The following is a 57,671-nucleotide window of genomic DNA, read 5'->3' as shown; positions in this document are numbered from 1 at the left end:
AGGGAGCATGACGTGCAGGTCAGCGTCCAGATCGCGGCAACCGCCCCCGATGTGGTCAACTACCTGTCGGTTCCCTTGACGGGGGCAGTGGCCGGCATGCTTGGCGGCCGTATCGTGCGTGCACGGCACAAGATGACCTTCAGCACCACCATCCTGTACGGAATCCTGGGCTGCGTCCTGGGCTTCCTCGTGCTTCAGTTCGTACCCGTTCTGCTGGGGCACGGATTTCCCTGGCTCAGGCTGCTGGTAGCGGGAGTGGTCGGCGTCGTCATCGTGATGGGGACGGGCCAGCTCGCCGCTCGCCGCTGGACTCGACACCATCCTGATCTGGTTCACGCCGACGATGTGACGGCGCTGATCGCAACGGGAGAGAGCAATCGGGTCGAATTCAAATCCTCTGCTCGCTGGAACAGCCACACCCAGAACCGGGACGAACGCCTGGAACAGGTGATCGCCAAGACGGTCGCCGCGTTCCTCAACGCCGATGGCGGTACCTTGCTCATCGGGGTGGACGACACCGGTGCGGTTCTGGGGATCGAAAACGACTACAGGCTGGTCCGCCAAGGCGATCAGGATCGCTACGAACTCTGGCTGCACGATCTGCTGGGCAACTGTCTTGGCAAAGCCGCACTCAGTCAGACCAGTATGAGCTTCCCTCGAGTCGGGGGGCGCGACATCTGCCGGATCGACATCGAACCCGCGCCCTCTCCTGTTTTCCTCCGGCCGCCCAAGGGAACACCCGCCGCTGATTTCTATGTCCGCCTCGGTAACTCCACCCGCCAGATGCGAACCGATGAAGTGCTCGAATACGCGTCCTATCGGTGGCCGCGCCATCTCAGCGGCCCACGCCACCGGTTCCGCCGCTGGCTGCGGTCCCGAATGAACCCGTGAGCCGCGACCGTCGACGGCCGCTCTGTCCTCGAGCGTCCGGCGTCAGGCGTCCGGTCCAGCTCTGGCTGCTCCTGCGGGGTGAGTGAGCGGTTCCGAGTCCTCACTCCTGCCCGGACCCTGCCGGCAGAAGCAGGGCCGCCGGCATTGCCTCCCCCAGAAGTAGCCGTGACGCGGGCAGCTGCCGACGGTTGCGTGATCACCAGCGCCTGCGCCACGGCTGCGATCACCGGGCGATGTCCAGGGGCGCCCGACGACCAGAGCGATGTTTGCACTATGAGTGTCACGAGGCAAGCGGATTCCGGCCACCTCCCGCGACGCGGGAAACCTCTCCCCCCACCCTTGCCCTTGTCGACACCAGTACATACAGTTCGCCAATAATTTCATTACATAGAGGATGCAATAAGTTTGGGGTGGGCTCATGCGGCTGCTGCGTACACCGGACGAGTGCTTCAAAGAGCTCCCGGGCTGGCCCTTTTCACCGCGATACCTCCAGGTGCCGATCGCACCGGGCAGTCCGGAGACCGCTCGGGTCCACTACGTCGACGAAGGGCCACCCTCCGCGCCGCCGGTGCTTCTCATGCACGGGGAGCCGACCTGGTCCTATCTGTACCGGCACGTGATCCCGCCCCTGACACTCGCCGGCCACCGGGTCGTCGCCGTCGATCTGGTCGGCTTCGGCCGCTCTGACAAGCCCGCGCTGCAGGCCGACTACACGTATGCCGCTCACGTGGCCTGGATGGCTCATGCCGTGTTCGGTGTGCTGGACCTGCGTGACATCACACTGGTCTGCCACGACTGGGGCGGGCTCATCGGGCTTCGGCTGGTGAGCATGGCTCCGGACCGCTTCGCCGGAGTCGTTGCCGCGAACACCGGCCTGCCCACCGGCGCGCAAGCCCCGACCGAGGGCTTCCTGGCCTGGCGGCGCATGGCCTCGCAGGCCGAAACCTTCCAAGCGGGCTCGATAGTCGCCATGGGCACCGTGGCGCACCTGCCCGACGCCGTCCGCGCGGCGTACGACGCCCCCTTCCCGGACGACACCTACAAAGCCGGGGCCCGCGTGTTCCCCGCCCTGGTGCCGTTGTCGCCGGAGGATCCCGCGGCGGCCGACCAGCGGCGGGCCTGGGACGTACTGGCCGGCTTCGACAAGCCGTTCCTGGCGGCGTTCAGCGATCGCGATCCGATCACGCAGGGCGGTCAGTACCCGTTCCTGGCTCGGATACCGGCAGCCCGCGAGCACATCGTCAAGGGAGCCGGCCACTTCCTCCAGGAGGACACCGGCCCTCAACTGGCCGAAGTGATCAAGCAATTCATCGAGACGAAGCCGACGAGGAGAACAACCCGATGAGCCTGTTGCCCACCCAGCAGCAGCTGGACGACTTTGTCACCAGCGACGTCGACGGCGAGATCCTCATGTGCAACCTGCTGAAATTCAGCGATCCGCAGGAGTACAGCCGCTACGCGGAACTCGTGGCCGAACTGCTGGAGAAGGTGGGAGGCCGGATTCTCTGGGCGGGCGCGGCACGGCACCTGCTGGTCGGCGGGCAACCGGACGACTGGGACGCGGTGGCCCTGGTCACCTATCCCAGCCGGCAGGCCTTCTTGGCCATGGTGGCCGACCCGGGCTATCAGAGTGCCCTGGAACACCGCGACCGCGGTCTGGCGAGGACGGCGCTGATCTGCTGCACCCAAGTCCCGGCGGACGGCGCCATGACGGCTCCGGAAGCCGGGTGAGGACGATGCGCCGGTGCATCTTGTTCATCACCACCGACCAACAGCGCTTCGACTCGCTCGGCTGCAACGGAAACAGCGTCGTGCGGACCCCCGTGATCGACGCGCTGGCCGCGCAGGGACACCGTTATGAACGCGCCTACAACCAGAACACGGTCTGCATGCCCGCCAGGTCCACCATGCTCACCGGACAATACGTTCGAACCCACGGAGTCATCGCCAACGGGATCCCACTGCCGAAGGACGCCCCGTCGATCGCCGCCCACCTCAAGGAAAAGGCCGGTTACCGCACCGCCCTCGTCGGTAAAGCGCACTTCGAACCGGCCTTCGACCCCAACCTGCGCTATGACGAGACGCGGCGGGCAGCGGCCGGCGACACCGGCTCTTGGCGGGGCTTCGACTACAGCATCCAGGCAGCACACGCGGCAGCGTTCGGGGACCATCTGATCCAGCACTACGGACATTGGATCGCCGAGAACCATCCACGGCATCTGCGGTCCTTCGCCGAACTCCTGGGCGCCGCGCCGGGCGGCGACACCGGAGCCCCCGAGACCAAGCACAACCCGATCCCCCGGGAGATCTACCACACCGACTGGATCGCCGACCGGACCATCGAGTGGCTGGACACCCTCGCAGACGACGAACCCTTCTTCTGCTGGATGAGTTTCCCGGACCCGCATCACCCCTGGGACCCCCCGCAGTCCGAAGCCTCGCGGATCGACTGGCGTGACCTCGACCTGCCCGCCGGCCACCCAGGAGACGACGAGGCCGTCCGCAAGGTCCTCGCCGGCAAGCCCGCGCACTGGCTGGCGTACTACGAAGGCCGCTGGGCCAACGCGGAAGGCGGCCCCAGCGCGTTCGTCCCTCAGCGCCTCACCCGGCCCCAGATCCTCGAAATCAATGCCCGCGTCCAGGTGATGAACGAACTCATCGACGAGGCATGCGGCCGTGTCCTGAGCCGACTGGAACAACGGGGTCTGCTCGACCACACCGACGTCGTCTACACAACCGACCACGGCGAGATGCAGGGCGACTTCGGCCTGCTCTACAAGGGGCCCTATCACGTGGACGCGCTCATGCGGCTCCCGCTGATCTGGAGACCGGCACCAGTGAGCGGCACGGTCTCCCCCACCGTCGTCACCGATCCGGTCAGTCAGCTCGATCTCGCCCCCACCTTCTGCGCCATCGCCGGAGTACCGCCCGCACCCTGGATGCAAGGCACCCCGCTGCCCACCTCCGACGGCAGTGGGCGCGAACGGGTCCTGTGCGAATGGGACAGCCAATTCCCCGGCTACGGCATGCACCTGCGCACCATCTACCGGGACGGATGGCTGTGCACCGTCTACGAACCGTCGACAGCGGGGGAACCGAACGGCCTGGAGAAGACATGGGGCGACGCTGTCCTGCGCCCCACGCCGATCCAGTACGACGGCACGGAGGGTGAGCTGTACGACGTGCACACCGACCCGCACCAGTGGCACAACCGGTGGTCCGACCCGTCCCTGCGTTCCCTACGTCGTGACCTCGTGGCCGATCTGTACGACCACCTTCCGCCCCGGACCAAACGGCTGGACGTCGAGGCTCCAGCCTGAGGCCCGCGGGCTCGCCGCCGTCGGTATCCCTGCGTAAGCGTGGTCCAGGGTCCGGCGGGCGCGCGTGCGTCGGCACCGCAGCCCGCACGTCAGCTCCTGCCGAGTTCGACGGCCCTCTGCGTGGCCATCAGGTCGACGACGACGTGGCGCAGGTCCTTCGGAGCGCGCAAGGGCCTCAATTCTGCCTCCACCGCGGCCGAGAGGGTCTCCCAGTCCTTGTAGCGGGTGTTTCCGTGCGCTCGTAGCAGCTCGTCATTGGTCACGAAGGTGCCGTCAGGCGTGACGGCCAGGAAAGACACACCTGACGCGTCCTGGAGCAACCTCATCGCGGATCCAGGAACTGACGGTACGTCCCTCCAGCCCACCTCGTTCACCGCGCGCAGCACCGCGTCTTCTTGTGCCGGGGACACCTGCGCCCGGGGCTCCTGTGCCGGCGGCACCTGCGCCTCGGGCTCTGAAAGATCCGCTGCCTGTGCGGGGTGCTGCTGGACCTCGGAGGCGCCAGAGCGCGGGTCGGTTTCCTGCCAGACCCATATCCCGTCATCCGGGAAGGCGGCATATTGGTAGTTGCCGTCCTCCCCCAGGGTCCAGTACCACTCCTGGGATTCCACCGGCGGTTCGAGGGGTTGTGCGTTCTCCGGGAGCCTGACGAGAGCAAGCATCTGGCAGAAGTACGTACAAGCCGTTTCATCGTTACCTGTGACCTTTGCAAGGTTTTCGGTCACGGCGTCGAAGCCGTAGCTTGTCTCGTCCGAGTGGAGGGCATCGTCTCCGCCGACTTGCCGGACCTGCTCACGGAAGATCTCTTTGATGCTTTTCCAGTCGCTCACATCATCGACAGTGAAGATGAGTTCATCGGATTGAAGGGCTGTCATGAGGACGTCTCTGTAGTCTTCCCTGGCGATGACGTACGACGTCGGGATCTCTTTGGGCATTCTTGCCTCCCACCGACCTGCTCACCGGGACCAGACCCTCACTTCATCCTGGCGAATACTCTGGAAAGAATCCTGCAGCTCCCCGGACTGAGGGTCGAACAAAATGACTTCTATGTCGCCCGTCTCATCAGAGTCCGCATACCCCACGATGATCAGCCAATGGTTGGACGCGTCGTCTGCCGCAAGAATGACCCGCCCCGCACTCAGGAGCTTCTGAACTTCTTCGAAAGCCAACTTCCCCCCGACCTCTTCCGCTCGAATTCCGGGCGGAGGTACCGGAGTCCCCGTGTTGTAACGCAGATAGTAGGTCCCATCCTGCTTGCCGAGCTCAGTCTTTTCCATTTCTTCGTAAATCTCAGAAAATGTCGCCGTTTCCAGGGATTTACCAAGTCTTCCGCAGGCAAGGTTGACCTGAGTTCGATATTTCTCCCACTCCCCGCCGGAATAGGGTCCCAAGGCGTAGAGATGCGCAGCCTCATACGCTCCCATAGGAACGCCCAGCACACTTGCGGCCGATGCCGCCGCAGCCGCATAGCAGAGCTTCGACGGTTGCGGCTGGGTCCGCCCGTGCACACTTGCGTCCCACCCCTGAACGACGTGCTTCTTCCAAGCGATCTTCTTGGAAGCTTCCTTCTTCTCCGTCTGAGACCTGACGATCTGCCCCTCGCCGAGCGGCTCATTGCAATACCCGCACCGGCCGCCATGCAGGCATGTGTCCATGTGGTAGAAGGGGCCGGGTCCGCCAGGATGTTTGGTCGAACTCACAGGGCATCGGACTATGCGCCCGCTACTGAAATCAACCGGCTCATCGCAGATAGTACACACGAGCGTAATGCCCGCCTTCTCCTCCTGCAGCGGTGCGGGTGCGTCAGGCTCAGCGGATACCGGGGGCGAGGTCCGACTGCTCGGCGGCCCGCCCCTGTCAACCAACTGCTCCTTACGCTCCACCAGGGGAAGTGGCTCAGGAGCCGGCTCGTCACGGCTGCTCGCGACATCCTCGGAAGAGGCCTCGGACGCCTCCTGCCAACTGACGCCGCTCCAGCTGTTCAGGTCGAACCCGGAACTCTGCAGCTGTGCCTCACGCTGCTCCGGTTCGTCACTCTTGTCCGGCACCGGCTCGGGGGCCGGAACAGGGGTCGGCAGCGTGGGTGTGAGAACCGCTTGGAGAGCCGCTGCAACCTCCTCGCGAACAGCTTCCCTGGAAAAAGGGGTTCCCATGTCCGCCTCCTACCACGGCGTTGAGCTGTTGCCTGGTCTCCCCATTCCGTGCGCATGCGCAGCTGAACGATGATTACTGCCAGCGGTATGCCGCCGGATGTGTATCAGTCTCTCTCCGCTGCCCCCGCTACGCATGTCCATGGCCGACCGCGAGAGCCGTGCTGCAGCAGGCTCTGTGGAGAGGCACGAGACCCTCTTCGCCATCGCTCGTTGAGCTCTTCATTCCGTCTGTCGCGCGGCGTGCCGAGTCAGCCCCTGAGCCGCCTCGCGCATCAACCCGATGTCCCGCCGCATCGAATGAATCTGCTTGCCCGTAGTCACCTCTCTCGCCTCGGCAGAGTCCAGATCCTCGACGCCTTGCAAAGCGTTTCTCATGATGTTCTGGAATGCCGCGCTTCTCGTGCTTCCTTGAGGAACTCCTGGCTGAATCCATCGGCGCCACCAGGGAGTGGCCGACCGGAGAGCGATGTAAGCCAGGATCTCATCGGCCGCCTTGACGCCCTTCTCCATCTCCTTACGCACGAAGCGCAAACGCTTCTTTTCTTCACCCTCCCCTTTTATCTTCTTAATATCTGCCAGGCTGCGTTTCAACCTGTTAAGGCTGGACTGAAACTCCTCCACGAGCCGAAGCTCATCCGCTCGATTTTCCCACTTTGCCCATATTTTTTGATACTGGCTGGGACTCTTGCTCTTCACGAGCGAATCGAAGTACTCCGCCAGTTCGGGACTCGCACTCAAAATCATTGAGCGCGACACGGGTGGAAGAGTGAGGAAGCGCGGAATACCCTCGTCCGGCGAAGTATTGATTGCGTCGATGAGTTCCTTCTTGAATTGCAGAAGTATCTTCGGAAGCTCCTGATCGCCTGCGACATGACTGGTGACGGCAGGGTTCCCGGGCCAGTTGCGGCACGCTGTCAGGTAGATTTCGTGCACTCTCATCATCCCGAGCAGCCCACGGCAGCCACGATGATGCTCAGGCGGAGGCGGAGCACCGGTATCCGGCCAACACGCATCAGGCGAAGTGCACAGTGTGACCCTGTCCGGGATTACGCCATCCCCCACAAAGATCCATTGCTCTTCGGGAACGAGACTGCCCTGACGCAACATGACCTGCTCGGCATCGGAAATTCGAGTAAGCAAGTAATTCGGAATTCTGTCCCCGGCACCGTACGCATGGTCCGCTCCTGCTTTTCGAGGGTCGAAGCGGCCGCTCAAGGCAAGCTGCGAATACACCTGGGGCATCGCCATGTCAAGATCAGCATAGAAGAGGGCAGTCATGCCTTCCGGTACAAAAGTGTCAGGCGGGATTCGCGCGCCGTGAGCACCCAGATAGAGCGTCTGCGCCTCGAGCGGGCCCCAGCCTCCGATTTCCGCTGCCTCCCAGGGCGCCGGAACATCGCCGGATGCTCCGCTCGACGGCGCTTCAGGATGGGCCTTCTTCTCCGGTTCCGGCGGCTTGGGGAAATGAACGAAGGAACGATCAGCTCTTAGCAGCAGTTCCCCGAACGCACATGTGAGCATCTCGGCAGTCAGGCGTGGACGGCCTCCGCCTTCCAGCCAGCGTCGCACACCGTCGACTTCCAGATACAGTTCACCGGTACTTTGGAAGGCGATGATATCGGCCGGAATCCCTCCCAGACGGACCTGTTGCAGCATTCCGCCGAAGTCGAGGTAATGGATCCTTCCTCGTGGGTCGACCACCAGAGTATTGTCTGGATCTATGTAGGTCTGAGGGATGCCGTCGATAAGCAGCATGGGCTTTTCCCGTACGAGGGGAGACGTCTCGGTCTCCCACACCCTCAATCTGCCATCGACCCATTCAACGTTGAGGGTATCCAGGATCTCGCCATCGCCGGCCTGAAGCCACCTGCTGCTGCCATCCGCCAGCCTGATGAAGACCTTTCCCTCATGTACATCTACCGGCGCATCGTCGTCACCGTTCCGAAAAGTCACTCGAGTTATTCTGCGGTCAGGCCCCAAACCCTCCGCAGCCCACATCCGGCCCGCAGGATCGGCGAACAGAGGGGCATCCTCCGAGAAGAAATCCGCGACACCATCCTGTACGACCGCCCCACAGATGGGGCATGCCTGCGCGGCACAGCCCGTATGGAAGAATGCTGCGCAGATCTTGCACTCGACGCGCTCGTCGCCGACGGGAGTCTCTGCTCCCGGGCATCCGGGTGCCTGGCACATCACTTGGCCGACGGACTTTTTTTCCTCACCTCCACCAATGAGGGGAGCGATAGTAAAGGGAGTCGGCACAGGGTTTTCTTGGATGAAGGCTCCCACGACCCCAGGAAGTTCATCGGTCACTGGCTGACTCATGGAGACCTCGAACCGTCATGGAGAACTGGAACTACGCCTCGCACGGTTATCGGCGTTCCAGGTCTCGCCCCATTTTCCTCCGCTCCCGCCACTTCGATCCTCTCCCCCGCCCACCCCTCACGCAAGACAGCCGTCGAATACAAGGCGAGCGGGCTCATGGACGGCCAGGGGCTGTGATGCGGATGCTCGCAGGGACAGGGAGCTCCAGGTCAGCCGGGGTGGGGAAGGAGGGCGAGCCGGGCGGGCGTCGCGTGCCTCATGGATCAAGGGCCGGCGGCGGGCCACGGTGGAGGATGCCGCGGCGAACCGCTGCCGCAGTCTCTGGGCTGCGGGCCGTACTCACCGATGATACGAGCCAAATGATCCCCAGCGAGCTGTCGAAGTCAGCTCCCAGACATCCTCGTAGGTGCTGTCAATACTGATGCCCTGCCGTGCCCTGTGTTCGAGCGGGGTGTCTGCTCGCCGCCGAGCCGCCCACCGCGCCTGATCAGCATTGCGCGCATCGGTGATCACGTAGGAGTGAAGCGTTCCGTCTACGAGGCGAAAGGTCACCAGCCAGGGGGTGAGGTGGGTACGTTTCGTGCCATACACGGTCGCCCGGGCAGGCGGCTGCAACGTGTCTGAGGGTTCCAGGACCTCGCGAAGGAATGCTTTCACCCTGCCCGGCCACTTGTGACGCCGTTCGGCGGCTTGCTCCATCTGCAGCTCCTTCGTGGCTCCGAGTCGGCGTCAGGCCTGTCCCTCCACTCGACATGTCCTTTTTAGACCATATTGCACCAAGTGTGCAACTAGATGGTCGCATGCGTCCACCTTGGGCCCCCGTCGCTCCTCTGCCGCTCCCCCGCCAAGGTGCTCTGTCAGCAAGTACATCAAGGAGCGGTTGCGGGCATTCGCATGAGGTTGTCTCGTCACTGGAGCGTGATTGCGCCGCAATCGCTCCCTCCTGCGTGGATGCACGCCTCCGGACCGATAGGCTCGCGTCCGCCTCACCCACAGCACCTCACGGAGGAGCCCTATGCCTCAAAAACCTGGCCTCAGGCGAGACCTCGCTGCCGAGAGGGCAGCACGTAAAGCGGCTACTCAGCAGGCTCGTCTGGTCCCCCAGGGTCTGCCTACCGTGCATCCCCGTCAACTGATGCCCAGCCCTGAAAACGGGCGGAAGACGCTCCTCAAAATCAACGAACTCGCCAACACACTACGCACCGACGGCATGAACACCGCCATGACCGTCATCCCGCCAGAGGCCTACGTAGAGCTCTACCCTCAGCACCGGGAGGAAGTCGAGGCAAGGGTCGCCGCTGGGGTCCTCTTTGTGGTCCACCACGGTCACCGCCGACTGGCCGCGGCGTTGCACGCCGGCCTCACCGAGGTTCCCATTCTGGTCCGCCGTGACGTGCCCAGCCTGCGTATCGCCGCCATCCAGGAGAACCTCCAACGGATGAGCCTCAACCCTATTGAGGAAGCGGTTGAGTTGCAGGGCGCCCTTGACGAGGAGAATGAGGCAGGACAGCGACTTTCACAGCGTGAACTCGCCAAACGCGTCGGCTGCTCCCAGACGTATGTGTCTCACCGTCTTGCTCTGCTCCGCCTCGTCCCTGACTTGCAACAAGCGGTGATCGACCACTGGCTCAAGGAAGAGCAACTCCTGGACACTTCTGGGATGGAAACCAGCGGCGACACACGCCTCCTGCTGCCGGTCCGCGAAGCGGCGACCGTCTACTCGCGGCTGCGGACGGACCTTCAGGAAGCCTTCATCCGCAGGGAGCTGAGCCCTTCACAGGCGCCTGAGGTCAGTAGGCTGCCGTTGGATCAACAAACGATTCCCAGAGCCGAACCCGCCAGTGATTGCGACGCAATCACCGATGCAGAGTCTCCGGGTGCGCCGCTACCGGAGCCACGTTCGAGTGAGCCCGCGCAGACGGCAGTACAACCCGCGACTCCCCATTCTGAGCACAGCCCCCCTGAGTTGCCGGAAACGAGGCCCGACAGCAACTCTCCCGCAGAACCGCAGATCGCTTCCCCCTCGACTGCTGCGGGTACCTCCTTGGCTACGGTTGAGGAGCCTCGTGGCGTGATCGTGGTGCGAAGCGTCGAGCAGTTGGCCCTCAGTATCGTGGATCTACTGGACGCGTCGGAGATCGACACGTTGAAGGAGCTTCTCTCTTCTTGACGTGGCTCCGTGCAGCGCTGCAGCCCTACCGGTGACAACCGATGGGGCGACTGGCTTCAACAGCACCTCGGCATGTAGCCTGCGCCCGTCTGCTATACCGGCGCGTTGCCAGCAAGGCCACTCTGTGATTGCGCAGCAATCGGCCTGCGTCTTCGGTGGCTCATCCATAGCAGCCGGTGGACTGTCTATCAGGCAGCCTCCCGCGCTACGTCGCTCCTGGCCCGTGGTGCCCCAACCTTCCTGTCCGCCAAGTGATTGCGCCGCAATCATTCGTGGAGGCTACTCATGGCTTCTCCCCACAACCGGAACGCCGCTGAGACGAAGAGTCGTATCGCCCGCGTCCTCGCCCTCACCAACCAAAGCGGTGGCGCTGGAAAAACGACATCGGCCGTCAACATCGGCGCCTGTGCCGCCGACCTCGGTTTCACTACGCTCATCATCGACGCCGACGCCCAGTGCGACGCTTCCGCTGCGGTTGGCTACGACAGCCCGGACGACGTCGCCAACCAGGCCAACTTCTATGACGTCCTCACCGGCGCCGCGAAGATCGATGAGGCTGTGCTACCGGCCATGGCCGGCCCGTATGGTGTGGAGGGCTCCAAACCCATCACCAACCTCTTCATTGTCCTCGGTTCCAGCTCGCTTGAAGAGGCCGAACAACTGCTCGCTCCGAAGACCGGCCGGGAGTTCTGGCTCAAGAGCCAGATCGAGCGTATCCGTGACACCTACGACCTCATCTTGATCGACTGCCCGGGCAACCTCGGTTTGATCGTAGTCAACGCGATCGTTGCCGCGGACGAGGTTCTGGCATGTGTAAAGCCCGGATGGAAGGAACTACGCGCTCTCACTCGCATGGAAGCAAAGATCGAAGAGATCAGCGAGACCTTCTCCGCCATGGGGGCACATGCGGCCCTGACTAACATCCTCATCGTCGACTGTCCAACATCACGGAACCAAGGCGCCGTGTATGACGACAGTCAGCAGCAGGCCAAAGCTGCCTATGAGGAGCTCGTACTGCCCACCGTGCGCCGCAGTCCTCGCATCCCTGAGGCCTATGCCGCGCAGAGAGCCCTGCGCTTCTATGACCCAGCGACAGAGAACCCCTCGAAGCTCTCCAAGGAGACAGCCCTGTCGGCCACGGACGACTACTACCTCGTCACTCACGCACTCGGGTTCACGCGCCGCTCATCGTGATTGCGGCGCAATCAACCGTGACGGCCAGCGACTGCGACTGCAGCCCTCTGATCGGGTAGGTCCTTCATCCGCCTCACGGGCGCATCCGCGTCCCGATGGCGAACCTGGCGGCTGCGACCGGCTTCGGTCGCGGCTGTCGTCGGGTCCTCGCGGCCGAGGCTGCGGCAGAAGAGGACCCCGTCGACGGGACGGTCACAGAGGCAGCGTTATCCCCAGTTGCTGCATGGCCGTGGAAGGCGGCCCTCCGCCGGACCGCTCTGTCTTGTAACCCTTCACGCACGGTTGCAAAGTGCGGGGATCCACCGCTTCGGCGGGAGCGCTCCTGGCATACAGGCCTTCGGGCTGGCTGTCGCGGTCGTGGGGGAGCAGCCAGAAGACACGGCGCCGGAAGGTTCCGGAGGCGCGGGAGGCTTTGGCAGTCGAGGCGAGCAGGGCATAGCCGACCATCCGGCCGTCACGGTGGTAGGCGGGGCGCCCCTTGCGGTTGGGTAGCCGGTCCAGACTCTGGCGGACGTAGTCGAGGTGAGCGATGTCCTCAAGCCAGACGAGTTCGGACTCGTGGCTGATCTCGTCCTCGGTGATCAGGGAACTCATCAGTCGGTGCCCTCTTCCTCGTCAGTGAGCAGTCCGATGCCCGGGTAGTGCTTGCGTTGGTTGGAGAGGATCATCTCCTTGGGGGAGGCCAGTCCCACCAGCTCCCGGGTGCGGGCGGCGAAGGCTCGGGAGGTCATGGCAGGTGCGCCCTCGTTCTGGCACCACGCCCTGTATGTGGCGTAGAGCGTGGTCTGCTCGGCTCGCAGGTCCGGTGCGAGGTGGCAGCACTCGTCGTAGAACCGACCAGTGTGGTCCTCGGTTTCTGCGTAAGCGGTGGTGGCGATCCGTACCCGCTCCGGGCCGGTGAGATCGCGGTCGCCTGCCAGGTACCGGCGAGCGCCGTCGATCAACCAGCCAAGGATACCGGGCCCCTCCTCAGTGACGAGGATGTCAGCGAGATTGTCGATTTTACGATGATCCGGGATGACGCGCTCAAAGGGAATGAGGCGCATCCGGCGCCAGAACGCGAAGCCGCCCGTGCCGACTTCTGGACGGTGGTTGCCCAGCAGCCAGAGCTTGTGGGTGGGTTCGAAGCTGAAGAAGTCCTGCCGCATCCTCCGAGCCTTGATGCGGTCACCACCGGTGAGAAGTTTGACTCGGGCTTCGTCGAATTTGTCACCGGGCTTGACCTCCGAGCAGACGATGACACGCCTGCCGTGCAGTTCGGCGAGATCAGTGGGATGGCCCTCATAGGGGCGGGCCATGAGAAAGCCCGGGGGGGCTGCGTCCGCGTAGTCGCCGAGGAGCTTCATCAGTACGTCGAGAAGGACTGACTTGCCGTTCTTGCCGGAACCGAAGAGGAAGGGAAGGATCTGTGCGCCGACGTCCCCGGTGACGGAGTAGCCGAGGAGCAACTGCAGGTAGGAGATCATCTCCTGGCCTTCGGCATGATCGCCGAAGGTGTCGGTCAAGAACCTGTGCCAGCGAGGCGTGGGCATGGGGCGGGGGCCGACGGTGGTCGAGCGGGAGTGGAAGTCCTTGTCGGGGACAGGAGTCTTCATCAGACTGGTGTGCAGGTCGACGATGCCGTCCGGGGTGCACAGAGCGTACGGGTCGGCATCCAGCAGCGCAGCGTTCAAGACCATGCCGGGAGCGGTTTTCGCCTGGGCCAGCATGGCGTTGATGCCAGGGGTAGACAGGGCACGACGCCGGTGGCGCTGCAGGAGTTGCGCGGCGAAGACGCCCTGGGCGTCGTGCGTGGCGAGATTCTCCGCGAGATCCCCGGCTGCCCAGAGGACTGTGTCGTCCTCGTCGATCTGCCACCGGTTGCCGTCCCAGCGGTACCAGCCGATGCCGGGTACATGCCGGTAGTCGTTGGCGTACAGCTTGACGAACAACTTGGCGTTGCCGCGGTCGGAAAGCGTGTCGGGGAGCAAGCCGTGCTCGGTCGCTTCGGCAGCAGAGGCGTGCTCGGCGGCTTCACCCTGGGTCGGCAGGGTGACTCCCGCGCCCTGGCTGCGGATCTGTGCGGCGACGGCTTCGGGGTCAAATTCGAAGAGAGTGTCGCGGTGGGGCGACGTCATGAACGGTTCCGCCTTGCGTACAGAGGCCTCTTGAGACCCACGGCAAGGCCGCTTCGGATGATGTGCTCGACGCGGCTTTCCTGTCCTGGGCGGGCTGCCGTCGCCGTTTCCCGGAGAGCCCGCTCAGCCTCGTCCCGGGCAAGGCGGCCGGCGGCGACAAGACCACCAATGGTGTATGCGGCGCGGTTGAGAGTGTCTGAGAAGCCTGCCCCCTCGGGCACCTGACCACAGGCGGCCACCGGCGCCAGGACAGCCGCCAGAGTGTGCTGGGCAAGGTCCTGGCCGCCTCCTGCGGCCAGGACGGCCTGTTGTGCCCGTGGAGGGACCGGGACGGGGGAGAGACGGCGGGAGACGGGCTTGTGGCCGGTTCGCTCCAGTTCCTGCGCCAGCCAGAGAGGGAGAGCAGCTGGTTCACGGACATCGCCGACGGGCCTGTAAGCACCCTTACTGGTGCTGGTACCCGGGGCGACGATGTAACTGCCGTGGGCCCGGATGTCGATCTGCCAGGCGAGGGAACGGCGCGGGCTGGATCCGACGGAGGAGAGCCAGCGGCGTCCCTCGCCGGCCCGGTACCAGACGTGGAGTCCTCCGGAGGGAGTGCGCACCCTCAGCGTGGTCTCGTCCTCTGCCGGGCTGGGGTGGCCACGCAGGGCAGCCAGCAGGGCAAGCGTGTGGAAACCGTTCGCCAGGCCAGTGAGGTCGATGTCAGCGGCGATCGGGATGCCAGGCAGGATTCGGTCCCGGGCGGGGGGCGGAGCAGGGTGGGCATCGACGTCGATGACGATGAGGCCCGCCGGCCCGCAGGAAACCCCGATGCCGAAATCTGGGTGCGTGCCCCACCACTGCTGGATGAGTTCGGGGTCCAGGGTGGCCGCGTGGAAGCCATGACACCAGCGACCGGTCTGCAGGCAGGAGCAGTCCGCAGGCGAGTGGGAGTTCCTCCTGCAGGCCCGGCAGTTGGGCGCGGGGACCTTGGAGCCTGCGGACAAGGGGTGAACGGGCCAACCCCGGCCCGCACACCAACGGGCGGTGGCCAGCGACAGAGCGACTGAAGGCCTGCAACGGGTCGACTCTGAGTCGCTGTGAGAAAACCCCAGCTCAGCTGGCATACGCACCCCCTGGCAGCGACCGAAGCGACTCAATGACGGACACAGACTAGCGAAGGTGAGGGCCAAGTCATCGGAACACATGCAGAAAGTGCATCGCCTGCAGAACGGCAACGTGCCCCGGAAGGCCTCGCAGCGACTGAACACAGCACGCAGCGACTGAAGGCCCTTTCAGTCGCTGCGCGACAGACCGCTAAAAACCGCAGGTCAGACACCATCCCTCACCCCAAACAGCGACTGAAGCGACTGAAGGCTCCTATATATGACGCCACACGCGCGCACGCGAATGTCTTCATATACCCCAACCTTCAGTCGCTTCAGTCGCTGTCCGTCATGTCGTAAGCCTCTGACCTGGTGTTCTTCTGAGGCCAGAGCGAGCGACTGAACAGTCGCTGAGTCGCTGACCTTCAGTCGCTGAGGCCCCTTTGCAGGCTTCGGTCGCCCTGTACCCACCGCATGCGCACGGCGAGTGCGGGCCGACACCCGCCGTTTCGCAGGCTCTCAGCCCGCAGCCGTCTACTGGCCCTGGTACGCCCCCGGCAGGCACTTCCACGAAGCGTACGGGCGTGTCGAGGTGCCGTTCCCCCAGCGAATGAACAGGCGTCAGAAGCGAAGGAGGGAGGGAAGAGAGGGTGACAAGCGATCCGCCCCCCGCAGGTTCATCCGCCACGGCGCACGTCCCGTTCGCTGACCGTCACAGTGACGGGGGTCATCGCAGCCTTGCCCTTGTCCGTCTGGCGCCCAGAAGACGGCGTAGGGGCGTTATGCACGTGGACGCAGGCTTGGGGACGTAGAGACAGGCCGCGCAACGCGAACGTCGACAAGGCGCTCCAGATCAGTGCGGCCAGTGCACCAGCGACACCGCGGCCTGAGGCGGGGGAAGCCTCGAACACCATCAGAACCGTGCTCACCCCCCACGCTGTCCAGGTGATGCGCGCACCGACTGACATGCACCACCAGCTCACGAGGAACGACACCGTGCCGGAAAGCTCCCACAGCCCGTAGGCCAGACCGTCGCCCACGGCCAACTCGGCAGTGTGCACCCGGAGGTAGCGATGAACGGGCGCCACCACGGTCGTCAGCAGACCCGTGCCGTCCGAGAGCCCGACGCGCTCGGCCAGCCACTGGGTAAGTGTGTTCAGGCACCACCACGAGCACAGCGCGACGCCCAGAAACGATCCTGCCAGGAACGCGACTCTGAAGCGTCTTGGCAGGAGCCTCCAGCTGGTAACAGCAGAGACTTCCGGGGCTTCCGTGGCTGAGCTCAGCGGAGACGTGCTGCCGATCAGGGCTTCCCGCCAGGCATGAAGCTGTTCCCATCGGTTTGATGAGGACTTGCCCGGCGTGCTGTCACTACGTGGCTGTCTGGGGAACAGAGTCGTCCGACTCATCGACGGTTTCCTCCGTTTGAAGAGAAACAGTGCCAAACGTCTCACCCCGACGCCGGAGCGCAGTCCTAGCACGCCTGCCCCGGGCTGTTTTCACTTCATTGGACGAACGCCACGCCCACGCTGAGGACTGGAGAGTGTCGGCCGCTCGCTCGCTGTAGGGAGCTGCCCGATAACAGTTAGTGCACAGACTGGCTCAAATAGACGTATCCCAGCAGAAAGGGCAGACTTTAGTGCGAACCGCCCTGATCGCTGAGCGGGACCTCACGGGGTTGCCATGCCCTCCGGATCGGGGTGCTCTGCCTTAGAGGAGCGGTCCATGATCGCCAGAATTCCCGTACATGTTCATGCTTCCGACCCGATCTCCGAAGCGGGTCTCATCGCGACACTTCGGCCTCGGCAGGAAGTCGACCTGGTGGAAGCCGACAGGATCGGGCCGGACACGGTCGTCCTCGAGGCCACGGACTCCCTGACTGAGGACACCCTCCGCCGGCTCCGCGGCTTGCGCGGAGAGAATTGCCACCAGATCATCCTGGTCATTAGCGCCCTCGACGAAGCCGGCTTGCTGACCGTCGTCGAAGCCGGCGTCTGCGCAGTCGTACGGCGTTCCGAGGCAACGGCGCCCCGTCTGGCAGAACTCATCGTGCGTACAGCCGCAGGTGATGGCACGGTGCCCCCCGACATGCTTGGCAGGCTCCTACAGCAGGTCGGACGTCTGCAGCGCCAGGTACTGGCCCCCATGGACATGCACATCACGGGCTTGTCCAGCAGAGAAATCGAGGTCCTCCGTCTGGTAGCGGAAGGGCTCGATACCCGGGAGATCGCGGAGAAGCTGTCGTACTCGGAGCGCACAGTAAAGAACGTCCTTCACGACGTCACGAGCAGGTTCCACCTGAAGAACCGTTCGCAGGCCGTTGCCTACGTCCTGCGGGAGGGACTGATCTAGCCGTTCGCGCCGAGACGAGATGAGCGACAGGCCATGCCGGAAGTAAATCCCGATTTCCCCCGTGAATGGGTCGAGGTCCCCGACCAGGACGGACTGGGCCGGATATATCGGTACGACCTCACGTGGCTGACCTCGCACTGGCAGTGCATATTCGGCAAGGGCTGTCCCGGAACCCGTCACCGGGACCAGGGCTGCTGCACCGTCGGTGCCCACTGGTCGGACAGCAATGACAGGCGCCGGGTAGAGAAACAGGCAGAAAGACTCACCCCCGACATCTGGCAGTTCTACGACGAGGGGAACGCCCACGGCGTGACACTCCAAGGTGAGGAAGGCGCTGGGCAAACCCGGATCGTCGAAGGCGCCTGCATCTTTTTGAATCGGCGAGGCTTCGCCACGGGTCCCGGCTGCGCCCTGCATGTCCTGGCGGAACGCGAGGGAATCCCTCCCGCCGCCACGAAGCCGGATGTCTGCTGGCAGATCCCCCTGCGGATCAAGTACGAGTGGGCCGAGGACGGCCACACGCTCGTCGTTCTCGTCACCGAATACGACCGCACGGGCTGGGGGCCGGGAGGTCAGTACATGAACTGGTGGTGCAGCGGCAACACCGAGGCCCACACGGCCGGCCCCGCGCTGTACGAGTCGTATGCCGAAGAGCTTCGTCGTTTGATCGGTGCCAAGAACTACGCGGCGCTCAAGGCCATCTGTGACGAACGGCGAGACGACCCCTCGGCACCACACCCGCACCCCGCAGACCCGGTGGACTCCGTTTGACGCGCCGCGCCCGGAAAAGAGCACGCCACGCTCGCCCGAGCTGAGCAGAACGGAAAAGAGGTGCCATGAACGCGCCCGCTCCAGAACCATCCCGTGGCCGGATCATTCAGTTGGTCGAGAAATTCATGGGAAAGAACCCACCGTCGGGCTGGGTGGTGGAAAATCTGTCCAGTGGTGTCAAGGATGGTTCCGGCCCCACTCGGAGCGGTGCCGGCGACGAGTCGATCGGCGTGAGCGAGGGCGACGCCGTCGTTGACATCAAGCCGTATCAGGGTTCCTGGTACATCGGTATCGCTGCCGCACCCGGCCGCATACATGGCCGAACCGGCGAAGCGATGGAACCCGGCATCAAGGGCGAGTGGATCTACCTTGAAGGCAAGGACGACCTGCCACCTCGGCCCGACAGCCCCGGGTGGATGACGCGCCCGGAATTCGAGACCTCCTTCCAAGGGGGTGTCCTTACAGAAGAGGCCTTCTATCGGTATGTGGGCATCGCCATGAAGAATCAGCACTTGCTGGACATCAAGAACACGGATGAGCTGCTCAGACTGCTGAAGGAGCTGGACGTACAGGCTTAGTGACACCTAACCGCTTCAGCGGGCCGGGGGCACCGCGACAGAGCTCAAGGCAGGGTTTTCCATGACTACCTCAGCCGACCAAGTGACGACAGTTGCCCGCAAGATACTCAACATGAATCGGGAAGCCGTGAAAAAGGCACTGGCTGAGGCAACGCGTGACCTCATGGGCAAGAAGCCGGGCGCCAAAAAGTCACTGACCTTCACCGTAGACAGTAAATTCAATCTGAAACTGCAAGGTGCGGACGATGGGCCAGGCGGTGGAGGTGACACGTATGCCTTCACTCTGACGCGCATGCAGGAGGGTGTGGTGTTCGAGGTGTCGCGCCCGCTGCATGGTGTGATCCCGCAGGACACCGCACACAATTTCGACATCGGTAAGTTGTCGCCGAAGGGAGAAAAGAAACAGAAAGAAACCTCACTCAGTACGCCAGAAGACCGCCTACGGGACAAGCTTGAATCGCGCCTCAACCATGTATTGAAATATCTCCCGCCTTCGGCTACGCATGTTTACAACAGCAGCCCAAGTTCTGGTGTGAACGTCAGATATGGAGACGGTGTGGGGCTGGTGACCGCGACAGAGCTCACGCAGATTTCCTCGTATCCAGCCACTGACGGGTGGCGCATCGATACCTCGAAGAACCCCCCGAGGCTCGCCCGGCAACTGGAGACAGTTCCTACATTGGAGGAGGAGAAAAAAGCAACGGAGGAGCAGGAGCAGAAGAGGATTCAGGCTCTCCAACAGCCTGGCCAGCCTCCCTACTGGCGACGGCTCAAGCCCGGCGCTCCCCGCCTCCTGTACCTCGGCACAGCGCAGATAATGTTCGACGGCAGCGCTGTGGAGATCGGTGGAGGGGATCAACTGCGAAACAGTAATGGAGGGATCTGCTTCGGGGTGGCCCCTCCGTCGAAGGCCGTGGTCGACCCCACGAACCTCCAAAGCCACGTGGGCAGTGCGGTGGAGCTCACCTACCAGACCCGAAGTTTCACGTCCGGCGAACTTCATTACGGCGACGAAGACACATTTGCTCATCAAGTCGGAGTCGTGGACAGGTTTCCCCGCTACCACACTGAGGTGCTGCTCAGCCGTTTCTATGTGAATTTTGCCAGAAAGAGGGCAGACTATGATGGACTGTTCGTGTTGTCCAGCCAGGCCAACCTTTTCAGCCATACGCGATGGCACCTAAGTGTCACTCTCGATCGGAGCAGCGTCTACGGAATAATCAGCCGAAACCTGCAAAGTGGAGGGGATATGGCGACGGAGCTTCTCACGGAAATGCAACGACACTGTCATTTGACTGCCGCATTTCAGGAGGAAACAGAATCGGACGAAAATCTGAATATTTACCCCGCAAATAATCCCACGGCCCCCACCGGACCCATGACCCAGACCGGAAGGCGGCAACTCGGGCTCGGAATATACACTGCCTCCGGTGACGCCGAGGATTGGTGGATACGCGCCAACCGGCCGGACCGGGTAAGGCTGTTCAGGGAACTGCTGCCGACGTTCCAGATGACGAAAGATTCTATCGGAGCCTCTCTTAGGCCTGAGAGCAAGAGAAAATAGCTGAGAGAGTGTGTTACTTGCGTGTGTAGAACTGCACGTTGGTGATGGCGACGACACCGCTCCCGTTGATCGAGTCATAGACGGAAGTAATGTGCAATTCCATCCAGTCGATCTTTTTTGCGTTCTTGATGGTGATGTCCTGGCCGCTCGACTCGTCCTTGAGCGTGATGTCGTTCGACTTGCCGTCGGAGAAAACCATATGGATTTTCTTCGGCCGGTCGTACCCGGAGAAGTCCTGCTTGTTGCCGCTGTCGACCAGAAGGCGGCTTACTGTGGTCGGTGACTCGAAGGTGTATCTCAGCGCGAGGTCCGGGGAGCTGGACGGCGCTGCCCAGAACGTGTTGTTGAAACCGTCTACGGAATTTTGAGGACCGTGGTCCTGGAGTGACACTGTGGCGGCGGCAGAGGCTGGGCGGATCGGTGTGTACTGCGGATCCACCTCGCGGATGGCGTCCTGTTTGGCGTGGCCCACCTCATGGGCCAGCCAGCTCCTGGCCGGCGAATAGAGGGTGAACACAAGCCCGGCAAGCAGCCCGACGACGCCCAGGAACCAGCGCAGTGCTCTGAACAAGCGCCGGAAGTCGGGCCGCCGCAGCCATCCGGTCTTGACACCTGGCTGACCGGGACGTTCGCCCGCCTTCAGCGTTTTCGGCTTTGGAAGCAACCGCCGCCACCAGGGCTCCTTGACCCGGGTCGCGGTCTCCAGCGAGGCACCGCACCGGCTGCAGAACCGCCGCGTCGGCTCGTTGCCTTCGCCGCAGTTGCCACAGATCAGGTCCCCGGGCAACAGCCGTCGCGTCGGCTTCGTCTTGGTGACGACGGGAGCCTTGGTTTTGGCCTCCTGAGGAGGCAGCGCCGGCGGATGATCACGATCCACCTGAGAAGCGTTTGGGGCCTGATTGCGGCGCAGCTTACGGAGTGCTCGAGGGGGCAGTTCAGGACCCTTCTGCACTGGAACGATGAGATCTTCCGGATCGGCGTGCCCGCTTGGGTGATCTTCGTCCTCTGAAGAATCCGGTTCCTCATGGGGCCCGGCCCCCGGGCCTGCAGGCAGTGGGGGAGGCGGCGGGGGAGGAGGCGGGGGAGGAGGGGGAGGCGGCGGTGGAGCACCAGCCTCAGTACCGGAGGCTCCGCCACTGGGGGGAGGCGCGGGGCTGTCAGGAGAGGATGCGGAAACGCTGCTTCCCCCGGAAGGAGGCGGCTGGGAATCTTGCCCTCCGCCCGGTGGGGGTGGCGGCGGTGGGGGCGGAGGAGGTGGCGGTGGCGGTGGCGGAGGCGGTGGCGGAGGCGGTGGGGGTGGCGGTGGAGGAGGGGGAGGGGGTGGAGGGGGAGGCGGAGGAGGCCCGCCGCGCGGGGACGCCGGCGCGCCCGCCGGCTTGCTGCCGGCGCTCACCTTGTCTTCGCTGTCCTTCTCCGTGGGCTGTGTGGCATCGGCGTACATGACCGCATGGACGAAGGACCGCATGGGATTGCGTGGTTTGGCGGCCGCCTCCTCCGCCTCTTTGATGATGTCGGCGGACACCTCGGGGGCGGTCACCTTCTCGCCGGTCCACTCCAGGAACTTCCCGCACGTGCCGCAGAAGGTGTCGCCGTCGTCGTTGTGCGCCTTGCACGTGCCACAGACGATCATGATCGTCCGACCACCTCGAGCCGATGAACCACGTGAGCGGGCTTCGCGGCGGCCATGAGCGCGTCCAGCAGTCCGAACGACACACTGTCCGGGTCGTCAACCGTGACGCGGATGGCCAGGCGGGGCGTGTCCTCACCCGGAAGCTCGCCACCCGGCGTCACGGACCAGTCGGCTCCTCCGTTGTCGACGACCTCCGCCTGCCCTCCCGTCAGGACTTCCGCGTATGCCCGAAGCCCGGCGGTCGTTCCCCGTATCCGGTACAGCTGCACGGCATGGGCAACGGCGATCCGTGCCCGGTCGACGGGCCAGTGGGGGTCCACCGCGATACCGACCCAACCCGCCAGCCATTCAAGAAAGTCCAAGGGTGCGAGAAGCGGGTCGACGTAGGCCTCGAGGCAGTCCAGCGTCGAGATGATCGGTGCCAGAAGCTCGTCGAAGCTCGACGTCAGCCGCATGGCGAACTCGTCCTCCTGGTACACCGCGGGAAGCAGCGACCCGAGAGGATAGGGAGTGCCGAGCCCTTCGACGGTGCCCCTCATGACTCTCCCTCCTCGATGAGCAGTTGATGCTGGTAGGAGAAGACCACGCTGTACGGTTCCAGGGTCAGCTTCTGCTTCACCTGACGGCCGCGCTCGCCGGTGACCGGATTCGCTCCGAAGATGCGCAGGTCGTCGACGTAGTCCACGCCGGGGACCCGCTGCAGGACGGCGGAGACCTCGGCGCTTTGGACATCCCTGCCGAAGGTCCACCCGGTGTTGTCGTGCCCTCCGGTGAGCGGATTGAGAAAGGCGTAGAGGCTGTCGAGGGCATCGGCCTGGAGGCGGTCCAGATCGGTGTACTGGCGGGCCACCAGCCGGGCTACGACCGTCACCCCTTGATAGCGCGGGGGTTCCACGAGGACACGTGCTCCCACCAGGCGTACCTCGTCGAGGCGCCGGGCGATCCGCTCCAGTGTTTCCGGTGCGGGCACGAGATCCTCGAACTGGATCACGCCGTTCTCGCTTGCTGCCGCGGGCACCACCAGAACCTTCACCGCGCCGGCATCGACGTCGTGCTCGCCGGCCGTCAGACACCGGACCCGGGCGACTTCCGGTGCCGCCTCCCGAGTGATCACCTCGTAGTCCTCCGCTGTGACCGCACGGCTGCGCGCGCGCAGCACCAGGGGACCGCGGGCTTTGGCCTCCTCGATGGTCTCTCCGTCCACTCCGCCCTGCGCCGGGTAGCGGTTCTCCACCCGGGCGACATACGGAATCGATGACTTGAGCGTACGGATCGCCGCACGTGCCACGTTGCCCTTGCGGCCGCCCCCGGTGGCGTAACGCCGCATGACGACGGTCGCACCCACTTTTGGTACGGCCCCGTACTGGCGGAGCGATCCGTCGGGCTGCCGGATAGCGGGGCCGAACAGGACCGCGCCTCCCGCCTGGTCGAACACGACATGCCTGTCGTCGGGGCTGCTTGAGGAAAAGTCGGTGACCGGCTGCCAGCGCTCCCACTCGTCCTCGGTGGCCACCTCCAAGATCGCCTCTCCGGCGCCGGTGAGCATGGGGCGCCGGCGCACCGTGAACTGCTGGCCCGGCACACCTTCCGCGGTGCCGAGCAGCTCGTCCTCCACGATCTCGGCGTGGACGGCCTCGATGGTCCCCCCCACGGTGGTGATGCGCAGGTCGCGGATCACCGGGGAGCTGCTGTACATCGGCTGACCGGCATGCTCGGGTTCGGTGACGCACGCCCTCAGCCATGCGGCCCGGTGCCCGAACTGCGGACTGCTCTCATGCCCCGGAGGGACATGCAGTACCACGACTCCCTTGCGGTTGAGCCCGCCGGTGGTGTCCTCGGAGAGGTCACAGGGCGACCAGGCCTCGCCGGTCCACGCCTCCCAGCGCAACGGCGGATGCGCGGGGTCGACACCGATACCCTCGAGGGTGCAGTCGAGGTCGACGCGCAACGCGCAGTTCGGCACCGGTTCCTCCAGGCCCAGCACAAGGCAGTCACCGGGACGGGGCGTGGACGAGAACGCGGGGAAAGACGGAAAGTGCGCCGGATCCTGCGAGGGCTCGGTGAGTTCCTGACTCTCTGCCTCTTTCGAACCGAGGTGGGTCAGGGCGGCAGGAACGATACTCAACGGTGTGAGCGTGGCGAAGACGATGGCCTCCATGACCTCCGTGCGCGCAGTTCCCACACGCGTGTGCTCCGGGATGACGTGGGTGACGCGGGCCGGACGGGAGATCCAGAACGTGACCGGCACCCTGGCCGGGGTCGGCGGCAGCATGCGCACGCCGATCAGTTCCAAAAACTTGATGTACAGCCGGTCCGGCACCCGGTTCACGCGGTAGAGGAGCTGGTCGGTCATGAAGGCGAACGTCTCGATCAACGTCACCCCAGGGTCGGAGACATTGTGGTCTGTCCACTCCGGGCAACGGCGCATGACCAGGCGCTTGGCGTCGTCGACCAAGCTCTGGAAGCTCCGGTCGTCCAGGTTCGGGGTGGGCAGAACCATCAGTAGTCCTCCTCGTTGTCCGGAATGCTGTAGAACGGGAAGACCAGGTTGCGCTGGTCATTGGTCGCCTTCACCGTGTACATGATGTCGATATAGGCGACTTGCGGATTGTCCGGATCCGGCATGACCAGTACGTCATTGATGTCCACACGTGGTTCCCAGCGCAGCAGCGCCTGTCGGACATCGTGGGCGATCTCCGCGGCGGCCAGTTCGTCGATGGTGCTGAACACGTAGTCCCGAAGGTGCGATCCGAACTCGGGCCGCATGGGGCGCTCGCCAGGGTACGTCGACAGGATCAGGCGCATGGCACGGACGAGTGCGGCCTCTCGGGAGACGGTGAGAATACCTCCGCTCGGCGTCACGCCCATGGGGAAGGCCCAGCCGGTACCGATGAAGTCGGTCGACGCGTCGTCGGACATCTGGCCAGCCTTTCCCGGGGGTGTGCTTCACGCGTTGAGTTCGATGAAGGGCGCCTCCATGCTCAGGTTGCCCACGGCCGACATGTTCAGCTCGCCCTCACCGGCGACGCTCAGCGCACCTCCTGCATTGATGCTCATCTCGCCTCCTGCCGTCAGGGAAAACTGCGCCCCTGCCTTGATACTCAGTCCCTCCGCGGCTTCGAAATCCATCCTGGTTCCTTTGAAACTGAATTCTGCGGCTTCGATCGAGACGGCTCCACCGGTGAGCGACACCGTTCCGTCCGTCTGGTTGATCGTCACACCTATGGCGCCCTCGAACGACCCGAGCGTTATCTCCGACATCTCGGGCGGGGTGTCCGGGGCCGCGGCGACATCCGTGAACGTGAGGTTCATCCCGGAGGGCGAGTACATCCCACGCCGGGTGACGGCCCCCAGCTCGCTTTCGACGGCCGGCGCGCCCAGACCCGCCTCCATGGCCTCGGACGCCAGGTCGCTCGCGACGCCGCCCAGAACATAGGGGCGGCGAATGTCCCCGAATTCGAAGGCCACGAGGACCTGATCGTCCACCTGAGGCAACCAGAGCAGTCCGCTGGTGGGACCCGCGCCGGCCTGTACGACCGGCGCCCAGTCCGACTCGTAGTCCGGTGACAGCCACGGAAAGGCGAGCTTGACCCGTCCTCGCGGCGGCAGACCGGTGTCCAGGTTGTTGGTCACGATGCCACACACGACACCGTTGATACGGGGCGGCCTGATCTGATCCCCGCCGGAGGCGAGACCGAGCAGTGAGCGGTTATGGCGTCCGGTGACCCAGAATCTGGTGCGGTAACCGCCTGTCTCGTCGTCGAAGGTGTGCCTGGTCCGCGTCACCTGGTAGACACCGATGAAGCGGGCGGGTACCGCGAAGATCTCCACCGGGCCGCCGGCCTGTATGTTCGGGTCACCGACGGCGTAGCCCTCTGCCTCAAGGAACGTACTCGCCCGCTGATCGGCCAGCGATTGGGCGAATATCTCCATCGCTGTTTCCGCGGTGACGCCGGTATCGAGCGGCCGGTCGTACACGAGATACGCTTCCGGGTCCACCGGGGGCGACAGTTCCGCGGGGTTGAGGATCGAGGTCGACATCACGGGGAGGGTGGGAAGTTCTTCCCCCCAGGCCTGGGTGGCCAATACAACCGGGTTTTCGAGGACCTCAGCGGTCGTGCTCTCGGCCGCCAGCTCCCCGATCAGCGGTTCCGCGAGACCAGGATCCCACGCCCGGACCTCGACGCTCTGGGTGAGACCGGCCGCGCTCACCGACGGGAAGAATTCGAGGAGGTTCCGTTTGAACTCAAGGGGTACGGCAGGGTGCTCCAAAGCCTCCGCGTCATCGAGCGCCGCCCCCTCGACCGTCCCTGAGGAGGGCCGAAAATACAAGGCGCCTTCGTCGATTCCAACTTCGTAGCCGATCTCCTGCGCCCGCCACTGCAGGAAATCCCAGTCGGTCTGGTTGAACTGGGTCATGTGCGTATAGACGTAGGGTGTCTCGACCATCTCCCCGGGCACGAGCTCTGCGTTCATGGCGATCTCGACTGCCATGTCGTAGTCCGTCATGTCGACGAACGTGCGCGTCTTTCTGACGCGCTGCAAGCGCAGTGAGCGTTCGTAGCCACGGACGGTGGTCTGCGACAGGAGACCCGTGCAGGAGGCCTCGATCGCGATCACATCACCCGTGATGATCGTCTTCGGCGCCGCTTGCGCGATGCCACCCTCGGCTGCGATGGACACAGCAGAACCGATCGCTATGCCGGCCGCTTCGGTGATCTTTCCGTCATTGTCACGGAACGTGATTTCGAACATGCCGGGCGCGAACGACGACGTCTCCACGACGACTCGCTGGATTGCCTCCTCAACCAGCATAGGCAACGGGAGAGGCGCCCCCGGCCCGATCATCACGCGGGCGCGCCGCGTAGCGGTGTTTCCGAGATCCAGTGGGGTGGACATGCCGTCAGTCACCTACCTCGACGCTGCTCCAGCTCACGCGGACTGGGTACGAAAATCGATGTGCCGGGCTTGATCCTCAACGGGTCGTCCAGCCGGTTCGCCTCGGCGAGAGCCCGCCAGTGTTGTGGATGGCCCAGCTGCTGGTTTGCCACGTTCACCAGATTCTCGCCCTGGTGCATTTGATGCGCTCGACGGCCTGCCAGCCCGCCGGACGTCGGGTTGGTGGGCAGCCTGCCCAGCAGGGACGGCTGTTCCTCCAACGTCAGGTTCACCCTGGCCCGTGACGGCTCGCCGTTGTCGCCGAACCGTTCGTAGCTGATTTCACACGACTTCATGAAGACCTGATAGAAAAACCCGACCATCGGCGGTCCCCATTGGAAGGTCAACTCGGGAAGCTTGACCTTCAAATCCATCAGGCCCGACGCCATCTCAGCAAGCATGCCAGTGGGCTGCGAAGTCCAGTACAGGAGCTGATCGCACCTGTTCTTCGTGTCGGCACCTTGGAGAATGATCTCCGTGATCCTGATTGTACCCGGTTCACTTTTGACGAGCTGTTTGCCTGAGGTTGCAGTATCCGTCCCATACCCCGTGGTGATGACGTGACGAGAAAAGTGAATCTTATTCGGGTTGAAGTCGAACAACACCATCCCCGGAGCGCGGGGATCTATCGACACCAGTTTCGCCTTGTCGTGACCCAAGCGGGACCACTGACGTATGTCCACCATGCCGTCACCTCTACGAAAGGAATCCTGAGTGAACGAGTTCCAGGCGTTCCAGGGCCACGCCTCCGGAACCCATGGCGTCAAGATCCGGACCTGTCCACTTGGAAGGGTAGACGCCGCGCAGCTCCCATTTGGCGACAGGATTCAGGGCGGCGTCTGCCAAAGTGATTGCCGCGGTGCCGCCCCCGTAGTCGCAGTACCGGTTGTTCATCCACTTACTGGCCATCTCGGACAGCCATTGCTGTACACGAGCTGATCCGTGTTCCGTGACGGCTCGCTCCAGCGTGACGGGCGTGTACTTCAGGTTTTCCGGGAGGATGGCTGCCGGGACATCGTAGGTCCCGCCCTCGTAGAATTCTTTGCTGACGAATTGTACGGAGAGGCCTTTGCAGCTCTTCCAGAACCCCAGATCTACCTTTCCGTCCAGCACGACCTGGAAGCGGAGATTGAGGCCGGGCCCTATCCTTTCGCTGGGCAACACGTTGGGCGGTGCGGACACCGACGAAGTCTTGATCGGCGTACTCATCCTGATCGCCCTTCAGTCATCCTGGGATGTTAGCGCCGGCCTGCGCGTTCGATGTGTCACCGAAGCCCTGCGCATACGAGCTGTCCTGGACCTGGTCCGGCGTGAGCAGGGTGGAGTCGAAGTTCTGGTTGTCGTCCAGGAAGCCCTCGTGTGCCAGGGAGAGAGTTTCGATGGCTACCTTGCTCTGCGAAGCGTCGAGCGGGGTTTCGAGCTTCCAGCTCAGCGGCATCACGTTGTACAGGTTCCAGCTGACCACAGCCTGCTGCTCCGAATTTGCCAGGTAGATGGTGCCACTCCATTTCTGCATCGAGATGGAGCAGGTGGCAAGCCATTGCTGCACGGTTTGCGAGTCCGCACACGCGGCGCGGGACAGCTGGATGTCGGAGTACTTCGTCGACCCCGGGTAGAAGAGTCGCGAGTTGGCGGCGTCTCCCGCCCGGTACTCGCAGAGGTTCCACGTGACGTCGAGGCCTCGTACCGAAGACCAGTATCCCAGGTTGATGTCTCCGTCCAGGACAACGGAGAACCGGTTGGCAAGTGCCAGTGAGTCGAAGGTGGCCATTTTTCTCCTCCGGGAATCGAGTGCCTTTTAGAGATAGTTGTGGTCCGAGAGACGGCCGCTCTGTTCTCTGTTGGCTCGTAGCTCTCTGATCAATTTTTGCTGTAGCCGGGGATAGAGCTGCTCCACCAGGCGAACCAGGAAGTTTTCGTCGCTCTGCAGGCGAGTGATCAGGTCCAGTGAGGAATCTGTTGGTGCAGCCTCAGGTGCCGCCTCAGGTGCAGCCGCAGGTTCCACTTCAATCTCGGGAGGAAGCAGAGATTGAGCTCTCGTTCCGGTTTTTTCCGTCGGCATCGTCGGCTCCGTCGGCCTGAGCCCAACGAGTGATCTGAGCCAATCGTGCGACTCGTCCACCATTTTGGCGCCGAGAAACCCTGCGATTTTTTCCGCGCGCGCCGCCGTGCCTGTGCTGGGGCCCAGGCCAGCCGACACAAGGAGAGTCACCTCGACGTTCTGTGCCTTCGTCAGACCGAGGACTTTGCCCGGCTCAGGCGTCGCGCGCAGGACGCGGCCTTCCGGTTGGAGATCTTCCCGCCGGTAGATGGCGGACACCTTGATATTGGCATCGCGCAACTTCTGTTCGGCCTCGATCTGCAGCAGCCCTTTGACGTCCGGCATCTTGAGGACCTGAGGCCGCCCGGTTTCGGGGGCGCCTCGCTTCGCTGGAGTGGCCGCACTTGTCGGCACGGTCGCCCCAGGCTGTGGGCGGGCCTGGGCCTGGGGGCCTGCCGCCGCGTCGAGCGGGGGGAGCTGTGGTGCACCGAGCTGATTCTCAGCAGGTACCGAGGCCGCCCCTGCCCGGGCCTGGGTCGCTGCCGCTGCGTCGAGCTGGGGGGCTGCCGCCGCTGCGTCGAGCTGGGGGGCTGCCGCCGCTGCGTCGAGCTGGGGGGCTGCCGACGTGCTGACCTGGCCCGATGGGCCGGCCGGCGAGGCGGGCGAAGCCGGTGCACTGCCCCGATCCCGAGGGCCCCGACTGGACGCCATGGCCGAGAGTGCCTGTGCTCTGCGCGCGCGTTCCTCGGCGCGAGCGGGTGCCTCCGCGCGCGCCCGGCTCGCAGCGCGGGCCTGCTCCTGGCTTGCCTGCCTCTGTGTGCGGACCTCGTCCTCCGTGAGTGCCTGGTTCGCCGTGCGCTCCTGTGCACGGCGCGCGACTGCTTGACCCCAGCCGGGTGTCGGAGTTCTGGGCGTGAGTGCCTGGTTCTGCTCGAGTGCCTGCGCGCGTGCCTGGTTCGCCGCGCGTGCCTGGTTCTCGGCGCGTTCCTGGGCCTGGCGCGCGCGTGCCTCGGCGCGCGCGAGGGCCTCGTTCTGCTGACGTGCCTGGTCCTCCGGAGGTGCGTTCTGTATAAGTGCCTGGTCCTCCTCGGGTGCCTGAGCTCCGCGGACGATCTCCTGGGTTCTGCGCGTGAGTGCCTGGTTCTGCGTGAGTGCCTGGTTCTGCTCGAGTGCCTGCGCGCGTGCCTGGTTCGCCGCGCGTGCCTGGTTCTCGGCGCGTTCCTGGGCCTGGCGCGCGCGTGCCTCGGCGCGCGCGAGGGCCTCGTTCTGCCGGCGTGCCTGGTCCTCCGCGAAGCGTGCCTGGGTCTCCGCGGCGCGTGCCTGGGTCTCCGGGCGTGCCAGGTACTGCGCTTGTGCCGCGGCGCGTGCCTGGGTCCTGCGGGTGAGTTCCTCGGTTCTGCGGGTGAGTGCCTGGTTCTGCGCTACCGCCAGATCCGTCGCGGGCGCCTGCCCGCGTGCCTGGTTCGGCGCGGTCGTCGCGAGTGCCTCGGTTCTGCGGGCGAGTGTCTGGGTTCTGCGGGTGAGTGCCTGGTTCTGCGCTACCGCCCGACTCTGCACGCGCGCCTGCGCTCTGGCTTCGCGCGTGAGTGCCTGGTTCGGCGGGGGTGCTGCGGCCGGGGCGGACTGGGGCAGAGGACTTTGGCCCTGGGGAAGGGTCTGGCTCTGGGTAAGGGCCTGGTTCGGCGGGGGTGCTGCGGCCGGGGCGGACTGGGGCAGAGGACTTTGGCCCTGGGGAAGGGTCTGGCTCTGGGTAAGGGCCTGGTTCGGCGGGGGTGCTGCGGCCGGGGCGGACTGGGGCAGAGGACTTTGGCCCTGGGGAAGGGGCTGGCTCTGGGGAAGGGGCTGGCTCTGGGGAAGGGGCTGGCCCTGGGCAATTGCCTGGCCCGGCGGCCGCGATGCAACCCGGTTCGCTCCCGCCGGCGGCCGCGGCGCGGCCGCCCCTCCTGTGGGTACAGACGGGCTAGGCGAGGCCGGCCGGGGAGTTCGGGGTATCGGCGTGCCGGGTCTGGTTGCCGCCGCCGAGTCGGAGCCGGCGGCAGGGCGGCCCGGACGTGGCCGACTGGGAGGAAGGGTGTATCCGGATCCGAGAGCGGGAGCGCTTCCCTCGGCGTCGTCCGCCACTCCGAACCGGGCGCGAATACGGCGCCTGGTTTCCGATCCAAGTGAGATACCGAGCAGACCTGCGGCCCATTCCGCCTGCCGCTCGAAAACCGAGGCGGTCACGGAAGCCACGCTGCCACCTCGAGAAACGACGATCTTGATGGAGGTCACGTGAGGCATGATGATCTCGCCGGGCTTCGGATCAACCTCAATGACCGTGTCGCGTGGCGCCGAGCTCTCGCGCAGGTACCTCGTCACCTGGAAGGCCGGAGGTTCGAGGTGCCAGTACGATTCGGTCTGCTTACTGGCCTCGTCCAGCAGGTCCTCCGCCTCCAGGACGTGCTTGCCCACGACGTCGGGCACGCGGGGGAGAGTACTGCGGCTCAAGCCACCACCTGGGCCGCCTCCGACCGAGCCGCTCGTGAGTTCTCGATCGCGATTGCGCAGCAGCTGGATCTGCAGCGTCACTTCCGTACCGATCTGGGGATTGCCGGCTACGAGATCGGTGTAGCTGGCTGCTCCCACGCCCGGGTGAGAAGCTGTGTGCGTTTGGAATCTGACATTTTGAAACCATTCAGCCGTTGGCGGCCAGTCCCCCGCCTTGATCCGCTCTGCCCAGAGCTGCACCTCTTGAGTGACCTGGGCACGGGAGTCGGCGGGCAGAGAGTCCCGGGTGAAGGGCGGGTACTGATTCCGGGAACGCGAGAGAGCCTCCATCTTGATCCCGGTCAGGATGGATTCGAGCTCTGCGTCGTCAGCCCATCGCTGTACAGGCCCGACGACCGCCCGAGAGCGCTGCGGTTTGGCTGGAGGTGCGGCTGGAGTCCCGTCGGCCGTCGCAGCCTCCTTTGTGTGGGGCACGGGACCGCTTGAGGACTCCGAGATCTCGGTAAGTTGTTCGAAGCTTTGCTCCACCAGTTGTTCGACCAGGTTTTGCATGTGCTGCCGGGAACCAGGCGGCGTCCGATGTGTGAGAGGCGGAGGGGTTTCGTGGACGTCTGACCCGGTGGACAGTGCCTCTCCCTGCTTGGCTTCGACCTCCAGCAGCTGTCCCGCCAGCGAATGCTCCGCGGGAAGGCCCGCGCCCAAATGACGCTGTTGCACGACATGGACCAGCTCGTGTGCCAGGAGTCGCCGAGCCCTCGGCTCCGAGAGGGGCCCTTCCTCCTGGGGCAGGAAGACCTCGCCGCCCCGCGTGAAAGCGCGTGTCTGGTGGGTTCGTGCTTCGGACGACGTGTGGCCGTCTCGATGCACCGGCACGTGCGAGAGGTCTTCGCTGTAAGTCGATTTGAAGGCGGCCACGATCGACGCGGGAACGCGCTCCGGAGGCATGCGGAGAGGAAGGGTGCGGAGCCGGAGTGGCCTTCCGCGCGGGGCGGACTGAGGGACGCTCAGCGTTTCGGCCCGGAACCGAGGGCTCTGCTCGTACGACTTCGGGCGCGGCCGGTGCCCGGGGGCTTGCGCGGGCTCCGGCCGGGCCTGGGACTGATCAGACTCCTGCCGGGGCTTCGCGCGTGGCGGTTGTGGCCGGGACTCGGTGGTCCGGTCAGGCTTCGATCCGGGTCCTTCCCGGTCAGGCTTCGGTCCGGGCGCTTCCCGGTCAGGCTTCGGTCCGGGCGCTTCCCGGTCGGGCTTCGCCTTAGGCCCCTCCTCGTCCGGTTTCGGTCCGGCCGCTTCCCGGTCCGGTACCGGTCGCGATCGGTCGGCGGCGTCGGGCACACCCTCACCTCGCCGGTCAGCCAGGCGCGGGTGCCTCAGGGGCGTCGTGCCGTGCGGGAGCCGGTCCCGCGCACGCTCGTCAGCCCGGGAGGGAGTGCTGCCAGAAGCCGGCGTCGCCCCTTCAGCGATGGCCGCGTCATCAGGAGTGACCGCGTCATCAGGCGTGCGTTCCGGCCGCTCGGGCGGGGATGGCGGCGGCCGTACCGTGCGGTCGGCACTGCCGGACGCGGTCTGATCCTCTTGTTCCTCCTCGCCGGCGATTCGGGCATCGCGCGGTCCTGCCTCCGGAAGCTCCGGGCCTTCTTGTGCCTTGCTGGTGGCAGCGGGCCGACCGGAAGGGAGCGGCTTGCCCAGCCCCAGACGCCTGCTCTGTCCCACACTCTTGCGGCGTCCGGGCGCCGCTCCCCGCGCGGGGCCGGCCGGAGGCGGTCCGATGCGGGGCAGGGACGCGCTCATGGGCGGCGGCTCGGCCGGCCCCCGGCGCTCCTGAGGTGACTGGTCCTCCGGGTCTTGGCTCTTTGCTCCGGCGCGGTCCGCGGAGTTCCGTTCCGCCAGCAGCGGCGAGGTCCATTGGGCCAGCACCGTGTTCGGGGGGTAGAGGTCGGCGCCGTCGCCAAGTGGGGGCATGGGCTCCGCGGCCGGTACGGCGATGTCCGGCACCGCCTCCGGTTCCGGCACCGCCTCCGGTTCCGGCATGGGGAGAGGAATCTCCTGGGCGGAGCGCAGCCAGCCGGGCGCGCGGTACGGCGTCGAAGCCACCCGTGCCTCGCCCACGTGTGCTGATGTCGCGTGGATGAGAGAGGTGTCACCAAGCGATGAGGGGGGAGCCGTGGTGCTCTGAGTGGCAGTCAGACGGCGCAAGGGCGCGGAGTCGCCGGCGTCCGGTGACCCGTTCTGTTCCCGGGACCCGGGCCGTGCGCTCCCCTCCGGGAAGGACAAGGTCTTCGTGAGTCCTTCCACCGACCCGACAGATATGTCGGCACGTGATCGCGCTGAGGTGCTGGAATCAGGGGCGATCACTCCCAGCGGGCCGGTCCGCCTCGGATTGTGCAGGGTCAGGATGGGACGGTCCGAGACGGTCGTGCTCATCGTGGGCAGCAGCAGCCAGCCCTTCGCCGTACGACCTGCCGACGGCGGACGTGCGGGAGAGTTTCCCTCGCCCGACGGCGCGGCAGCGGCCACGCCGGGCGTCACCGGGCCGGCGTGCTGGACGGGACCGGCCTGCTGAGCCGGGGCCGTCCGGGCTGCGATGCGCGCGCCGGCACGCTGCCGGCGTCGAGAGAACCAGCCGCCCATGACACCCTCTTTCACAAGTTCTCTGTGGCAGCTTCAGTCGCTTCAGTCGCTGAGGCGGGAATTGATGCGACCCACTTCCTCGATGACCCGTTCCCGGACCGGATGTTCCAGATCGAGAATGCTGTTCAATGGCCAGTGAAGGTAGTACGCCACGTACGCGGCCTCCTCCCAGAGGCGGTCGGCCGCGTACGTCAGGATTCCCCCGAGACATCACCGGCGAAATCCACCGCGAAATCATGGCCGCAGGACGGGCAGGTGACTGCTGCTTCCGTGTGGCCACTCTGATTGATACGGCGGTACAGATCCTGCAGGAACGCAAGATCTGATGCGAACAGGTTCTCGATGACAAACGTGTCGACTTCCGGGACGCTGCCCAGCTTGGTGACCGTGCGCTCAAGGAGTAGAACGGTCAGAAAAGCCGGGTTCTGGCGTACGCGCTGATCCGTCTGGGGCGTCAGTTCGTCCCGGGCCGTGGCAAGCCGCATGACGCCTTCGCGGTGAACGACTCCTGCCTCGTCGACATATCCGCGAGGCAGGACGAACGGATATTCGGTGCGCATGCCTTGTTCAGTCGTCATTTCCGCCGTCGTCACGGTGCCACCCTCTGGATGTTCTCGCATACGAGCGTCACGGTTTCCATGAGCACCTCACTGCTGCCGGCCTTGAGCGCGCCGATCTCGATCTTCGACGGCCAGGCGTCGGACAGGTAGTAACGAGCGACAGGCTTGTTGTCGGAGCTGTACATGACCAGGGAAGCGCTTTTGCGTGCCGCCAGGATGTCACCCAGCAGAACCGTCTGATGCCAGGCCCACAGCTCCACGCCGGAAGTCTTGCCTCGCTTCAGCACCACCGTGGGTGGCTTCCGCCTCCCCGGCAGCTTCTTGATGATGAGCTCTTTGTCCGATGAGGAGAGGTAGTCGACCGGTTCAACTTCGGTGGTGATTCCGGAAAGCTCCGAGAAAGAAGCGATCTCGTATCCGTCGATCACCACCGAGAACCGTGATGCGGTGAGGACGTCATTGGTCTGATCGGCAGGCATTTCATGCCTCCTGGACGAGGTGGGTCATCTGCTACTCCTCCAGGCCCGCGCCCTCGGCGAACTGGGAAATCCTGAAGACGACGAATTCTGCCGGTTTCACCGGAGCGATTCCGATTTCGACGTTGAGGATGCCGGCGTCGCGGCTTTCGGCGGGGTTGTTCTCTTCGTCGCACTTGACGAAGAAGGACTGTTCGGCGGACCTGCCGAACAGCGCGCCTGCTCGCCACTGTGCCCGGAGGAACATCGTCACCGTGCGCTTGACCGAGTCCCAGAGTTTGGTGTCGTTCGGCTCGAAGACGACCCAGTTGGTGCCGCGGAGAATGGACTCCTCGACAAAGTTGAAGAGGCGTCGCACATTGATGTAGCGCCATTCCGGGTCGCTGGAGAGCGTCCGGGCGCCCCACACCCGGATCCCCTGGCCGGGGAAGGCACGGATGCAGTTGATGCCGATCGGGTTCAGCTGGTCGTGCTCACCCCTGGTGATCGCCAGGTCCAGTGCCACCGCTCCCCGCACCGTCTCGTTCGCCGGAGCCTTGTGCACGCCGCGGGTGGCGTCATTGCGGGCCCAGACCCCTGCCATGTAGCCGGACGGCGGGACGGAGACGACCTTGCCGGCGATGGGGTCCATCACCCGGGGCCACGGCCAGTACATCGCGGCATGCTTCGAGTCGAAGGCGGTGCTTTCCTCGCGCCAGCGCTTGACTCCTTGCGCGTTCAATCCGGGCGGAGTGTCGAGGATGGCCATCCTGTTGTTCATGAGCTCGCAGTGGCCGATCATCGCCTGCTGGACGGCCTTCACCCCATCCAGGTCGAGGGTGCCGTGCTGCAGAGCGGACATGGCGTCCGGAACACAGAGCATGGTGACCGCATCGACCGCTTCCAGCCCGGCGAAGCCTGTCCTCAGGGAGGAGTCCCCGATGTATTCCTCCGCCGAGAGCGCGGGCACGGCCGGTTCCGGCTGCGGTGCTCCTCCGGACAGCGCGACACGCTTCCCCTTCGTGGGTACCGCCAGTGGTGCTCCCTTCACCTCCTCGATCGTGATGAGCTTCGACTCCTGCCGGACGACCGTCACGACATTGCGGGGCCCCTTCTTGGCCGTGACGTTGTCAAAGGTCTCGACGGGCTTTCCACTGACCTTGACGACGAGCTTGAAACTCTCGTTCGCCGATTCGGACGCCTCGCCGACATCAACACTGATGTCGTCTCCGGCGCTGCCCGTTGCAAGAGCCTTCACGGTGAAGGGAGAACGGCCCGAGTCCACGGGGAGCGAGGCCTGAGCGCTCGGCTCGATCTCGCGGGTGCTCCCGTTCCCGTTCCCGTTCCCACCCAGACGCACTACGTAAGCGACGCCGCCGCCGTTCACGAAGTAGCCGTACACCGCGTGGGCGAGGTAGTACCCCTCGACGAAGTCCCCGAACCGCTGGACGAACTGGGTCCAGTTGGTGATGAGAGTGGGCTCGTTGAAAGGCCCCTTCTCCGCGAACCCGGCGAAAGCTGCAACCGCTGTCCCGACTCCTTCGATGGGCCGAGAACCGGAGGAAACTTCCTCGACGTAAACCCCTGGTGACAGATAACTGGGCACGCGTCCTCCAGATGCTCGTCTCGAAAGCTGACTCTCCGATCCTGGCAAGGCTCGGGCAGGAGTCCCATGGGCCAACGGACGTATGGAAAGACATGGAGTACTGCATCTTCGGGCAACGGCAACCGACCTTACGACCTCCCCATGGCCCCTGGGATCCGATGAGGAGCACGGACAAAGTGAAGACGTGTTCCATGATGTCGACGAGACCCTGCGTACCTTTTTGGCGCCATGGCTGCCGGCCCGGACCGAGCTCAGCTTCGAGGCACCGGGCGCGGAGCTGCGCGCTGCTGGGCACGGCTCCGCGGGCAAGGAAGGCACCAGCCGCAAGAGCGCGCGCCGGGTCGTGACGCTTTTTCTTCACGACGTCCGAGAGGACGTGAGCGGGCGTGGAGCAGGGATCGCTGACATCCGCGATGCCGAGCACAAGGTCGTGGGCAGGGCGCGGCCAGTGCGCCGCTACCAGATGACGTATCTGGTGACCACCGAGGCGGGCACGGCGCAGAAGGCTCATGAACTGCTCGGACGGGTTCTGAGCGCCTTCGCCACCTGTGACGTCCTGCCGGCGGCGTGCCTCCAAGGCTCCCTCGTCGGCGCCCCGGGCGCCCTTGAGGTGCGGGTCGCGGAAGACATCGGGCCGGTGGGCCAGTCCGACTTGTGGTCCGCCTGGGGTACGGTCCCGCAGGCGAGCTTCACGCTGATGGTTGTGGCGCCCCTGGTGCCGGAAGCGCATTACGAGGTCGGTCCTCTTGTCAAGACTGTCGCCCTGGACACTGCCCCGGAGACGGGCTCGGAAGAGCGAGAGAAGCAGCGGTCGCAGTCGGCGTGGCCGGCTCCCCAGGAGAAATTCACGGCAGTCCGGGTTCGAGCCAGGAACAAGACCAAGGACATGAACGAGCGGAAGTCCAGGTAAAAGGATTCAGCGACGGGACCGCCTTCCCTCTCGCCATGTCCGACAGCAGTCAGGCGCCGACGGCGACGGCGCGGTCGCCTTGCCCACAGTGGGACAAGGGCACAGCGGCACATCGCAGAATCCGTACCTCCTACGGCACAGGGCGGGGCGGCGCCGGGCGGCGAAGTGGGAAACCCGGGCGGGGAGAACTGAAGTCCGGCTGGCCACCGCCAAGCACCCTCGGGTGACACCACCCCACAAATGGCTCGATCGATCCAATCAAGAGATAGAGAGTCGGCCGCAGCGTCCCTCGTGCGTCAAACGGGATACGCATCAGACGCCGGGCAGGTCATGGTCAGGAACCGCACGCGTGGCTCGCAGTTCATCACACCGGGGTCAACGTCGACGTACACGTCGTCGCGGAGGATCGTGACGCTTCCCGATCGGCTGAGTTCGTCATGCACGCTGCGCGACAGCTCTATGCCCAGTGAGAGCCGGCCGTCGGCATCACCGATGACGAGGCGGACACCAGACCTCAAAGGCTTCGTGGTCCGCGTGTGCTCCGCTTGTTGGTTCGCCTTCCTCATGGCACTCCCATCCTCATCACATCGCAGACACGTCCCATCCTGCTTGCCCAGGCTGCTGAAATCGAGAGCTGTTAGAGCAGCCACTCGGGTAGTTCCCCAGATGTGAAGGGCAACAGTGTACGGAGGGTTCTCCCTCATGACGCGACCGAGTTCTCACTGGAGTTGACCGGTGAGGACCGCGGCCGGTGTGCACGGGCTTGAGCTGTTGTGACAGTCCACCGCGAGAATGATCTGATCCCCCGACCCCACCACTACCGGCTGGTCCAAGTGCTGTGTGTAGGTGGACAGATTGTCCAGCGGCTGGGAGACCAGTGTGTCCGAACCGTGCTGGACCTGCACGGTTCCCGTGCTCCCCGGGGGGCTGGAAAGCGTGATGTCTGTCAGGGTGTACGTCTGCCCGTTGGGCACCGTGTAATTGAATTGCTGGAAAGTTCCCGACTGTCCAGGCGCGGCGTTCGCCTGGATGACCTCCGTGCCGGCTCCACTGGACGAGGCGGACCCGGTGGCGGTGCTCTGTCCAGGCGCCGTGGAGCTGCCGTTCGGGGGGACGCCCGTGGCGGGAGCGGGAGTTGTGGCAGAGGGCGCAGGGGTCGAGCTGCTTGGCTGGGGTGCGGTCGGCGGCGCAGGGGTCTCATCCGACTCCAGAGATTCCTTGAACACGGTCGCGGAGAGGATGCCCAGGGTCGCGACCAGAGCGAGCAGGGTCATGAAGGCCTTGAAGAACCATTTCGGGAGTATCTGCTCCTGGATCATCGCGGCATCGGCGGTGACCGGGGCGTTACCCGACGTGGTCAGAGTGGCTTGAAACGGATGCGTCTTGTTCCTGCCCTTGAAGAACCTCTTCTTGGGGATGACGGACACAGGTACGAGCACCGTCCGGCCCGCCTGGATGTCGACGGACGGTTTGGCAAGCTTGAAGACGAGTTCATCGTCCGCCGCCGCCACCCGGATGCCCACCGGCAGGTCGTGGTTGCTCAGGTTGTCCACGGCCAGCCGATGTCGCGTCCGGAAGGAGGCGTGGGAGCCGTGGGGAAGGAATTCTGCGGCGAGCTCGACGAACTCCTTGACCCGGACCGTCCCTTCCTCGATCTGGGAGCCGGCAGGGTCCTCCCGGGAAGTGGCTCGTACAGCGAATGGAATTTCTCCTGCCTTCACGGCAGACGATCGAGGCGGACTGAATTTCGCTGTTATGGTGGTATCGCTGTCCGGGAAAAGGTTGACAAAACGAGGCTCGATGGACGCCCAATCGTTGGCATCGCCAATAAGTTCGACAGAAAATTGATCGACGATTGAACCAGTATTGTGGAGAGTGAGTTCGCACTCGACTGTTTGTCCCGGTTCCACGTCGAGGTGCTGTGGCGTCAACGTCAGCTCTACACCCATGTGCTCATGATTACGCACAGGTGTGGTGACGCGTGATCATTGTTCGGTACTCGATTGGGGTAGCCTTCGCTGCCCCTTGGGGCAGCCTGGGCCCCCGGGATCACTGCCCTGCGTCGGACCGGAGCCAACCTTCAGGCCACCGGAGTTGGCGCCCTGTCCGTGATGGGGACAGGGGACGCCCGCCTGGAAGTGTCGGCCACACAGACAGGCAGGTGTGGCTTCGAACACCGGCCGGCTGAGTTCGGCGACCGGATGTCGGCGGGGAATACGATGGCAGTGCTGATGGACCGGGAAGATTTAGCTGCCTCGAGAAGATCGCAGTGACAGATCCCGGGGCAAGTCGTTGCGTGCATCACCTAGGTCGATGTCTCGCACATGAGAAATCGGCCGCCCCTGTGGGTTCGCTGATCCGCAGGCGCGGGCGGCCTCCTGCCGAGCCGAGAAACGTGGCGCGTCGCCATGAATGCCCAGTACTGGTCGCGGAGGCTGTGGACCAGTGTGCTGGCTGTCGGTGCTGCCGTGGCCGTGGCCGCCTGTGGCGGCAGTGGGGGACTGGTGCCATCCGGGTCGTCCTCTCCGAGCACCGCGGCATCGACGCCCTCGACGAGTGCGACACCGACCGGAAGCACTCCCTCGACCGAGCCGCCGCCGGGTTCTGTGACCACTCCGCCCAGCACGGCACAGCTTCGGGCTTCCGCTTTCGGGGACACGTTCACCTATCACGACGGGCTCAAGGTAAAGGTTGAGGGACCCGCCCCTTACAGCCCCAGCAGTGCGGCCGCGGGCAGGACAGCGGGCGACAAGGCGGTCAGATGCGCGGTGACAATAACCAACGGCACGGGGAAGGCGTTCGACGCGGTGCTGACGGTCGTTCAGGCCACCACTGGCGATGCAGAGCTGCAGGCCGCCCGCATCGTGGATTTCGAAAACGATGTCGGCGTCGGCTTCACCGGGAGGATCGCCCCAGGGGCTTCGCAGACGGTGACATTCGGATTCGACGTTCCCGAGGATGCGGCCGGAGGGAAGTTCGGCGTCCAGGTACTGCCCGGCCCTTCCTACACCGCAGTCCACTGGGCGGGCACCCTGCCCACGTAACGCCACAGGGGGCGGTCTTCCAGACCCAGGCCGCGCGTCCACGCGGCAACGCGCCGCCGTAGCTGACGGCGCCTCCGACTGCTGGATGAAGACGTCCTCGGCCGCCTACAGCCTCCGTGATAATATTGCACTAAGAGTGCAATATTTATGAGGGCTCGCCGAGCGCTCCCGCTTGATGGGAAATCACATGAATGACCGCACCAAGAACGTTCTGATAACTGGAACCTCGTCCGGTATCGGCCTGGCCACTGCCGTAGGCGCGGCCAAATCGGGTTGGGGCGTCATCGCCACGATGCGTGACGTCGGCAAGTCTCAGCGGCTTCTGGAAGCCGCAGAAGTCGAAGGTGTCGCGAACCGGATCGTTGTCAGCCAGCTCGACGTGACGAGTGAGGAATCAGTACGCCTTTGCCTCAAGGACACCCTTGCCCGATTCGGGCGACTGGATGCGGTGATCAACAATGCGGGGTCCGGCAGTCTTGGCACCTTGGAGCAAGGAACTGTCGCCGATGTACGCAAAGTGTTCGAAACAAATTTCTTCGGGGTTCTCAATCTGACTCATGCGGCGCTGCCCGCGCTGCGGAGCTCTCAAGGCCGCCTGCTCAACGTGACGAGTGTCGGGGGAGTGGTCAGTCAGCCGTTCAATGAGGCATACAGTGCCGCGAAGTTCGCCGTCGAAGGTTTCATGGAAGCGTTGGCCCCGGTTGCCGCAACGGTTGGGGTATCAGTCAGTGTGGTCGAACCCGGGGCAGTAGCCAGCGAGTTTGTGAAGAATATTGGGCTCGATGAGTCCTTCATCGAGGCAGCGGGGCCGTATGCCGCCCCACTTTCGAAATACGTGTCGCGAAGTCTTCAGGCCTTTGAAGGTGCGCAAACCCCTGAGGATGCCGCAACCTCCATCATCGACCTCCTCAACCAAGAAAATCCCGCCTTCCGTATTCAAACCTCGGAGGCGGCTCGGAACATGGTCGCCCTGAAGATTTCCGACCTCGACGGCTCGACTGTTCAGCAGATCATGCGCAGCTGGCTGGTGTAACGACGGCCGGCCCGAGTCCACGGGCTGTACGCGGTGGCCCATGGCACCGGTCCCGGATGCCGCGGTGCTGGGGCTGGCGTGTAATGAGACTGTTCGTTCGTCTCCGGCCACGAGGATCGAGACATGGCCCACCACCGTGGGGCGAAGAGGGACACGGAGCACCAGGGCCCGGGGCACCCGGGGTTACTGCGCCGCCTGGGCCAGTGGTGCGCCCGCCACTTCGTGATCGTGATCGTCGCCTGGCTGGTGGCGCTGGCCGTCCTCCAGGTCCTCAACCGCTCCTTCGGCGGGAGTTATTCGGACAACTTCTCCCTCCCCGGCGTGCAGTCCGAGCAGGGGCTGCAGGTGCTGGAACAGCACGACCCGGCGGCCGGCGGCTACAGCAGCCAGATCGTTCTGCGTGACAACGCCAAGCCACTCACTTCGCTCAGCGGCCAGATTTCCACGACCATCTCGGATCTGGGGAAACTGCCGCACGTCCTGGCCGCCCAGAACCCCCTCGCCGCCGCCGGCAAGCCTCCCGCCCGGCCCAACGTCGGCCCGCTGTCGTCCGACGCGAAGACCGGCTACATCACCGTCCGCTTCAATGTCGAGCCCTCCACCCTCGGCCACAGCTACCTGAACGGCGTGGACCGCGCGGTGCAGCCGCTGCGCTCGGCGGGCGCGCAGGTCGAGTACGGCGGTCCGCTCGGCGAACTGGCCCGTCCGCAAGCCGACGACCGCGTCAGCGAGCTGATCGGCTTCGCGGTCGCGATTGTCGTCCTGCTGCTGGGCTTCGGCAGCGTCATCGCCGCCACCATGCCCCTGGTCACCGCCCTCATCAGCGTCATCTGCGGTCTCGCCTGCCTCGGCCTGCTGGCGTCCGCGTTCACTTTCGCGACGGTCTCCCCGACCCTGGCCACGATGATCGGGCTCGGCGTCGGCATCGACTATTCCTTGTTCCTGATCACCCGGCACCGGCAGAACCTCATGGAGGGCCTCGATCCGGTGCGTGCCGCCGGGCACGCCGCCACCACCAGCGGGCGCGCGGTCCTCGTCTCGGGCTGCACGGTGATCGTCGCCCTGGCCGGCCTGTACGCGTCCGGGGTGTCGTTCGTCGGCAAACTCGGTTTGGCGGCCATGGTCACGGTCGTCACGGCCGTCCTCGGCGCGCTGACCCTCGTCCCCGCGCTGCTGGGTCTCATCGGCCGGCGCATCGACCGCCTGAAGGTGCGCCGCCCCGTCGCCGAGACCGACACGGCCCCGGGCGCCGAACCCCACGGCACCTGGCACAACTACGCCCGCCGGGTGGAGCACCGGCCGGCCTGGTTCCTCGCGGCGGGCATCGCGGCGATCGTCGTCCTCGCGATCCCGGTGTTCTCCATCCAGCTCGGCCACATCGGCGACGGCGCCGATCCGACGTCCTTCACCGACCGCAAGGCGTACGACCTGATGACCGACGCCTTCGGGCCCGGTTCCAACGGCCCGCTCACCGTCGTCGTCGACCAGAGCAAGGTCCCCGCCGATCAGCGCTCCTCCCTGGCCCAGCAGACCCAGAAGACCCTCGACGGGGTGCCCGGCGCCGCTGCCGTCACCCCGCTGACCCCCACCAAGGACGGCGACGTCCTGATCGCCACCGTCTTCTCCCAGAAGTCCCCGCAGAACGCCGCCACCACCGACCTCACCAACCGTCTGGTCGACACCACCCTGCCCGACGCGGTGAAGGGCACCAAGGCCCACGGATACGTCACCGGCACCACCGCCGCCCAGGTCGACTTCCGCAACGTCGTCGCCGGTCGCCTGCCGCTCATCATCGGCGTGGTCGTCGCCTTGGCCTTCCTGATCATCCTGACCGTCTTCCGCGGCCTGCTGGTCGCGGTCAAGGCGGCCGTCCTCAACGTGCTGTCCATCGCCGCCTCGTACGGCGTCGTCGTCGCCGTGTTCCAGTGGGGCTGGGGCGGGCCCGCGCTCGGCGTGCACGGCAAGGTGCCCATCGAGAGCTACGTGCCGATGATGATGTTCGCCATCATCTTCGGCCTCAGCATGGACTACGAGATCTTCCTGCTCACCCGCGTGCACGAGGCCTGGAAGCGCACCCAGGACGCCAAGGCCTCGGTCGCCCACGCCCTGGAGATCACCGCCCGGATCATCACCTGCGCCGCCCTGATCATGGTGAGCGTGTTCGCCGCGTTCATCCTCAGCGACAACATCGTGGTCAAGATGCTCGGACTCGGCCTCGCGGTGAGTGTGCTGATCGACGCCTCCGTCGTACGGCTGCTGCTGGTTCCCGCCGTACTGACTCTGCTCGGCCGGCACGCCTGGTGGACACCCCGGTGGCTGGACCGGATCCTGCCGCACATCGATACAGAGGGCGGCAGCGAGCCCAGATGACGGGCGGCGGGGTCTCCGTTCGGGTTTGGCCCCGGCCCTGGGCCGGCAGAGGCCGGGCCCGGGGGCGGTGATCAGTCGCCGTCGGACGGTATCCCGTCGGGCCGGCGGTGTTTGGCCGCAGGCGGGGGACATGCGGGAACGCCCCTGGAGGCCCATGGTGGAGGAAAGGCAGGGCGCCGCTGAGCCGCCCCTCGCACACGACGGTTGCCACGAAGGAGGACGCATGACGACCTCCGCTCCCCCTCATTCCGCACCGCGATTGATCGTCTCTCGCGATTGGCCCCTGGTGGGAGCCGCGATCGCGGCGCTGCTGAGCTTCATCATGCTCCTGCTGCCCTGGCTCACCGCCGGGTCCAGGAGTGAGAACGCCTTCGGTGCAGCACTGCAGACCGCGGGCCCTGTAATGATCATTATCTCGGCGTTCGTCACCATCGGCCTGCTCTTCGCGGCCCTGTGGGTGACGAGCCGGGGATACCTGACAGCCGTGCTGGTGTCAGCCGCCGTCCTGGTGGCCTTCTACGCGGTCAAAGCCGCAGACACCGCAGAACTGGCGGATTTCTACAACCGGCTGCTGGGCGAGACCCTCGGCGTGAGCTTCGGCACGGGCATCGGAGTGTGGCTCGGGCTCGCCTTCGCCTCCGTGGCATTGCTCTGTGTGCTCCTGGCCCTGGCCTGCGAATGGGGTTCGGGTGAATCGCTTGTCTACCCGCCCATGCTCAGGAGACCACACAGAACCGGCGTGAACGCCCCGCAGGAGAGTGACCCGGGCCATTCGCCGCCTCCGCCCGGTTCCGGCGGTCCGTGACGGGGGCTGGGGCCAAGGCCCGCGTACGGTGGCGGTCGACGGGCCGTGCCGAGTGAGCGGCTGCCGCGCCCGCCACATCGGGCACGTGGTTGCGATATACGTATATTTCATGAGTTTATTGTGGTAGATTCGACACTATGAGTATTGGCCTTGAGGAGAGGATGCGCTCGGCGGTGGCAGCGCTGCTCCACGCGGCCGGTGAGTCGCAGGCCGGGCTCGCCTCCGCCCTGGGCGTGAGCCAGGCCCAGGTGAGCCGGCGTCAGTCCGGGGTGGCCGCCTGGAGCCTGACCGATTGCGAAGCAGTCGCCGCGCACTACGGCATCGATGTTCTCGACCTCCTGGCCGGCCCCACCCGCGCAACGGAGGCCTTGCCGGTCACACGTCGACGCCTTCCCGGCCGCCCCGCCGCGCGCACGGCGCCCGCCGACGGAGCCGTACGATGACCGACTTCGGCGCGATCGACGCTTTGCTCGCCGGGGCCAAGAAGAACGTCCCGCTGCCGGCCGCCGAGGAGCGGCGGAGCCTGCGGGAAGGGACGGCCGTCTCGCGTGCCCAGCTCGCGCGGGCCCTGGGCGTCAGCCCGTCCACGGTCGGGGGCTGGGAGTCCGGACGCGAGCCGAGCGGCGAAGTACGGGAGAAGTACGCCTACTTCCTCGAAGGGGCTCGGACCAGACTGGCGGCCGACACGGCCGAGAGCACGGCTGACACCGCAACCGCGCACACCGCTTCCGCGCACACAGACGCGGAAAGCGCCGGGCGAGGGGACTACGACGACGACGTCGACGTGCTTCCCGCGCCCCGGCCCTGCGTGCTGTGCGGGCAGCCCGCGGGTTTCCAGGTCGCCGGATTCCCGCAGCACCTGGACCATGCTCAGTGCGGCGTCGTCCAGCCCGGGACGACCGAGCCCGCCACACCCGAGGGACCAGCTCCACACAAGGTGCCTCGACGCCAAGAGCCTTCCGGCCGGCAGGGGCATCCGGGCCCCAGGATCAGGGTCGTGCCCGTCGGCCGCCGCATGCACCCTGCCGATACCCCGGACCTGATCGGCACCGCCGTCGAGGCCGCGCTCGCCGAGCACTCCGGCGATGTGGAAGCGGCGACCAAGGCCCTGGTCAAGCGGGCGATTCCGGACGCCATGGCGCTGCTGGACCATACCCGGCAGGGTGGCCGCTATGACGTCGTCGCCCATCCGTGGCTGCCCGACGTTCTGCGCAAGCAGTCCTCCCGTGGCGCGGACCAGATCTGGGAGGCCCGCCCCAAATGGGCCAGGCCCGAACTGCCGCAGGGCGAGCACCAGATCACCGCACTCGACGTCAACGGCGCCTATCTGAGCGCGCTCAAGACCCATCTGCCGCTCGGTCAGCTGGAGCACTCCACAGGCGACCACCACGACCGCCGGCGCGCCGGCGTCCATCTGATCACCCCGCCCGACTGGGACCACGAGACCTACTTGCCCAACCCCATCGGCAACCGCGACGAGCCCGGACCGCTCTGGGTGACGGAGTCGACCCTGCGCCTGCTGCTGCGCATCTCCAGTCCCAAGTACGGCCTGTGCGATCCGCCGGAGATCCACGAGTCCTGGACGTCGGGCGCCACGGAGGGCCTCCTGGAGAAATTCCGCATCGCCCTCAAGGACGCCCGGGACCGGGCGATCGCCGCCGACGACGAAGTGACATTGGAGTACGTCAAGGCCATGTACTCGAAATTCGTCTCCACGCTGGGGGAGTCGAACTACAACCGCGAGCTGTACCGCACCGACTGGATGCACCTCATCCGCTCGCAGGCTTTCGCGAATCTGTGGTGGAAGGCCCATCGTGCCTACGACGAGGGCCTCATGGTCGTCCACGCCATGGGCACCGACGAACTCCATGTCATCGGCGACTGGCGGGCAGTGTTCCCCGAGGGCCGGGGCGTCACCGAGGTGAAGGTCAAGGACGTCTACACGGTGGGCACCGCCACCGCCGACTAGATCCCCGGGAGCCGGTATCCTCAAGCCTCCTGGAGTCAAGGAACGCTTCACATCGGGGAGGCGAGAGTGCCGGAGCGGAACATCGATTTCGGCAAATACGGCGCGCGCGGCATCAAGGGATACGAAGCCGCGGCCCGCCAGCTCGACGCGCTCGCCAACTTCGTCACCACCCCTGTCACCCAGCGACGCGGCATGCTCGCCCGCCTGCACTACCTCACCCGCACCGAGCATGCCCGCCAAGCGGCCCGTGAGGCCGGCCTGACCGTCACCGACCGCACCCTCAAAGCCTGGCTGGACGGCAGACGCAGCCCGTCGAAGAAAAACCTCGAGCGGATCGAGACCGCCTACCGCACAGTGCGCCGTCACAACGTCGCCCGCTACCTCCTGGCCCGCCTGAACCGTCAAGGCCGGGGTACGCGCGTGGAATTCCATCCCCTCAACCAGTCTCAGGTCGACCGGCCCCGGCAGCGCGAGGTCTCTTTCCGCACGCTCAACGTCCGGCGCTGGGACCGCATCATCGATGCCTGGGCGTCAGGCGACGAACAGGCCCTGGACGATGCCTGGATCAACGACGCGGTCGTGGACCTCGGCTCGGAGTGGGGCCAGTACGAGTACGTCACCACCATCGGCTTCGCAGCCTGACCCGGCACGGTGCCCGAGCAGCCGGCCGCCGACGGCCGACCGCTCGGGCACCACGCACAGGCCGCGCCCGCCGTCAGCGTGGGGGCACGGCAGAAGGCGGGCGCAGCAAGGGCCGACTGGGTCTCTGGGTGACTGACGGCCCCCTGAGTGTGTGGCCAGGCTGCGACTTCCGGAACGCGACTGACTAACTTTTCACACTCACAGTGCAACTACATGCTAAAGGCAGTCAGGGTAAGAGCGAGGTAAGCGGTGTCGCTCGTTCCGCTCTGCCTCAGCGGTCGGCTGTGTGCTGTTCCTCGAATACGCGCTCCAGAAGGGCGTGGAGGGAAGGAGCCCGCCTCCCAGACCAGGACGGGCGGTTCGACGGTCTGGCTCGGCGCTGACGCTGGCGTACGCTCGGCCCCTTCGCCGGTGCGGCTGTCATGGCCGTCGTGCGGGTCGTCACCGAGAAGCGGATCGGGGGGCCCATGGTCGACATGGGGATGTTCGCCCACCGGCCCGTACTCTTCACCAACCTGGCCGGTCTGCTGCTGGGCCTCGCGATGTCACCCACTCCGCCCTCTGACCGGGCGCACCTGCCGCTCAGCCGCCTGAGCCGGGCGCCCCGCGCCGTCCGTCCAGGTTCCGGTCGCCCCGACTGCCGTACTGCATACGTCCGATGCGAAATGCTCCGCCTCGCACCCGAGTACGGGCACGGCACACGACGTATCCACGGTGAGAACGCCGTATGAAGCGCAGACGCCGCCGTACACGTCACAGTCGAACCAACCTGCCCAAGGAGCCGCGAGTGCGCAGCACCGACGTCCTCGACCAGATCGACGCAGCCCTCCACGACCACACGGTGAGCAGGGACGCCATGCGTTGTACCCCCGGCGCCGATGAGCCGGAGGGCCGGGCAGCGGTCGCCCAGGGCATAGCCCGAAGCATTCTCGTACAGCGATTGACGGATTACCACGGCCTCGCACTCGCGGAAGCCCGCGCTGCCGTACTGGCCGTCGAGAACGGGCGTACCAGTGAGCACGCGGCCCTGGTCCGCGCCGAGGCCCGCGCGGTCGCGGAAGAAGCCACGCAGCGGATCCGCATCGCCATCCAGCACAGGAGCAGAAGCCTCGGCCCCACGCTGCGGTACCTCTGCCGGAACCCTGAACGGCCTCCGGCAGGCGACGCCCCGGCCGCCCGCCACGAGCGACCAGCCTGGCAGTCACCCTACGGCCCGGTTCTCAGGCGCCGCTGAGGCACTTCCCCTTCAGGGCTTCTCCTGCCCGGCAGCCGAGGCAAGGCGGCCGGGCAGTCTGGTGTGCGTGTGAATGATCCTTACGTCACCCATATCCCAAGAGATTATAATTACACCAACAGTGCAATATGTGACTGGATCGCACCTCAATTCGCTGGAGGATCAAGAATGTCCCTGGACGCCAACCTCCCCGCCGTCAGCCGTGAATGGCACTTGCTCCGCCGTCCGGTGGGCTGGCCCAAAGCCGAGGACTTCCTCCTGGTCGACGCGGAACTCCCAGTACCGGGTGAGGGCCAGGTGCTGATCAAGAACAAGTACCTTTCCGTGGACCCCTACATGCGCGGACGCATGAATGCCGCCGAGTCGTACGCGGCGAATTTCGCCCTGGGCGAGGTCATGGAGGGCGGCGCGGTCGGAGAGGTGGTCGCCTCCAACTCGAAGGACCTGGCGGTGGGCGACCACGTTCTGCACTTCCTCGGCTGGCGTGAATTCGCCGTACTGAACGCGGCGGAGGCGGTCCGCATCGCCCCTGACGCGGCCCCCTTGTCCGCCTACCTCGGCGTCATGGGCATGCCCGGCCTCACCGCTTACGCGTGCCTGATGCGCACCGCCGCGTTCCGCAAGGGCGACGTCGTGTTCGTCTCCGGCGCGGCGGGCGCCGTCGGAAGTCAGGCGGGTCAGATCGCCAAGCATTTCGGCGCCTCCCGGGTCATCGGCTCCGCGGGGTCCGACGCGAAGGTGGCGCTGCTCGTGGAGGAGTACGGCTTCGACGCCGCGTTCAACTACAAGAAGGGGCCGGTGGCCGAGCAACTGCGTGCCGCCGCTCCGGACGGTGTCGACGTCTACTTCGACAATGTCGGTGGTGAGCACCTGGAGGCGGCCATCGGCTCCCTGAACCAGGGCGGCCGGATCGCGCTCTGCGGCATGATATCGATCTACAACAACACCGAACCGTCACCCGGCCCCGGCAACCTCGCCCGCCTCATCCAGACACGCGGCCGCATGGAGGGCTTCCTCGTCGCCGATCACTACGATCTGCAGGCCGAATTCATCCGGGAAGTGGGCCCCCTGGTCGGCTCCGGCGCAATCAAGTACCAGGAGACCGTCGTCGACGGCATCGAGAACAACGTCGAAGCCTTCCTCGGCGTTCTGCGAGGGGACAACACCGGCAAGATGATCGTCAGACTCTGAGCCGAGCCATACGACGCCACCCTAGCCGGCGGTTCCGCCACCGCGGAACCGCCGGCGACGTGCTGTGCCGGGGACCGTCGCCACGAGGCCCACCTGACGGGTGTGCCGGCGCGTCAACGGCGGTCACTCGGGGACAACCACTTCCCAGCAGTCGGGCGTCAGGGTCACGAGTCCCTCCAGCGGAAATTCCAGTGGTATGGGTATGGGGCCCTCCATCGCAATGGGCGGAACTATCGGTATGAGGATGGCGGGGGATTCTCCGGCTGTAGAGACAGGACCTCCCGGCACGAGAACCTCAGGGCACATGAAGATCTCCGGGGCAAGCACCTCAATTTTACCGACACCCGGAGTTGAATTAGGAAATTCAATGAGTTCGTACCCTACTTCCAGTCCTGCTTCAAGAACTATCATCAGTTCTGAAAATGGAATGACGGGGAGTTCATTGATGAGAACGTTGGTCACAGCTTCCAACGGCCAAACCGGCGGGATCAGTATCGCCTCTTCCTCGAAGTTCAACTCCAGCAAGGCGCCGGTGGCTGCTATCGGTCCGGGCACGGTGCACCCCCGTGTAATCGCTCATGCAGCCCACGGCTGCTTGCCCCTCTCATCACCTGGAGGGGCGTGAGGATAAAACATCCGATATCAGGCTACAACTCCTTGAGTGAGCGGCAAGCGCTGGTTCGGCCGTCGGCGGGCGGCGCGCCTGCCGGCAAGGCAGACCCCGCAGCACGAGCCATCGGAGACATGTCCCGCCCGGACGACGAACGAGCACGCCTGCACTCCGCAGCCGCGCACTTGCTCTCGGTCACGAGGATTGGGCAGCACGCGGGCGCGAGTTCGCCCTGCCAATGCGGCACTCTCTGCCATTGGAAAAACTGCGACCGGGACTCTAGTGTTCACGGGTGTGCTGCAAATCCAGCAACGTTTCTATCCCGAAAAACCGTTATCGATGAGCATTACCCATATTCCTTGCGCTGGACCTCGCATTGATAGCCCCAGCGCCCGAGCGAGACGGCTTCGGTTGCCGGCCACCCTTTGCCGCCGTCCGGAATCCGGCCATGATCCGTCCGCCGGTGCGTACCCGGTGGCGGACCTATGCCCGCGTGATTTCGACTGATTGGAACGAACACTCATGACGGAACTCTCCAAAAGACCGCCAGGCCTCGCCCCCACGGGCAAACCCGCCCTGCCGGGCTCCGTAGGCGCGCTGCTCATGCCGACGCTCGTGTTCGCCATGCTGGCGTACACCGGGGTGCAGACGGCGGTCGTGCCGCTTCTTCCCATGCTCGCGCGCGAGTTCCAGGTGTCGGGGTCGACGGCCAGCTGGCTGATGACCGCCAATCTTCTCTCAGCCGCGATAGCCACCCCCCTGCTCGGCAGGATCGGCGACCTGCGAGGGCGCCGGCCGGTTCTGCTGGTGTCGCTCGGCGGCCTTGTCGCCGGTTCCCTGGTCGCCGTGTCCACCGACAGCTTCGCTCTGCTGATCACCGCCCGTGTGCTGCAGGGATTCGCCGGAGGTGTGCTTCCCCTGGCCATCTCGGTGGTACGTGACGAGCTGCCCACAAACCGGGTCACCGGGGGAGTGGCACTGATCAGCGCCAGCATGGGAGTCGGATCGGGCCTCGGCCTGGTCGCGGCCGGTGTCCTGACCAACCACTGGAGTTACCGCTCCGTCTTCTGGGCCGGTCTGGTGCTCGGCGCCCTCGCCATGGTGCTGGTGGCACGCTTCGTCCCCAACAAGTCGGCCGACGACCAGACCCAAGGTGCCGATCCGCTGGGCACCATCACCCTGGCCGGATGGCTCTCCGCCCTGCTCATTGCGCTCAGCCAGGGGCACACGTGGGGATGGGGCTCCACACGGACCGTTACGCTGTTCGCCGTCGCCGCGGTTCTCGCCCTGGTGTGGATCCTCATCGAGTACCGCGTCCCCCACCCCTTGGTCGACATCTCGATGATGTCCCGGCCCGCGGTCGCCGCGGCGAATGTGTCCGGACTGCTGATCGGCTTCGGCATGTACGGCACCTTCATGGTGATCAGCGACTTCGTGCAGACACCCGAGCGGTTCGGCTACGGCTTCTCCGCCACCATCCTGCACGCGGGAATCATGGTGCTGCCCGCCGCCGCCGGATCCCTGCTCGCCGCGCCCCTCGGCAGCATCATGATCACGCGCTGGGGACCTGACGTCCCTATGATCACCGGCGGCCTGCTGACCGGGCTGACGTTGCTGTTCCTCGCCTTCCACCACACACACCAGGGCACCATCTACGCGGCCTGCTCCGTCTTCGGTATCGGGATGGGCCTGGCGTTCGCGGCCATGCCCGCCTACATCAGCACCTCGGTGAGTCCGGCGCAGAGCGGCATAGCCAACGGCATGAACGCCGTTCTCCGAACCGTAGGTGGCGCGATCGGCACCTCCATCCTCGGGTCCATGCTGGCCTCGGAGACCATCAAGGGGCTGCCACCCGGCCTGGCTGTGCCCACCGGCAACGCCTACAAGCACGTCTTCCTGGTCGCCGGGCTGATCTGCCTCGCCGTCGTCGCGGTCCCCTTCGTCGTCCGCGTGATCCGCCCCGGGCACCGGCCCGCCCACGCGGCCGCACGACGCTGACCCGCGGAGCATGCGGCCGGTAGGACGCCTTTGGGGCGCCATGATCAGCAGGGGAACGTGCCGCTGTAGAGGGCGTGCCCGTAGGAGGAGCTTCCGGAGCCGAAGCCGTAGCTGCCGTCGTCGCTCCAGACCGCCTCGCGGAAACCGTCGACGCAGGTCGACATGGGCGAGAGCGCGAAGCCCTCCAGATTGTCGGTCGGCATGACGGCCGGGTTCGTGTAGGCCACCTCCGGAACGATCGCGCCGGCGGCGTCGACCTTCATGAACGTGTGCGTCTCACCGCAGGTGTTGTCGCAGGTCGCGACGATGCGCTGGGTTCCGGCGTCGAACGTCACGTCCATCACGGAGGCCTGGCCGGTCGCGATGGTGCCGAACGTGGTGAACGTGCCGTCGGAGTTCAGGCCGTAGACGTGCAGCGTGCCGTCCCACTCCAGGCCGGCGAAGAACAGACCGGCCCCGTGCAGCAGCGGGTAGTCCGCCGGGTCGTAGGCGGCGCCGGTGAGCGGGTCGATCCAGCCGTTCGCGGTCAGCCAGCCGTCGGGCACGTAACCGACACCCTCGAAGCCCAGATTGGCGTCGTCCTTGCTGCCGGTATTGAGCTGCGGGAACTGCGCGGTCATGTCCCACTGGTGGATCGGTGTCAGCGCCGATCCGGTCGCGGCCGGATCGAACTCCATGATCGTGTCCTTGGGGACCGTGTTGGTGCTGTTGTCACGCTCGGAGGTCACATAGATGTGGCCGTCGGCACCGACCGTCAGCCCCTCGGAGTCCGGCTGGCCGGTGCCACCGGCGAAGCGGATCTGCTTGCCGGCCGAGCTCCATGACGCGTCAGGAATCCACTGGCCGTTGCTCTTGACCAGCTTGTACAGCCAGTTCTTGTTCTTGACGGCCCACAGCACCGACGGATCCGATGGGTCGAACGCCAGGCCACTCAGGTCCCGGCCCTCAGGACCGGTGGACGTGGTGAACGCGCAGACGCCGTCGGTGATCGTGACGTCCAGCCCGCCCGGCCACGCCCGGGTGCCTGCTGGGAAAGAACCGGAGCCGGAGGGCGCTTCGGGTGCGCAGCCGCTGGTGAGCGAACCGCCGCCACCCAGCAGCCGACCGGTCTGCCCACCGCCGCTGCCCGAGCAGGAGTTCACGCTGCCGAGCGTCGCGGCCGTGGAGGTCCGCAACCAGCCGGTGCCGTCGGCGCAGCGCTCGTCCGAGGGTTCGGCCCCATCGGCTGCCCAGGTCACCGAGTCGACGGTGTTGCCGGTGCCGTCGAAGAGAAAGACCGAGTCCTTGTCACCCAGCCCGAGGGCCGAGTCGAACGTGACATAGCCGCCTGCGGGGATACTGGTCGCGCTCGGCGAGGCGGACGAGATCAAGGCCGGGGAATGGGAGGTGTCATTGTCGGCGTACTTCCACGCCCCGATGCCGACCGCGCTCGTTCCGCCGTTGTACAGCTCCACGGTGTCCGCGCCGTTCGAGGTGACCTCGTTGATCCTCACCTGGCTCGCCGAAGGTATCGACGACGGGCAGCCCGAGGCGTTCGGGCCGCCGAACGTGGGTGCCGTCGTAGTCACCCATGCCCCGGTGCCGTCTCCGCCGCACCGCGCCATCGCGGGCTTTGCCCTGCCTGTGGCCCAGTCGACGCGGTCGACCACCGTGCCGTCGGCCGTGTAGATCACCAGCTTGTCCGAATCGCCGAGCCCCTTCGGTGAGTTGAAGGTGACGAAGCTGCCCGGCGGGATCCTGCCGGAGGACGGGTTGAACGACCGTGGGGCGAAGCTGTCGTCGGACATCTTCCAGCCACTGACGCTCACCGCGGTCGAGCCGGTGTTGTACAACTCCACCGTGTCGCTGTTCGACGAGGAAACTTCGTTGATCCGGACGTTCTGATAGTCGACCGGGTCAGCGGCAGCCGCAGGCTGAGCGTCGAGCACCCCGGTGACGAGCAATCCTGAAAGCGTCACAGTCGCCGCGCATAGAGAGGCGACGCCGGCACGCGAGTGTGAGGTAGGCACGAGGTGGAACTCTGACGGCACGCTCTTGAAACAGTGTGTACTCCAGCTGAACACCCCCTGCCGGCCGCTCGAACGCCAGGCGCGCAGCGCCCCTTGCGATGCGCCGGTACCGCCAAGAACGGTCCAGAACAGCGCCCCGGACCGCACCGTCCGGCAACACCGGTGCACCGCCCTTGATTACGGCGTAATCGCCCACCCCCTGCCCGACGGGCCATCAGAGTTGGTTAGCTAACGCGCCGATGGTGCAAGTGATCAGCAAAGTTAGTATGGTGCTCTCATGAGTTCGCCAGCCTCCTCCCACGACCGCGAGAAGGTCGTCTCCAAACTGCCGGGATGGCTCCGGCAGAACCTCAAAGTCAGAGCCGCCCAGCACGGGGTCGAAATCCAGGCCGCCGTCGAATCAGGCATCAAGGACTGGTGTGGTCTGGCCTCCGCCGCCCCAGCCGTCGACACCGTGGGCTCCGACACCTTCTCCACCTTCCTGCCTCTCGGGCAGTGGAACGAGTTCCGGCAGACCACAGCCGATCGAGGCGTCTCCCTGACACAAGGGCTTGCTCAGTCCGTCCAGCTGTGGCTCGACGCCAACCCGGCCCCGGAAGTCGAACGGCCTGGAATCACCCGCCGCGTCATCGTCTGCAACCAGAAGGGGGGTGTCGGCAAGACGGCGATCACAGCAGGCCTGGGGGAGGCGCTGGCTGAGGACGTCGACATTCTCCGTCCTGTGCGCGTGGCAAAAGCACTCGCCAAGGCACTGAGGGAAAGTGAAGCGCGGACAGTCCAAGTACCTTCGGCAGACGACCCGCTCGACGTCGAGAACCTGCCCGGTCCCGGGCTGAAGGTCCTGCTCGTGGACTTCGACCCGCAGTGCCACCTCACCAACCAACTGGGGGCCGCACCCCTGCCGATGCAGGGCGACAGCCTCACCAACCACATGGCCGGCGACCCCAAGGGCGGCCTCAGCGACCTCATCGTCTCCATCGACGAGGACTGCTTCGGCGGCCGCCTCCACCTGCTCCCCGCCTGCAACGACGCTTTCCTGCTCGACGTACGCCTCTCCGCAGTACGCGCCAGGGAGGCTGCACTTGAGCGGGCTCTCGCCCCACTGGAAGCCGATTACGACGTAATCATCGTCGACTGCCCGCCCAGTCTCGGTCTCAGCATGGACGCCGCCGCCTACTACGGCCGGCGCCGCGACGGTGAGAAGCCCGGCCAATCCGGTGCCCTGATCGTTGTCCAGGCCGAAGACAGCTCAGCAGACGCCTACGAACTGCTCACCACCCAGATCGACGACCTCCGCGGCGACCTTCAAATCGACATCGACTCCCTCGGCATCGTCGTCAACCTGTACGACTCCCGCCGCGGCTACATCGCCACCTCCTCCCTCCAGGGCTGGATCGACATCAAGGATCCCCGGGTCGTCGGACTCATCGGCGACCTCAAGGAACAGAAAGAAGCCGTACGAGTGAAGAAGCCCCTGCTGTCCTACGCGCCCGAGTCGCAGCAGGCCGTCGGCATGCGAGCCCTGGCAAGGGAGATCCTGTGACCACCAAGGCCAACCAACTGGGCGCCGGCCGATTCGGCGGGGGAGGACCCACGGTCAGCGCACGCCGTCAGGCGGTGGCCGCTGCGACCGGAGTCCCCACCGACGGCATCGCAGCCCCCACGGAACTCCCCGTACAACGCATCAGCCTCAACCCCGACAACCCCCGCTCCACGCTCGGAGACCTGACCGACCTCGCAGGCAGCCTGAAGACGCACGGACAGAAGCAGGCCATCACGGTGATGAACCGCGATGCCTACATCAAAGCCAACCCCAGTCAGGAAGCTGAACTCGAGCCGGACACCACACATGTTGTGGTCGACGGCAGCAGCCGCCTCGCAGCCGCCCGTGAAGCCGGACTTACCACGGTCAAAGTCATGGTCAGCGACGACCAGGGCGCCACATCCGAGGAACTTCTCGAGTCCGCCCTCGTCGCCAACATCCACCGGCAAGACCTCGAAGAGATTGACGAGGCCCGCGCCCTGCAAAGGCTGCTGGCCATTCACGGCAGCCAACGGGCCCTGGCCAAGCGCCTCCACCGCTCCCAGGGATGGGTATCGCAGCGTCTGGCTCTGCTCAACCTGACTCCTGAACTGCGGGCCCGCATCGGCCAGGTACCCATCGACCTCCTGCGCGCAGTAGGCAACAAGCCGGCCGACCAGCAAGAAGCAGCGCTGGAAGAGCTGAAGGAGGAGCGAGCCAGGAAGGAGGAGGACAGAACCCGCACAGCCAAGGTCCCCGACGACGGCCCACGCAACGAGGCCACCTCTGACCAGGACTCCGTCGGTGATTACGGCGTAATCACCCACACACCGCAGGACGCCCCCCCTTCCCCAGCACCGAAGGAAGCGGCAAGCGGCGCTCGAACAGCCATCCCTCCGCGGGTACATCAAGAGCCGGCCACCGGAGCGGGAACTGCCACACCAACGGTGCCGGAACAAGCCACCGGCGGCACCATTACGACGCAGACCGCAGCCGGAAGCCAGCCTCAAAAGAAGTTCCCGTACGACAACGGCGTAGACGCGGCATACTTCCTGCTCCACCGGATGCCGCCACAGGAGTTCGACAAGATGCTGGACCTCCTCGTCAGGCACCGCAACAGCCGGTCCCACCAAGCCGATTGAACCTGGTGACTCAACAGGCAGCGGTGCCCCGACCCGCACCACCTTATGGGTATACGAGGTTGTAGCCGTGGACGGTCCAAGGGCGGCGAAGTGTGCTTGCTGCGAAATCTGAGCGGGGATGGAGAGGTTCCTGTAGCTAGCCCCCGGAATTCGCGGAGCGAATTCCGTTCTACTCGAAATTGCGGAGCAATTCGAGCCTAGGACAACGGAGTTGTCCGCTGGGCAGCGGAGCTGCCGGCGCCGCGCGGAGCGCGGCGCTTTTTCCGCCGCGTAGCGGCGCCGCCCCCGGGGGCCGGTCGATAGGGTTCTCCACCCGCGGCCCCG

The 57,671-nt window shown here is 65.4% G+C and carries 49 protein-coding genes and 1 pseudogene; 24 read left to right on the top strand and 26 right to left on the bottom strand.

The window, feature by feature from the left end:
• Nucleotides 1-12: 12 nt before the first annotated feature.
• The 4 genes from ABZ854_RS27585 (at nucleotide 13) to ABZ854_RS27570 (ending at nucleotide 4,211) form a co-directional block, all read left to right on the top strand.
• Nucleotides 13-891 (top strand): ATP-binding protein, encoded by an 879-nt coding sequence (locus ABZ854_RS27585; protein WP_361215625.1) that lies wholly within the window; start codon nucleotides 13-15, stop codon nucleotides 889-891.
• A 418-nt stretch (nucleotides 892-1,309) separates the two neighbouring features.
• Entirely contained in the window at nucleotides 1,310-2,236 is a 927-nt protein-coding gene (locus tag ABZ854_RS27580; protein ID WP_361215622.1) for a haloalkane dehalogenase, read from the top strand.
• Nucleotides 2,233-2,622: a DUF1330 domain-containing protein gene (locus tag ABZ854_RS27575; protein WP_361215619.1), complete on the top strand. Its 390-nt coding sequence runs from the start codon at nucleotides 2,233-2,235 to the stop codon at nucleotides 2,620-2,622. The genes ABZ854_RS27580 and ABZ854_RS27575 overlap by 4 nt, the downstream gene beginning before the upstream one ends.
• Before the next feature lie 5 nt (nucleotides 2,623-2,627).
• On the top strand, nucleotides 2,628-4,211 hold the full coding sequence (locus tag ABZ854_RS27570) for a sulfatase-like hydrolase/transferase (protein ID WP_361215616.1): 1,584 nt from the start codon (nucleotides 2,628-2,630) through the stop codon (nucleotides 4,209-4,211).
• An 89-nt stretch (nucleotides 4,212-4,300) separates the two neighbouring features.
• Here ABZ854_RS27570 and ABZ854_RS27565 read toward each other — a convergent pair whose 3' ends face one another.
• From ABZ854_RS27565 to ABZ854_RS27550, 4 genes are all read right to left on the bottom strand, one after another.
• The gene (locus ABZ854_RS27565) at nucleotides 4,301-5,146 is read right to left on the bottom strand and encodes a hypothetical protein (protein WP_361215613.1); all 846 of its coding nucleotides are present in this window, start codon (nucleotides 5,144-5,146) and stop codon (nucleotides 4,301-4,303) included.
• Between the two features lie 21 nt (nucleotides 5,147-5,167).
• Entirely contained in the window at nucleotides 5,168-6,364 is a 1,197-nt protein-coding gene (locus ABZ854_RS27560) for a hypothetical protein (protein WP_361215610.1), read from the bottom strand.
• Nucleotides 6,365-6,583: 219 nt separating this feature from the next.
• Nucleotides 6,584-8,317: a putative adhesin gene (locus ABZ854_RS27555; RefSeq protein ID WP_361215607.1), complete on the bottom strand. Its 1,734-nt coding sequence runs from the start codon at nucleotides 8,315-8,317 to the stop codon at nucleotides 6,584-6,586.
• A 711-nt stretch (nucleotides 8,318-9,028) separates the two neighbouring features.
• Nucleotides 9,029-9,388: a hypothetical protein gene (locus ABZ854_RS27550; RefSeq protein WP_361215604.1), complete on the bottom strand. Its 360-nt coding sequence runs from the start codon at nucleotides 9,386-9,388 to the stop codon at nucleotides 9,029-9,031.
• Nucleotides 9,389-9,824: 436 nt separating this feature from the next.
• Between ABZ854_RS27550 and ABZ854_RS27545 the strand changes: the two genes are divergently transcribed.
• Nucleotides 9,825-10,859, top strand: coding sequence for a hypothetical protein (locus tag ABZ854_RS27545; RefSeq protein ID WP_361215602.1), 1,035 nt, complete (start codon nucleotides 9,825-9,827; stop codon nucleotides 10,857-10,859).
• A 285-nt stretch (nucleotides 10,860-11,144) separates the two neighbouring features.
• Nucleotides 11,145-12,053: an AAA family ATPase gene (locus ABZ854_RS27540; RefSeq protein ID WP_361215600.1), complete on the top strand. Its 909-nt coding sequence runs from the start codon at nucleotides 11,145-11,147 to the stop codon at nucleotides 12,051-12,053.
• 192 nt (nucleotides 12,054-12,245) lie between these two features.
• On the opposite strand, the gene ABZ854_RS27535 is transcribed toward ABZ854_RS27540, so the two are convergent.
• The 4 genes from ABZ854_RS27535 to ABZ854_RS27520 form a co-directional block, all read right to left on the bottom strand.
• A complete protein-coding gene (locus ABZ854_RS27535; protein ID WP_361215597.1) occupies nucleotides 12,246-12,647 on the bottom strand; it encodes a DUF6009 family protein in 402 nt (133 codons plus the stop codon).
• A complete protein-coding gene (locus tag ABZ854_RS27530) occupies nucleotides 12,647-14,170 on the bottom strand; it encodes a phage/plasmid primase, P4 family (protein ID WP_361215594.1) in 1,524 nt (507 codons plus the stop codon). Before ABZ854_RS27530 ends, ABZ854_RS27535 begins: the two co-directional genes overlap by 1 nt.
• Nucleotides 14,167-15,279 carry a bifunctional DNA primase/polymerase gene (locus ABZ854_RS27525; RefSeq protein ID WP_361215591.1) on the bottom strand — a complete coding sequence of 371 codons (1,113 nt, stop codon included), beginning with the start codon at nucleotides 15,277-15,279 and terminating at the stop codon, nucleotides 14,167-14,169. Before ABZ854_RS27525 ends, ABZ854_RS27530 begins: the two co-directional genes overlap by 4 nt.
• Before the next feature lie 656 nt (nucleotides 15,280-15,935).
• Nucleotides 15,936-16,703 carry a hypothetical protein gene (locus ABZ854_RS27520; protein WP_361215588.1) on the bottom strand — a complete coding sequence of 256 codons (768 nt, stop codon included), beginning with the start codon at nucleotides 16,701-16,703 and terminating at the stop codon, nucleotides 15,936-15,938.
• Between the two features lie 280 nt (nucleotides 16,704-16,983).
• On the opposite strand from ABZ854_RS27520, the gene ABZ854_RS27515 reads away from it, so the two are divergent.
• The 4 genes from ABZ854_RS27515 (at nucleotide 16,984) to ABZ854_RS27500 (ending at nucleotide 20,523) form a co-directional block, all read left to right on the top strand.
• Complete coding sequence (locus ABZ854_RS27515; protein ID WP_361215585.1) at nucleotides 16,984-17,610, top strand: response regulator transcription factor; 627 nt, start codon at nucleotides 16,984-16,986, stop codon at nucleotides 17,608-17,610.
• 33 nt (nucleotides 17,611-17,643) lie between these two features.
• A complete protein-coding gene (locus tag ABZ854_RS27510) occupies nucleotides 17,644-18,381 on the top strand; it encodes a hypothetical protein (protein WP_361215582.1) in 738 nt (245 codons plus the stop codon).
• Nucleotides 18,382-18,446: 65 nt separating this feature from the next.
• Nucleotides 18,447-18,959 (top strand): hypothetical protein, encoded by a 513-nt coding sequence (locus tag ABZ854_RS27505; protein ID WP_361215579.1) that lies wholly within the window; start codon nucleotides 18,447-18,449, stop codon nucleotides 18,957-18,959.
• 61 nt (nucleotides 18,960-19,020) lie between these two features.
• Nucleotides 19,021-20,523 (top strand): hypothetical protein, encoded by a 1,503-nt coding sequence (locus ABZ854_RS27500; protein ID WP_361215576.1) that lies wholly within the window; start codon nucleotides 19,021-19,023, stop codon nucleotides 20,521-20,523.
• A 13-nt stretch (nucleotides 20,524-20,536) separates the two neighbouring features.
• Here the strand turns inward: ABZ854_RS27500 and ABZ854_RS27495 are convergent, their stop codons facing one another.
• From ABZ854_RS27495 to ABZ854_RS27430, 14 genes and pseudogenes are all read right to left on the bottom strand, one after another.
• Nucleotides 20,537-21,400 (bottom strand): zinc-ribbon domain-containing protein, encoded by an 864-nt coding sequence (locus ABZ854_RS27495; protein WP_361215573.1) that lies wholly within the window; start codon nucleotides 21,398-21,400, stop codon nucleotides 20,537-20,539.
• A gap of 749 nt (nucleotides 21,401-22,149) precedes the next feature.
• On the bottom strand, nucleotides 22,150-22,692 hold the full coding sequence (locus tag ABZ854_RS27490; RefSeq protein ID WP_361215570.1) for a phage tail protein: 543 nt from the start codon (nucleotides 22,690-22,692) through the stop codon (nucleotides 22,150-22,152).
• Nucleotides 22,689-24,653, bottom strand: a complete 1,965-nt coding sequence (locus ABZ854_RS27485) for a putative baseplate assembly protein (RefSeq protein WP_361215567.1) — start codon at nucleotides 24,651-24,653, stop codon at nucleotides 22,689-22,691. The genes ABZ854_RS27490 and ABZ854_RS27485 overlap by 4 nt, the downstream gene beginning before the upstream one ends.
• Nucleotides 24,653-25,072, bottom strand: a complete 420-nt coding sequence (locus tag ABZ854_RS27480; protein ID WP_361215564.1) for a GPW/gp25 family protein — start codon at nucleotides 25,070-25,072, stop codon at nucleotides 24,653-24,655. The genes ABZ854_RS27485 and ABZ854_RS27480 overlap by 1 nt, the downstream gene beginning before the upstream one ends.
• Nucleotides 25,073-25,099: 27 nt before the next feature.
• Nucleotides 25,100-27,052: a phage baseplate assembly protein V gene (locus ABZ854_RS27475; RefSeq protein ID WP_361215561.1), complete on the bottom strand. Its 1,953-nt coding sequence runs from the start codon at nucleotides 27,050-27,052 to the stop codon at nucleotides 25,100-25,102.
• Between the two features lie 8 nt (nucleotides 27,053-27,060).
• Nucleotides 27,061-27,777, bottom strand: coding sequence for a hypothetical protein (locus ABZ854_RS27470; protein WP_361215558.1), 717 nt, complete (start codon nucleotides 27,775-27,777; stop codon nucleotides 27,061-27,063).
• A gap of 10 nt (nucleotides 27,778-27,787) precedes the next feature.
• Nucleotides 27,788-28,300: a phage tail protein gene (locus ABZ854_RS27465; protein ID WP_361215556.1), complete on the bottom strand. Its 513-nt coding sequence runs from the start codon at nucleotides 28,298-28,300 to the stop codon at nucleotides 27,788-27,790.
• A gap of 16 nt (nucleotides 28,301-28,316) precedes the next feature.
• Nucleotides 28,317-28,862, bottom strand: a complete 546-nt coding sequence (locus tag ABZ854_RS27460) for a phage tail protein (RefSeq protein ID WP_361215553.1) — start codon at nucleotides 28,860-28,862, stop codon at nucleotides 28,317-28,319.
• Nucleotides 28,863-28,889: 27 nt separating this feature from the next.
• Nucleotides 28,890-30,689 carry a PASTA domain-containing protein gene (locus tag ABZ854_RS27455; RefSeq protein ID WP_361215681.1) on the bottom strand — a complete coding sequence of 600 codons (1,800 nt, stop codon included), beginning with the start codon at nucleotides 30,687-30,689 and terminating at the stop codon, nucleotides 28,890-28,892.
• Between the two features lie 1,644 nt (nucleotides 30,690-32,333).
• A pseudogene (locus tag ABZ854_RS27450) lies at nucleotides 32,334-32,564 on the bottom strand (DUF4157 domain-containing protein); the annotation flags it as partial.
• Between the two features lie 1,725 nt (nucleotides 32,565-34,289).
• A complete protein-coding gene (locus ABZ854_RS27445; protein WP_361215678.1) occupies nucleotides 34,290-34,442 on the bottom strand; it encodes a DUF6760 family protein in 153 nt (50 codons plus the stop codon).
• Nucleotides 34,439-34,867: a hypothetical protein gene (locus tag ABZ854_RS27440; RefSeq protein WP_361215550.1), complete on the bottom strand. Its 429-nt coding sequence runs from the start codon at nucleotides 34,865-34,867 to the stop codon at nucleotides 34,439-34,441. The genes ABZ854_RS27445 and ABZ854_RS27440 overlap by 4 nt, the downstream gene beginning before the upstream one ends.
• On the bottom strand, nucleotides 34,837-35,286 hold the full coding sequence (locus ABZ854_RS27435) for a phage tail protein (RefSeq protein WP_361215548.1): 450 nt from the start codon (nucleotides 35,284-35,286) through the stop codon (nucleotides 34,837-34,839). The genes ABZ854_RS27440 and ABZ854_RS27435 overlap by 31 nt, the downstream gene beginning before the upstream one ends.
• A gap of 31 nt (nucleotides 35,287-35,317) precedes the next feature.
• Nucleotides 35,318-36,868 (bottom strand): phage tail sheath subtilisin-like domain-containing protein, encoded by a 1,551-nt coding sequence (locus ABZ854_RS27430; protein WP_361215545.1) that lies wholly within the window; start codon nucleotides 36,866-36,868, stop codon nucleotides 35,318-35,320.
• 184 nt (nucleotides 36,869-37,052) lie between these two features.
• Between ABZ854_RS27430 and ABZ854_RS27425 the strand changes: the two genes are divergently transcribed.
• Nucleotides 37,053-37,778 (top strand): Pvc16 family protein, encoded by a 726-nt coding sequence (locus tag ABZ854_RS27425; protein WP_361215542.1) that lies wholly within the window; start codon nucleotides 37,053-37,055, stop codon nucleotides 37,776-37,778.
• Nucleotides 37,779-38,074: 296 nt separating this feature from the next.
• Here the strand turns inward: ABZ854_RS27425 and ABZ854_RS27420 are convergent, their stop codons facing one another.
• On the bottom strand, nucleotides 38,075-38,344 hold the full coding sequence (locus tag ABZ854_RS27420; protein ID WP_361215540.1) for a hypothetical protein: 270 nt from the start codon (nucleotides 38,342-38,344) through the stop codon (nucleotides 38,075-38,077).
• A gap of 153 nt (nucleotides 38,345-38,497) precedes the next feature.
• Nucleotides 38,498-39,727 (bottom strand): hypothetical protein, encoded by a 1,230-nt coding sequence (locus ABZ854_RS27415; protein ID WP_361215537.1) that lies wholly within the window; start codon nucleotides 39,725-39,727, stop codon nucleotides 38,498-38,500.
• A gap of 819 nt (nucleotides 39,728-40,546) precedes the next feature.
• Here ABZ854_RS27415 and ABZ854_RS27410 point away from each other — a divergent pair.
• From ABZ854_RS27410 to ABZ854_RS27365, 10 genes are all read left to right on the top strand, one after another.
• Nucleotides 40,547-40,822: a hypothetical protein gene (locus tag ABZ854_RS27410; protein WP_361215534.1), complete on the top strand. Its 276-nt coding sequence runs from the start codon at nucleotides 40,547-40,549 to the stop codon at nucleotides 40,820-40,822.
• Nucleotides 40,823-41,009: 187 nt separating this feature from the next.
• A complete protein-coding gene (locus ABZ854_RS27405) occupies nucleotides 41,010-41,855 on the top strand; it encodes an SDR family oxidoreductase (RefSeq protein ID WP_361215531.1) in 846 nt (281 codons plus the stop codon).
• Between the two features lie 123 nt (nucleotides 41,856-41,978).
• Entirely contained in the window at nucleotides 41,979-44,225 is a 2,247-nt protein-coding gene (locus tag ABZ854_RS27400; RefSeq protein ID WP_361215528.1) for an MMPL family transporter, read from the top strand.
• Between the two features lie 223 nt (nucleotides 44,226-44,448).
• Nucleotides 44,449-45,030 carry a hypothetical protein gene (locus tag ABZ854_RS27395; RefSeq protein WP_361215525.1) on the top strand — a complete coding sequence of 194 codons (582 nt, stop codon included), beginning with the start codon at nucleotides 44,449-44,451 and terminating at the stop codon, nucleotides 45,028-45,030.
• 137 nt (nucleotides 45,031-45,167) lie between these two features.
• A complete protein-coding gene (locus ABZ854_RS27390; protein WP_361215523.1) occupies nucleotides 45,168-45,473 on the top strand; it encodes a helix-turn-helix transcriptional regulator in 306 nt (101 codons plus the stop codon).
• On the top strand, nucleotides 45,470-46,999 hold the full coding sequence (locus tag ABZ854_RS27385) for a helix-turn-helix domain-containing protein (protein WP_361215520.1): 1,530 nt from the start codon (nucleotides 45,470-45,472) through the stop codon (nucleotides 46,997-46,999). Before ABZ854_RS27390 ends, ABZ854_RS27385 begins: the two co-directional genes overlap by 4 nt.
• 66 nt (nucleotides 47,000-47,065) lie before the next feature.
• A complete protein-coding gene (locus tag ABZ854_RS27380) occupies nucleotides 47,066-47,641 on the top strand; it encodes a transcriptional regulator (protein WP_361215517.1) in 576 nt (191 codons plus the stop codon).
• A gap of 422 nt (nucleotides 47,642-48,063) precedes the next feature.
• Nucleotides 48,064-48,372: a hypothetical protein gene (locus ABZ854_RS27375; RefSeq protein ID WP_361215514.1), complete on the top strand. Its 309-nt coding sequence runs from the start codon at nucleotides 48,064-48,066 to the stop codon at nucleotides 48,370-48,372.
• Nucleotides 48,373-48,428: 56 nt separating this feature from the next.
• Nucleotides 48,429-48,875, top strand: a complete 447-nt coding sequence (locus tag ABZ854_RS27370) for a hypothetical protein (RefSeq protein WP_361215511.1) — start codon at nucleotides 48,429-48,431, stop codon at nucleotides 48,873-48,875.
• A gap of 168 nt (nucleotides 48,876-49,043) precedes the next feature.
• A complete protein-coding gene (locus ABZ854_RS27365; protein ID WP_361215508.1) occupies nucleotides 49,044-50,066 on the top strand; it encodes an NADP-dependent oxidoreductase in 1,023 nt (340 codons plus the stop codon).
• Between the two features lie 123 nt (nucleotides 50,067-50,189).
• Here ABZ854_RS27365 and ABZ854_RS27360 read toward each other — a convergent pair whose 3' ends face one another.
• Nucleotides 50,190-50,621: a hypothetical protein gene (locus ABZ854_RS27360; protein WP_361215506.1), complete on the bottom strand. Its 432-nt coding sequence runs from the start codon at nucleotides 50,619-50,621 to the stop codon at nucleotides 50,190-50,192.
• A 577-nt stretch (nucleotides 50,622-51,198) separates the two neighbouring features.
• Between ABZ854_RS27360 and ABZ854_RS27355 the strand changes: the two genes are divergently transcribed.
• Nucleotides 51,199-52,674: an MFS transporter gene (locus ABZ854_RS27355; RefSeq protein WP_361215503.1), complete on the top strand. Its 1,476-nt coding sequence runs from the start codon at nucleotides 51,199-51,201 to the stop codon at nucleotides 52,672-52,674.
• A 44-nt stretch (nucleotides 52,675-52,718) separates the two neighbouring features.
• Here the strand turns inward: ABZ854_RS27355 and ABZ854_RS27350 are convergent, their stop codons facing one another.
• Nucleotides 52,719-54,683, bottom strand: coding sequence for a lamin tail domain-containing protein (locus tag ABZ854_RS27350; RefSeq protein ID WP_361215500.1), 1,965 nt, complete (start codon nucleotides 54,681-54,683; stop codon nucleotides 52,719-52,721).
• A gap of 277 nt (nucleotides 54,684-54,960) precedes the next feature.
• On the opposite strand from ABZ854_RS27350, the gene ABZ854_RS27345 reads away from it, so the two are divergent.
• Entirely contained in the window at nucleotides 54,961-56,226 is a 1,266-nt protein-coding gene (locus ABZ854_RS27345; RefSeq protein ID WP_361215497.1) for a ParA family protein, read from the top strand.
• A complete protein-coding gene (locus ABZ854_RS27340) occupies nucleotides 56,223-57,347 on the top strand; it encodes a ParB/RepB/Spo0J family partition protein (RefSeq protein ID WP_361215494.1) in 1,125 nt (374 codons plus the stop codon). The genes ABZ854_RS27345 and ABZ854_RS27340 overlap by 4 nt, the downstream gene beginning before the upstream one ends.
• Nucleotides 57,348-57,671 lie beyond the last annotated feature (324 nt).

It is taken from the genome of Streptomyces sp. NPDC047028, assembly GCF_040644095.1.
Classification (GTDB): Bacteria; Actinomycetota; Actinomycetes; order Streptomycetales; family Streptomycetaceae; genus Streptomyces.
This window is presented reverse-complemented; position numbering and strand designations above follow the sequence as displayed.

Bases quoted from the DNA above. Each gene is read 5' to 3' on its own strand.
- ABZ854_RS27580 (WP_361215622.1), top strand. From the start codon at position 1,310: ATGCGGCTGCTGCGTACACCGGACGAGTGCTTCAAAGAGCTCCCGGGC.
- ABZ854_RS27575 (WP_361215619.1), top strand. From the start codon at position 2,233: ATGAGCCTGTTGCCCACCCAGCAGCAGCTGGACGACTTTGTCACCAGC.
- ABZ854_RS27570 (WP_361215616.1), top strand. From the start codon at position 2,628: ATGCGCCGGTGCATCTTGTTCATCACCACCGACCAACAGCGCTTCGAC.
- ABZ854_RS27565 (WP_361215613.1), bottom strand. From the start codon at position 5,146: ATGCCCAAAGAGATCCCGACGTCGTACGTCATCGCCAGGGAAGACTAC.
- ABZ854_RS27560 (WP_361215610.1), bottom strand. From the start codon at position 6,364: ATGGGAACCCCTTTTTCCAGGGAAGCTGTTCGCGAGGAGGTTGCAGCG.
- ABZ854_RS27550 (WP_361215604.1), bottom strand. From the start codon at position 9,388: ATGGAGCAAGCCGCCGAACGGCGTCACAAGTGGCCGGGCAGGGTGAAA.
- ABZ854_RS27545 (WP_361215602.1), top strand. From the start codon at position 9,825: ATGCCCAGCCCTGAAAACGGGCGGAAGACGCTCCTCAAAATCAACGAA.
- ABZ854_RS27540 (WP_361215600.1), top strand. From the start codon at position 11,145: ATGGCTTCTCCCCACAACCGGAACGCCGCTGAGACGAAGAGTCGTATC.
- ABZ854_RS27535 (WP_361215597.1), bottom strand. From the start codon at position 12,647: ATGAGTTCCCTGATCACCGAGGACGAGATCAGCCACGAGTCCGAACTC.
- ABZ854_RS27530 (WP_361215594.1), bottom strand. From the start codon at position 14,170: ATGACGTCGCCCCACCGCGACACTCTCTTCGAATTTGACCCCGAAGCC.
- ABZ854_RS27525 (WP_361215591.1), bottom strand. From the start codon at position 15,279: ATGCCAGCTGAGCTGGGGTTTTCTCACAGCGACTCAGAGTCGACCCGT.
- ABZ854_RS27515 (WP_361215585.1), top strand. From the start codon at position 16,984: ATGATCGCCAGAATTCCCGTACATGTTCATGCTTCCGACCCGATCTCC.
- ABZ854_RS27510 (WP_361215582.1), top strand. From the start codon at position 17,644: ATGCCGGAAGTAAATCCCGATTTCCCCCGTGAATGGGTCGAGGTCCCC.
- ABZ854_RS27505 (WP_361215579.1), top strand. From the start codon at position 18,447: ATGAACGCGCCCGCTCCAGAACCATCCCGTGGCCGGATCATTCAGTTG.
- ABZ854_RS27500 (WP_361215576.1), top strand. From the start codon at position 19,021: ATGACTACCTCAGCCGACCAAGTGACGACAGTTGCCCGCAAGATACTC.
- ABZ854_RS27490 (WP_361215570.1), bottom strand. From the start codon at position 22,692: ATGAGGGGCACCGTCGAAGGGCTCGGCACTCCCTATCCTCTCGGGTCG.
- ABZ854_RS27485 (WP_361215567.1), bottom strand. From the start codon at position 24,653: ATGGTTCTGCCCACCCCGAACCTGGACGACCGGAGCTTCCAGAGCTTG.
- ABZ854_RS27480 (WP_361215564.1), bottom strand. From the start codon at position 25,072: ATGTCCGACGACGCGTCGACCGACTTCATCGGTACCGGCTGGGCCTTC.
- ABZ854_RS27475 (WP_361215561.1), bottom strand. From the start codon at position 27,052: ATGTCCACCCCACTGGATCTCGGAAACACCGCTACGCGGCGCGCCCGC.
- ABZ854_RS27470 (WP_361215558.1), bottom strand. From the start codon at position 27,777: ATGGTGGACATACGTCAGTGGTCCCGCTTGGGTCACGACAAGGCGAAA.
- ABZ854_RS27465 (WP_361215556.1), bottom strand. From the start codon at position 28,300: ATGAGTACGCCGATCAAGACTTCGTCGGTGTCCGCACCGCCCAACGTG.
- ABZ854_RS27460 (WP_361215553.1), bottom strand. From the start codon at position 28,862: ATGGCCACCTTCGACTCACTGGCACTTGCCAACCGGTTCTCCGTTGTC.
- ABZ854_RS27440 (WP_361215550.1), bottom strand. From the start codon at position 34,867: ATGCGAGAACATCCAGAGGGTGGCACCGTGACGACGGCGGAAATGACG.
- ABZ854_RS27435 (WP_361215548.1), bottom strand. From the start codon at position 35,286: ATGCCTGCCGATCAGACCAATGACGTCCTCACCGCATCACGGTTCTCG.
- ABZ854_RS27420 (WP_361215540.1), bottom strand. From the start codon at position 38,344: ATGAGGAAGGCGAACCAACAAGCGGAGCACACGCGGACCACGAAGCCT.
- ABZ854_RS27415 (WP_361215537.1), bottom strand. From the start codon at position 39,727: ATGGGTGTAGAGCTGACGTTGACGCCACAGCACCTCGACGTGGAACCG.
- ABZ854_RS27405 (WP_361215531.1), top strand. From the start codon at position 41,010: ATGAATGACCGCACCAAGAACGTTCTGATAACTGGAACCTCGTCCGGT.
- ABZ854_RS27400 (WP_361215528.1), top strand. From the start codon at position 41,979: ATGGCCCACCACCGTGGGGCGAAGAGGGACACGGAGCACCAGGGCCCG.
- ABZ854_RS27395 (WP_361215525.1), top strand. From the start codon at position 44,449: ATGACGACCTCCGCTCCCCCTCATTCCGCACCGCGATTGATCGTCTCT.
- ABZ854_RS27390 (WP_361215523.1), top strand. From the start codon at position 45,168: ATGAGTATTGGCCTTGAGGAGAGGATGCGCTCGGCGGTGGCAGCGCTG.
- ABZ854_RS27385 (WP_361215520.1), top strand. From the start codon at position 45,470: ATGACCGACTTCGGCGCGATCGACGCTTTGCTCGCCGGGGCCAAGAAG.
- ABZ854_RS27375 (WP_361215514.1), top strand. From the start codon at position 48,064: ATGGCCGTCGTGCGGGTCGTCACCGAGAAGCGGATCGGGGGGCCCATG.
- ABZ854_RS27365 (WP_361215508.1), top strand. From the start codon at position 49,044: ATGTCCCTGGACGCCAACCTCCCCGCCGTCAGCCGTGAATGGCACTTG.
- ABZ854_RS27355 (WP_361215503.1), top strand. From the start codon at position 51,199: ATGACGGAACTCTCCAAAAGACCGCCAGGCCTCGCCCCCACGGGCAAA.
- ABZ854_RS27345 (WP_361215497.1), top strand. From the start codon at position 54,961: ATGAGTTCGCCAGCCTCCTCCCACGACCGCGAGAAGGTCGTCTCCAAA.